Here is a 57,671-nt window from a genome sequence, read left to right as displayed (position 1 = left end):
GATTAATAAGAAGTAAAACAAAACGATCATCAAGATAATTGGTATAAATGTTACAATGCTACCCATATTTTCCAACTCCTTTCGATACTATATATATATTTAGAAATTTTTTGCATCAGGACGATTGAATCCATATTGCTCAAAAAATTCTTCCCTAAAATCAGCAAGACGATCTTCCATAATAGCGCCACGGACTTGCTTCATTAAGTTTAACAGAAAATGAAGATTATGATAAGTTGTAAGTCTAATTCCAAATGTTTCCTCACAACGAATCAAGTGTCGAATGTATGCACGTGAATAGTTTTTACATGTATAACAATCACAATTTTCATCAATTGGACGGAAATCATGGGTGAACTTAGCATTTTTGATAACTAAGCGACCACTTGATGTCATACAAGTACCATTTCGTGCGATACGTGTGGGAAGAACACAGTCAAACATGTCCACTCCTCGAATTACACCATCAATTAATGAGTCAGGCGAACCTACGCCCATTAAGTAACGTGGTTTATTAGCTGGTAACAGCGGTGTTGTATGTTCCAACACTCTGTTCATCACGTCTTTTGGTTCCCCTACAGATAGTCCACCAATGGAATAACCTGGGAAATCTAGTGAAACGAGATCTTTGGCACTTTGAGCGCGCAAATCTTCGTAAGCTCCACCTTGGACGATACCGAACAAGCCTTGGTCTTCTGGTCTTTCGTGTGCTTTTAAGCCACGTTCAGCCCAGCGTGATGTTCTTTCCACTGATTTTTTCATATATTCATGCGATGCTGGGTATGGAGGACATTCGTCAAAACTCATCATAATATCCGAACCAAGCGCATTTTGAATCTGAATCGCTTTTTCTGGTGATAAGAAAAGTTTGTCCCCGTTTAAATGGTTACGGAAATGAACGCCTTCTTCTTTGATATCACGCATTTTACTCAAACTAAACACCTGAAAACCACCTGAATCCGTTAAGATTGGTTGATCCCAGTTCATAAATTTATGTAGTCCGCCCGCTTCTCGGATAAGTTCTTCTCCGGGACGTAACCATAAATGATACGTATTACTTAAAATAATACCTGCACCCATCGCTTTTAATTCTTCGGGTGACATTGTTTTTACCGTTGCAAGTGTACCAACTGGCATAAACATTGGTGTATCAAATGTGCCGTGTGGTGTATGAATTTTACCAAGACGAGCACCAGTTTGTTTATCTGTTTTTATTAGTTCATAACGAATGGCAGACATGTCTTACCTCTTTCTAATTTACTCTATTCACTAGCATAACGAAAATTACCAATGAAAACAAGCTTTTCTGTTAATTTTTTCGCAATTTAATGAATAAACATTGCATCGCCAAAACTAAAGAAGCGATATTGTTCTTCCACAGCATGATTATAAGCTGCTAAAATCTTCGTACGATCCGATAAAGCAGATACAAGCATAATCAAGGTCGATTTAGGTAAATGGAAATTAGTGATTAAGGCATCTACTGCTTGGAAAGTATACCCGGGAGAAATAAAAATCTCCGTCCAACCAGATTCAGCAACTAATTTGCCATCGTGGCGGCTCGCAATCGTTTCTAATGTACGAATGGAGGTCGTTCCAACTGCAACTACTTTTCCGCCTTGTGCTTTGATTTGGTTAATTCGTGCAGCAGATTCCTCTGTTAAACGATAAAATTCCGAATGCATCTTGTGGTTTGTAGTATCTTCCACATCTACTGGGCGGAACGTTCCAAGTCCAACATGAAGGGTTACGAAAATAATTTCTACACCTTTAGCGCTAATTTTAGCCAGTAAATCTTCCGTAAAGTGCAGACCCGCAGTCGGTGCCGCAGCTGAACCATTTTCTTTCGCATAAACAGTTTGGTAGCGATCTTGGTCAGCAAGTTGTTCTTTAATGTATGGAGGTAGCGGCATTTCACCAAGTTGCTCCAAGACTTCATAAAAAATGCCTTCATAAGTAAATTCGAGAATTCGGCCACCGTGCTCTAATTCTTCCAAGCAAGTCGCTTTTAAAGCTCCATCGCCAAATGTAATTGTCGCGCCTTTGCGGATTCTTTTGGCAGGTTTCACTAAAGTTTCCCAAGCGTTACCTTCTTTTTGTTTTAAAAGCAATACTTCAATGTGTGCGCCTGTTTCATCTTTAATGCCATGAAGTCTAGCTGGGAGAACGCGCGTATCGTTTAAAACTAGAGCGTCTCCTTCATTTAAGTAGCTAATAATATCAGTGAAATGTTGATCTTTTATTTCGCCTGACTCTTTATCAAGCACCATTAGTCGGCTTGAAGTCCGGTCTAGTAATGGTGTTTGCGCAATTAATTCTTCTGGTAAATCAAAATCGAAATCTTCTACTTTCATGCTTTATACCTCTTTTTCATAACTTATTCCTAAATGGTTATACGCCGTTTCTGTTGCGATTCTTCCGCGTGGCGTTCTTTGTAGAAAACCGATTTGTAGTAAATATGGCTCTTGCATGTCTTCAATGGTTTCTCTTTCTTCACCGATACTGGCAGCAATCGTATCTAGCCCGACTGGCCCACCTCTAAATGATTGGATAATTGTGTGCAGTAACTTTTGGTCAATGGTGTCTAAGCCTCTTGGATCTACTTGTAATAAGGTCAATGCTTCTTTAGCAAGCTTCTCCGTTACAGTTCCATTTCCACGTACTTGCGCAAAATCACGTACTCGTTTTAACAAACGATTGGCGATCCGCGGGGTTCCTCTTGAACGTCTAGCAATTTCACGTGCACCAAGCTCATCAATTTTTGTGTCTAATATACTCGAAGTTCGCAGTACAATTTCCGTCAACTGCTCTTCCGTATAAAATTCCAGGTGATCAATTACCCCAAAACGATCTCTAAGCGGCGCCGATAAAAGCCCCGCACGCGTTGTTGCTCCAATTAGTGTAAATGGTGGCAAATCTAGACGAACCGAGCGCGCAGTCGGACCTGTACCAATCACAATATCCAAACAATAATCTTCCATTGCAGGATATAAAATTTCTTCAATTGCTCTAGATAATCGATGAATTTCATCAATAAATAAAACGTCCCCTGGCTCAAGACTTGTCAAAATGGTCGCTAAATCACCTGGTCGTTCAATAGCCGGTCCACTCGTCGTTTTAATTTGGCTCCCCATCTCAGCAGCAATAACCATCGCAAGTGTTGTTTTACCAAGTCCTGGTGGTCCGTATAAAAGCACATGATCCAGCGCTTCATTTCGGAGTGTGGCAGCTTCAATAAAGACGGTTAAATTATTCTTTACTTTGTCCTGCCCAATATATTGTGAAAGGTTCTGTGGCCGCAAACTAGTTTCAAAAGATACTTCTTCTGCGTCTACCGTTTCACTTGAAATAATTCGTTCATCCATGCCACAAGCTCCTCTCTATTTTGTCATTAATTGTAGTGCTAGCTTGATATATGCATCGCTCGTTAAGTCAGTTTCTTTAGCCAATTTTGGTATTACTTTTTTCAATTCGCGTGTGCTATAGCCAAGAGCTTCCAGTGCTAAAACAGCTTCTTCTAATTGCGGTGAAAGTCCAGCAACAATGTCGTTTCCTGGCGCTGTAAAAACAATTTCACTCGCGACAACATCCGCAAGTTTCCCTTTTAAGTCGAGAATGATTTGACGAGCAGTCTTTTTACCGACACTCGGGAATTTTGTTAAATAAACATCATCTTCTGATTCAATAGCTGTAATAAGCGGAACGACATCGCCTGAAGCAATAATAGCTAAAGCGCTTTTTGGACCAATGCCTGAAACACTTAATAATTTTTTGAATAAATAACGTTCTTCTGTTGTTTGAAAACCGAACAAAGAAATATTATCTTCCCGCACATGCTGATACAAAAAGACTTGCGCATCTGTACCTTCTAGTCGTTGAAAGGAAAACGGGTTTCCTGTAATTATTTGATAGCCGATTTGGCCTGCTTCTACAACAATATATTCTGGTGTAATAGTCGTTACGGTTCCTTTTATGTAATCGTACAATTTATTCGTCCTCTCTTCATTTCACGTCATACATTATATGATAGCATAAAATGGAACGTCTGTACTAGTTTTTGTTCATAAAAGGAATCCTTATTTAGTTTACATAATAATATTATTGACGTCTTAAATCGATTGGATACTTTCTTTGATTACGGAAACTGAATTAGCAAATGCTCGTTGCTCTTGTTCATCTAATTTTAAAGAGATAATTTCCTTCACACCATTTTGACTTAACACTGCTGGTACACCGATTGCTAAGCCAGTTTCGCCGTATTCCCCGTCTAGCACGCAAGACACGGTTAAAGCACGTTGGCTACCGCTGAAAATATGACGACAAATTTCAACAATTGTACCGCCGATTCCGTACTCGGTGCAGCCTTTTTGGTGGTAGATTTCAAAACCAGTATCACGAGCCGTTTCGCCAATTTGTTTTAAATCAAGCTCTTCGCCTAGTTTTTCCATGCTATATTCATTCACAGGTTTACCATAAATGGACGAATGCGACCATACAGGGAACTGGGAATCACCGTGCTCACCAAGAATAAAGGCATCGATACTTTGTGCAGCAATATCTAGTTTTTCAGCAAGTAAACGACGTAATCTTGTAGTATCTAACCAAACACCCGTTCCAAGCACGCGCTCTCTAGGCAGTCCAGACAGCTTCCACACTTGGTACGTAATGATATCACATGGATTGGTTGCGATAAGGAAAATACCATTGAATCCACCTTTCATCATTTCTGGAACAATGCTCGCAACGATTCTTGAAGTACTTCTTAATTCATCCAAGCGTGTTTGTCCTTCTTTTAAAGGGCCTGCAGTTACAGTAATTACGGCAATGTCTACATCCGCACAGTCACTTGCATCACGCACCGTAATATCCATTTTTCCGGGCATAAATGCTGCTGCGTCAGCCAAGTCTTTCCGATTTCCTTCTACACGTTCTTTATTTAAGTCTACAAGAATTAACTCTTCGACAAATTTTTGATTAACAAATGCATGTGCGGCTGCTGTCCCTACATTCCCAGCTCCAATTATCATTACTTTACGTGGTTTCATTTTTTCTTCCTCCTAGTGATTCATATAAAACACCCCCATTCAAATTGTTCGAAAAAGGGGTGTGTTGACTTAATTTATCTCTGCGTTCGTATAAACTTCTTGCACGTCATCATCGTCTTCTAGCGCTTCTAACATTTTATCAAATTGTGTTTGGTTGTTTTCGGCAATTTCATTATAAACCGTTGGAAACATTGATAATTCAGCTGTGGCAAAAGTGTAACCAGCTTGTTGCAAAGCTTCTTTCACTTCTGGAAAAGCAGCTGGATCAGTGAAAATTTCAAATACATCTTCACTTACCTCTACATCGTCCGCGCCTGCTTCAATTGCCTCAAGCATAAATTCCTCTTCATCCACATCTAAACCTTCGCGTAAAATAACCAGATAACCTTTACGATCGAACATATAACTCACACTTCCGGTTTCACCAAGGCTTCCACCGTTTTTGTTAAAAGCTACACGCACATTGGTACTCGTACGATTTTTATTATCTGTAAGCGCATGGACAAGAACAGCAATTCCACCCGGTGCGTATCCTTCATAAGTTACCTCATCATAATTTTCCGCGCTCGTATTACCAGAAGCTTTATCAATAGCGCGCTTAATGTTGTCATTTGGCATATTGACTGCCTTTGCTTTATCCATAACTAATCGGAGCGATGGGTTTAAACTCGGATCAGGACCTTTTTTTGCTGCAACAAAAATTTCTCTCGCTAACTTTTGAAATACTTTTGAGCGCTTGGAATCTTGTGCATTTTTACGTCCTTGAATATTATTCCATTTTGAATGTCCTGCCATTTGGTTCACTCCTTTTAATTTTAGTAAAGCTTTTCTCCTACAAATTTTAACGTAAAAAAGTAGGATTCGCAATAAAAAAGTTACCGCAAAAAATTGCGATAACTCTTTATTTAGGTCGTTTGTAAGCGGTGAACGTGATAAGTTCCAAGTTTATTTGCCGTCCCACCTAAGAGGGTAATTTCGTCGAGTGCATTGGTCACAAGGAGCTCTTTCCCTTCTGAAAGTACATCAATCAAGAAAAAGTACTCACCTAACGAGGTTTTCAGCGGTCTCGATTCGATTTTACTTAAATCAATATCACGCCAAGCAAATGTGGACAATACTTTATGTAACGCTCCTGGCATATTGTTTGGCAAAATGACAGAAATAGACGTTTTTTCTTCTTCTTTTGGCAATAAAATCGAAACTGGCTTTCGACTTAACACAAAAAACCTTGTTTGGTTTAGTTCCAAATCTTGCGCATTTTCTTTCACGATTTCAAGTCCATATTCGCTCGCTGCCATGCGCGGCGCAATAGCTGCCACAAGTTCAGTTGGATTGTTACTCACCCATTTTGCTGCGTAGGCCGTAGAAGGCGTGACTTCCCGCTCTACACCGTACAGTTCTGCTTGAAGAAATGTATGGCACTGGGCGAGCGCCTGCGGATGAGACATTACTTTTTGGACCGATTTCCACGTCGAAACGTGTGCCGGATGAACCATTAAATGTTGCGCAATTGGTAGAACTATCTCTGCCACTACAGGAACACTTGAAAAATGAAATAAGTAGTCCAGCGTGATATTAACGCTTCCTTCGATCGTATTTTCGATGGGAACAACAGCCACATCTACGTCTTCCTTTTCAATTGCCATAATACAATCTGGAATCGTGCTTTTAGCAACCATCTCTTCATTTGGAAAAGCCTTCGCTGCTGCTGCATGTGTAAAAGATGCTGCTGGGCCTAAATAAGCAATTTTCATTTTCAACTCTCCTTTTTATGGTAGCTAGGAAAAAAGCGTGCGCCAAATGATTGGCGCAGCACTTTATTTAATCCATAAATTCAAATTCATAATCAAGCAAACGAACGATATCGCCATCTGTGGCACCACGTTTTCTAAGCGCCTCATCGACACCCATTGCACGAAGTTGACGCGCAAAACGGCTAATAGAAGCATCACGTTCGAAGTTAGTCATTGTGAATAAGCGTTCGATTTTCGCACCGCTTAATACAAATGTACCATCTGGTTCTCTAGAGATTTCGAAGTCAGGTTCTTCAGCAACATATTTGTAAAGAACTGTATCTTCGTCTTCTTGTTCCAAAATTTCATTAAGTGGAAATTCTGGTGTTGTTTCTAATTTATCTGCAATAGCAAGAAGTAATTCGCGAAGTCCTGTTTTCGTTACAGCTGAAATTGGGAACACCGGAATATCTTCTGCAATTTTCGTTTTAAATTCTTTTAAATTTTCTTCCGCATCTGGCATGTCCATTTTGTTCGCTACAATGATTTGTGGACGTTCCATTAAGCGCAAGTTGTATTGCTCTAGTTCATTATTAATAGCCACGTAATCATCAAAAGGTACGCGTCCTTCTGAACCAGACATATCAATCACATGCACGATTACACGCGTTCTTTCGATATGGCGTAAGAATTGATGTCCTAAACCAACACCTTGGCTCGCACCTTCAATCAGACCTGGCAAATCCGCCATAACAAAACTACGGCCATCACCTGCATCAACCATCCCTAAATTAGGAACAATCGTTGTAAAGTGATAAGCTGCGATTTTTGGTCTCGCTGCAGATACAACAGATAGTAGCGTCGATTTACCAACACTTGGGAAACCAACTAAACCAACATCTGCTAACACTTTAAGTTCTAATTGCACATTACGCTCTTGTCCTGGTTCTCCGTTTTCAGAAAGTTCCGGAGCCGGATTTGCTGGTGTCGCAAAACGTTTATTCCCACGTCCGCCACGTCCAGCTTTTGCAATAACTGCGCGTTGACCATGTGCCACTAAGTCAGCAATAATCTCGCCAGTATCAATATCTTTTACAATTGTTCCTTGTGGTACTTTGACTACTAAATCACTTGCACCGCGTCCATGCATACTTTTACTCATGCCGTGTTCACCGTGTTCTGCTTTAAAGATTCGTTTAAAGCGGAAATCTACTAGTGTACGCAGACCTTCATCTACTACAAATACAACGTCTGCTCCTTTACCGCCGTCACCGCCAGCAGGACCACCGTTTGGTACAAATTTTTCGCGACGGAATGCTACCATACCGTCCCCACCATTACCAGCTTTTACATATATCTTAACCTGATCTACAAACATAATTTTTATATTCTCCCGTTCCTTAAAAGTCTTATCTTTCATTATAACGAACAAACTATACATCTGTCACTATATTTATTTTTATTTCCAGATATTTATTTCTTTTACATAGCAAAAATGCGCCAAATGCTTTTACACATTTGACGCATCTTTTAGAATTTATTTAAAAGCTTGTGCCGCTTTAACAGCTTTATGCCAGCCTTCATATAAGTCTTCTCTTTGCTCTTCTTTCATTTCTACTTCAAAACGTTTGTCCAGTTTCCAATGTTTTTTAATTTCATTTTTATCTTTCCAAACGCCTACTGCAAGACCTGCTAAGAACGCTGCTCCAAGAACAGTTGTTTCTTTGTTTTCCGGACGTTCTACTGGAACACCTAGAATATCGGATTGGAATTGCATTAAGAAGTTATTGGCAGAAGCTCCACCATCTACTCGTAACGTTTTTAAGCTAATTCCGGAATCTTGTTCCATTGCATACAGCACGTCTCTTGTTTGATATGCAAGAGATTCCAACGTTGCACGGATAAATTGTTCTTTTTCCGTACCACGAGTTAAGCCAAACACAGCACCGCGAACATCTGAATCCCAGTAAGGTGCGCCTAAACCAACGAATGCTGGGACAACATACACGCCATCACTTGACTCAATACGACTCGCATAGTTTTCAGAATCACTTGATTGGCGAACCATACGTAAGCCATCACGTAACCACTGAATAGCAGAACCAGCAACGAAAATACTACCTTCAAGTGCGTATTCCACTTTGCCATCAATTCCCCAAGCAAGAGTTGTCAATAGGCCATTTTCAGAACGTACTGCTTTTTCTCCAGTATTCATTAGCAAGAAACAACCAGTTCCGTACGTATTTTTCGCCATCCCTTTTTCAAAACAACCTTGACCGAATAATGCTGCTTGTTGGTCACCAGCAATACCTGCAACAGGAACTTCTTCACCAAAGAAGTGATAAGGAACTGTGTCCGCATATACTTCAGAGGATGGACGAACTTCCGGTAACATCGCTCTCGGGATATTAAGCATTTTCAGAAGCTCGTCATCCCATTCTAAATCATAAATATTGTAAAGAAGCGTACGAGAAGCATTGGAATAATCCGTAATGTGCGCACGACCTCCAGTTAATTTCCAAACTAACCAAGTATCAATTGTCCCAAAAAGAAGTTCTCCTTTTTCCGCGCGTTCTTGCGCACCATCTACATGATCCAGAATCCAGCGAGCTTTTGTTCCCGCAAAATATGGATCAATCAAAAGTCCAGTTTTCGAACGAATTGTGTCTTCATAACCATCTTTACGCAGTTGTTTACAAATATCTTCCGTTTGACGGGATTGCCAAACAATCGCATTATAAATCGGATTGCCGCTTTCTTTGTCCCAAACAACAGTTGTTTCACGTTGGTTAGTAATACCGATACCAGCAATTTCTTTAGAAGAAATATTTGTTTTAAGTAACACACCCGCAATTACAGCTAAAATGGACGCCCAGATTTCATTGGCATTATGCTCAACCCAGCCTGGCTTAGGAAAAATTTGGTCAAATTCTTCTTGTGCAACGCCAATTACTTCGCCTTCTTCATCAATAATCATCGCTCTTGAACTTGTTGTGCCTTGATCCAGTGCTAAAATATATTTCTTTTCCATGTAAAATTCCTCCTCAAGTTTTAAGTACTACGAAAGCCCGAAGACTCTCGTTTGGAGCTAGTTTACGTCCTAGCCTATGCTAAATCTTTTTTCTTGTCGAGTTGCATGGTTAAAATAAGAATTAAAACAAATAATACCGCGAACACCCAGAACCACATTCCTAGTTCGCCTTTAATAATGGCATTATACCCTAAAGCACCTAATGCACCGCCCATGATTGGTCCGATAACAGGAACCCATGAGTAACCCCAATCAGATCCACCTTTACCAGAAATCGGCCAAACAAAATGCGCAATTCTTGGGCCAAGGTCACGAGCTGGGTTGATTGCATAACCAGTAGTTCCACCAAGAGACATCCCGATAGCTACGATTAACGCACCAACAACAAGTGGATTTAATCCGTCTGAAAAGGAATTAGCACCTAATGATAGTAATCCAAACACTAACATAAATGTACCTAATGCTTCACCAAAAAAGTTCGATGTAAAATGGCGAATAGCTGGCGCCGTTGCAAAAACACCTAGTTTTGTTGGTTTGTCTTCTGTTTTCTTCCAATGTGGGTAGTAATGTAACCAAATCAGTGTTGCCCCAATAAATGCTCCGATAAACTGAGCAATAATATAAGGCAATACGTAATCCCAAGGGAAAGCACCTGCAAGCGCCATAGCGATTGTTACAGCTGGGTTAAGATGGGCCATACTCATATAACCTGAAACATATACACCCATTGTAACGCCTAGCCCCCAAGCTAAAGTAATAACGACCCAGCCGCCATTCTCCGCTTTTGATTTCTTCAGCGAAACACCTGCTACGACACCAGCACCTAAAATAATCAGGATTGCAGTACCAACAACTTCACCTAGAAACTGTGTTGCTAAACTTGTGTCAATCATCTTTTCCAACTCCTTCTTTTTGCTTATTTGTAGCACCGGAATTTTTCACCTTACTAGTCCCCTTGCATTCCGATTATCAATTAACTTCAAAAAAAGAATGACAATCAAAACGTAGGCATACTAGTACCCTGGCATCGTTTCGATTGTCATCTCTTCTCCTGACATGTTAATTAACTTGAGTCTATTTAATCACATCAAGAAAACGCTGTCAATCAAACGACTTGTCCTATTTTTCACAAAGTCTTTTCATCTGCCTCTTTACTTTTACCCCAATCCCAGGGAGTTATAACCCAATTTACAAGAAATTAATTCACAAAGGTAAAAATAGAAAAAAACCGCCACAAGTGACGGTTTTTAAATTTGCATTTAAGCTTCTTGTACTTCAGGATAAACGCTAACTTTTTTCTTGTCGCGTCCCATACGTTCGAAACGTACAACGCCGTCAGTTTTAGCGAATAAAGTATCATCGCCTCCACGTCCTACGTTAGTTCCTGGATAGATTTTAGTACCACGTTGACGGTAAAGGATAGATCCACCAGTAACAAATTGTCCGTCCGCACGTTTTGCACCTAAACGTTTTGATTCAGAGTCACGTCCGTTAGAAGTCGAACCGCCACCCTTTTTGTGCGCAAAATGTTGAATATCAAATTTTAACATGAAATTCCACCTCCTATTTGGAGTTAATTTTTATATGATCAGGATAGCTGTACGCTAATGACCTTAGTTGATTTTCCATCCCTGTGAGCAAGATTTGTACCACGTCATCCTTGACATAATCAGCAGGCACAGAATAGTAAAGGTAACCCTCCGACTCTTCTATTACAGGCGCAAAATCACGAACTTCCGAAATAGCATTCACCATTCCAAAAGCAATTGACGAAGCTCCTGCACATACCAAATCACTGCCATGTTCGGCAAAATCGGCGTGTCCACTCATCGTAAAAGAAATTATTTGGTTGTTTTCTCGCTTAACATCGACTTGAATCATTTTTTTCGTCCTTTCAAATTAAGCATTGATTGCATCAATAGTTAATTTTGTGTAAGGTTGACGATGACCTTGTTTTTTGTGGTAGTTCTTTTTCGGTTTATATTTATAAACTGTCAATTTCTTCGCACGGCCTTGTTTTTCAACTTTAGCTGTTACAGTTGCACCTTCCACGAATGGAACGCCAACTTTAGCGGAATCTCCACCTACGAATAGAACTTTGTCAAAAGTAACAACATCACCAACTTCACCTGCTAATTTCTCAACATAGATCTCTTGGCCTGCTTCTACTTTGATTTGTTTCCCACCTGTTTCAATAATTGCGTACATACTTGCACCTCCTCATATACTAAGACTCGCCATCACAGGGGATTTACACGAGGTAAACACTTGACCCAGCTCTGTGCGGTTGTAGCTTGGTGCGCTACAAACATAACAGTAAAATGATAGCATAAGCAAGCCGCCTATGTCAACCAATTGTTAATTTTAGTTTTCTACTCGTGCAATTTGATAAAACGGAACTCTTTCATCCGCCACTTCCCAATCAATTGGCGCATTATTAAATATATTCAAATCTAAAAACGTATCTAAAACATCTTCTGTTGTAATAATTTGAATGCTATTCGGCTCATTCTGCATAATCCCTGCAAGTTCCCGTTCTAACTCAAAAGCAAGTGTTTCTTTGGAAGCCACATGCCCTGTCGCGTAACAAACTGGGCAAGGCGCCGTCGTCACTTCTAAAAATGATTGCTGCTTCTTGCGTCTCGTCAACTGTAATAGCCCTGACTGCGAAAGTGCTGCAACTTGGGTCGTAATGTATTCTTCACGCGTTTGACTCTCTATGGCTTCATATAGCTCTGTGTATCCCGCTTCTGACATTCCCCCGATAAAGTCTACCAATATCATCCCACTCATATTGCGTAACCTAATTTGTCGGAGAATTTCAGGAACAGCTTTCAGATTCACCGATTCCACGGTTTTCTCTTTTGCCGTAGTGCCTTTAAATCGACCCGAGTTCACATCAACGACCCACATTGCCTCTGTCTTCTCAATAAACAACGAAGAACCATTTGTTAAATGAACAACCGGGCGTGCAAGTCGATCCATTTGCGCCTTGATTCCCAAATCTGCAAACAAATCCGCACTTTTCTTTAAAGTGATTAGCTGATCTGGCCATGCACCTTCTAGCGTTTTGGCAAACTCAAAATCATCAGTAATAATTTCTGTTGGTTTGTGTCGTTGGATGAATTGTTTTGCACTCGTAAAAATGCCTGAAGCAGCGGATAATAATAATCCTGGTTTCTTCCGTTTAGCTGCTTCTTTTAATAATGCTTGATGTTTTTCGCGAGCTTGAGTTAGGGCTTGCTGTAATTGTTCTTCTGTTGCATTTTCTGCATTGGAGCGAATAATTAGTGCTTCATTTTCTGTTATTAACGCAGTCATTGTCTTTTTCAACGTATCCTTGTCTGCTATTCGTTTCGAAACAGAAATATATTCTTTGCCGTACAAATAAATGAGTAGATCCCCCGGAAACTCAAGTACGCCAGATAGTAACGGCAGTTTTGTCGCGCTACCTTCTCGAACAATTTGAACTGGGATTTTGGCGCCTTGCGTCTTGTCATAACTGTCGGGAATGTCTTTCAAATGGATAAATCCTTTGTTATTATTACCTAAGTCAACGAAAGCAGCTTCCATTTTACGGTCAATTTTTTGAATAAAACCATAAAAAACATCGCCAACTTGCACTTTTTCAGAAGGTCGCACAATTTCGATATCTATTAATAAATCGTTTTCAACTACTGCGGCTCGCTTTTCTATAGGAGCGGCACTTATTGCTAACTTTTTCATCCAATCACCTTTTATAAAGGCCCTTCATCTAAAAGATAAAGGGCCTAATTTTTTATTTTCCACTAAAAAGTACTTTTAAGCGAGAAAGAAATCCTGCTTTTTTGGACTCGATCGACATTAATGGAATAGACTCCCCAAGAATGCGTCGAGCGATATTACGATAACCTTGTGAAGCGCGGTTATTCGGCAACATTGCAACTGGATCCCCACTGTTAGACGAACGAATAACTTCATCATCGTCAATGATAATACCCAGTAATTCAATTGATAAATGCGTTGTAATCTCATCGATATCCATTACATCACCATTCACCATCATTTGCGTACGAATACGATTAATAATTAATTTTGGTGGCTCAATATCTTCTTTTTCAAGCAAACCAATAATTCTATCTGCATCACGCACCGCGGAAATTTCCGGAGTAGTAACCACAATAGCTTTATCCGCTCCAGCAACAGCATTTTTATATCCTGTTTCAATTCCTGCAGGACAATCAATTAAAATAAAATCATAATCCGGACGTAGTTGATTAATCAACTCTACCATTTGTTCGCCTGAAACAGCATTTTTATCTGTTGTTTGCGCCGCTGGAAGTAAGAAAAGTAAATCATCAAAGCGTTTATCTTTAATCATCGCTTGATGAATTTTACAGCGACCTTCCACTACATCTACCAAATCATAAATAATTCGATTTTCCAGACCTAAAACAACATCTAAATTGCGAAGGCCGATATCCATATCAATCAAGCACACTTTTTTACCCTGAAGAGCAAGTGCTGTCCCTAAGTTAGCAGTTGAAGTAGTTTTTCCTACTCCACCTTTCCCAGAAGTAATGACTATAGCTTCTCCCATGTTTAACGCCCTCCTTGAAAATTAGAAATTTCAGGTCTAATTTTTCTTATCTTATGTATTCCATCTATTACTATCTCGCCTGCATCATCTACAAACGCAGAAAATAAATCTGTTTCAGTAACTTCTTTATAATCCTCACTATCAAAGCCGTATACTTTCCCAGCTATCCTAACTTGTGAAGGATAAAGAAACTTCCCAGCAACAACTGCATTTTCGTCCCCTTCAAAACCAGCATGAATAATTCCTTTAATATTACCAAGAACAAACACATTGCCATTTGAACGGATTTGTCCACCAGGATTCACATCGCCAATTAGCAAGAAATCTCCCGGAACTTGAACAACTTGTCCTGAACGAATAATTGTTGCCATCGAAAAAATTTGATCATTTTCTTTCCATTTTTTGGCTTCATCTTTAGACATAACATTACTATAAAACGCGCCAATTTTCATTTGACTATTTTTATGAATAATAGTTGATATTTCACGCTCTTCTTCCTCTGAAAACAGACGGTTACCGATTTGAACTTGCACCTCTAATTTTTCACCAGAGTATGGGTTTTGTTTCTGATCTGCTAGCAATTGAGTTAATTCTTGTTGCAACTCAGATATACTCGCTTTATCACTAAGAAAAATACTAATGCCGTCTTTTGTGCCTTTAATTTGAACATTCTTCTTCATATACCATTTCACCCCGCAACATTTATACTCTAGTCCTTAGTATACACTAACTCAAATTAAATGATAATAAAAAAATACTTTTTTTGAAAAAAACAGCTTGAAATCGCAAACTGTGGATGTTCTCCACAGTCATACTTTTTCAAGTAATAGCGAATTCAAACTGATAAAATTTACGATAGTTATTCTGATTTAACCAAGCGATCAAGAAATAATCGGAATGGGAAAAAAACAACTAAAAAGAACGCCAAATTAAACAAGATGGTTGTCCATAAACGTTGATCAATAAAAACCGGAATGGTCATCGTTGTCGAACCGATCAAATAGTAAAATGCATATACTAAACTTTCTGTAAGAATAATATTAAATACGGCGATTAAACCAACAAGAAGAACATTATTTTGCAACACTTTCATAAATTTATCTGTGATATACACCGTAAATGGAAAGATTGCAAAATAGATTCCCATAATGCCCGTATAATAAATATCAAACACCAAACCTAGGATAAACGCATATACTAATGTCGTGTTTCGTTTATAAAAACAAGTCATAATCGTCAACATGATAAGTAAAAAATGCGGAATAAAAAGATGTTTATCATTGAAAAGACCATTCGCAAACTGAAGACTAAAAACCCCTTCTAAAATAAAGGTTCCAACCATGATTGCAGGAAGCGCAATGTTTTTCTTTACATTCATGATTATTGGCCTCCAGTCGCGTCTGAACTAGATGTATCATCCGCCGTTGTTCCTGCTTCAGCTGAACGCTTCAAAACAGTTACATGGTTTAAATCATACATATCAGCACCTGGCTTAATAAACGCGGTTTGAGATAATCCCATTTTATCAGTTTCTACTTTTTCGATTGTACCGATAAAGATACCTGCTGGGAATTTCCCACCGAGTCCAGAAGTAACAACTTTCTGTCCTTTTTTAAATTTCATGTCATACGGTAATTGTTTTAATTCAAGCAACTTAGTATCACTGTCATATCCATTGATAATCCCAAATGCATTTTCCTCGCCCTGCACTTTAGCAGAAACACGATTTTTAACATCTGATGAAGTAAGCAATTCAACCGTAGCTGATTTCGCACCTGTTGTTGTTACTTTACCAATAAGACCACTTGGTGTAGTAACCGCCATATCCGGCTTCACTCCATCGCTAGAACCTTTGTCAATTTCTATTTGATCATTCCAATTAGTAGGATTTCTAGAAATAACAGAGGCGTTCAGCGGATCATAGTCACGAATACTGTCAGTAATATCCAGGCTTTCTTTTAAATCTTTATTTTCTTTTTTTAAGTCTGCAACTTCACTTTCAAGTTGTGCCAATTCTTCTAAACGTTCTTTCAGATGTTGGTTTTCAGTGTAGGTGTTTTTTAAATCAACTACTCCACCAACTACGCCTGAAACAAATGAAGTAGGCTTGGCTACAATATTTTCGCCAAATCCAACAACATCTTTCACAAATTGCTCTGGCCACGAAGCATTCTCACGATCACGTAAAGAAAAACCAACCAACGCGACAAGAACAATAATAGATATTAACAAGATAATCAAACGTTTATTGAGAAAAAATTGTGGCATAACGACACCTCATCTCGTTAGTACTCTTTTTCCATTTTTTGAAGCTAATTCATCTTGTTATAGAACATTAATGAGTGTGCCCATTTAGTTCATTTTTCCACGTTTATACATATCGATATTGTCTAAAGCTTTTCCTGTTCCAATTGCAACACAATCAAGTGGTTCATCTGCAATAATGACAGGCATTTTTGTTTCTTCAGAAATAACAGTATCTAAATTACGTAAAAGAGCTCCCCCACCTGTAAGTACAATGCCTTTATCCATAATATCTGCTGATAGTTCTGGTGGTGTATTTTCAAGTGTTCCTTTTACAGCATCAATAATTGCAGCAACTGTGTCTGCAAGTGCTTCGCTGATTTCTTCAGGAGTAATTTCAATTGTTTTTGGAAGTCCAGTTACTAAATCACGTCCACGAATGCTGAATGGAGATAAATCCAAACCTTTAGGACTAGCAGACCCAATTTCAATTTTAATTTCTTCTGCTGTACGGTCACCAATTAATAGATTATATTTTTTACGGATATAATTAATGATTACTTCATCAAAATCATCACCAGCAGTTCTTACGGAGCGGCTAGTTACGATACCTCCAAGTGAAATTACAGCAACTTCTGTAGTTCCCCCACCAATATCTACAACCATGCTACCTGTTGGTTCTCCAACTGGAAGTCCAGCGCCAATAGCTGCAGCATACGGTTCTTCAATTGTGAAAGCATCTTTAGCTCCTGCTTGACGAGTTGCATCAATTACAGCACGTTTTTCTACGCCAGTAATGCCTGATGGTACACATATCATTACAAATGGTTTGCTCGCATTAACGCTTTTGCCAGCCTTTTGTATGTAATACTTCATCATTGCCGCTGTTGTATCATAGTCAGCAATAACGCCATCTTTCATTGGACGAATAGCAACAATACTACCAGGTGTTCTACCGATCATATTTTTCGCATCGCTACCAACTGCAACGATTTCTTGTGTGTCTTTTTTCATTGCAACAACAGAAGGTTCACGAAGGACAATACCTTTTCCCTTCACATAGACAAGCGTATTCGCAGTCCCTAAATCAATTCCAATATCTTTATTACCAAATCCAAACATCTGTATTCTCCTTTTCCTTCGTAATATTCTACAGGATACATTAAGTTTCCTTATTCGTCCATTAAATTAATGTTACCTTATCCCTTTGTGTCAATGTTTCTATTTAGACACATAAACAACCATCTTATTATAACATAAGTAAGTCTATCAGACATTAATTTTTCATGAGAAGGAAAAAATTTTAACTTTTCTTTAAAAACTATATTTGTGCGTCGTTAAAATTATTAAAAATATACTTTTGAAAGGATAAATTCTCACTTTAAAAATTCTATTAGGCAAAGAAAAACCGGAATTATAAACATGCCAATCACTATTGAAAAGACCATAATATTATCTTTATATACTCTCCATCTATTTAGCATTACGAGCCACCTTTTGCATTTTATTGATACTCACTTTAGCATAAGGCAACAAATGATGTCTGTAGATATTTTGTGAACAGTATTTTAATTTTAAAAATAACCTTTTTCTTTTAGACTAATGTACTTATTCTTACCGATGATAATGTGATCTAGCAAAGTGATTCCAACAATATTTCCTGCTTCAGCCAATCTTTTGGTTACTAGTAGGTCTTCGCTTGAAGGAGCTGGGTCCCCAGATGGATGGTTGTGAAAACACATAATAGATGCAGCTGATTTTCTTAGCGCTAATCTAAACACTTCTCTTGGATGAACGATTGACGCATTCAGTCCACCAACAAAGATTGTTTGTCGATAAATCACTTGATTCTTTGTGTTTAAAAAGAGGCAGTGGAAATGTTCTTGAAAAAGAAACGCTAACTCAGGCATTACCAATTTAACCGCATCTTCAGGGCACCTAACAACAACCTCCTCTTGTTCTGTTACTAAACTTATACGCCTACCAAGTTCAACTGCAGCCATAATTTTAGATGCTTTAGCTATTCCGATACCATTAACTAATTGAAATTCTTCAATAGAAGCATACTGCATTTCTGCCACATTTTTGAATTTCATAATAATTCGATTTGCTATTGTTAAAACAGACTCATTTTTCGTTCCAGTTTCAATAATTAAAGCAACTAACTCCGAAGAAGAAAGAGCCTCTATCCCATAATTCTGTAACTTTTCACGCGGTTTTTCATTTTCCAGAACTTCATTAATTAACATAAGAACAGCTCCTATTTCATCAAAATACTAACTATCAAGAAGGAAGCATAAATATATGGCACAAATGGAACTTGCTTATTTTTCTTCACTTTTTTTAACAGTAAGGCAGTAAATAATATAATCGTTCCTAGAATAATCGCTAGAAAAAAGATATAGTAACCCACTTTAAAACCTAAGAAGGTACTTAAAATAATCAGTATTTTAATGTCTCCTAACCCAATTCCTTTTCGAAATATACTAAAGAAAAGCAAGTAAAATAGGCTACTCATAACACCTGAATAAATTAAATCCATCCAAGGTTGATTAAAAAGAATGAAGAGAAGAAACAATATACATACAAATAACAGGAGAATAGAATTAGGAACGTACAGATAAAAAATATCTGTAACAAAGAAAAAAGCTAAAAAATAATAGATAATGCAGTATATAAAAAAGAGATACGAAAAAGAAAATTGAATGTATATAAGGAGCGTATACATTGGTGTGATTAATTCCATCAAGAAATAAATTACAGGAATAGATCTACCACAACATTTAGACTTTCCTTTTAAAAATAAGAATGAACAAATTGGAATAATATGATAGAAAGCTAGTGGCTTTTGGCAATAATTGCACTCCGAAAAGCGAAATAAAAAAGACTTTTTTATTGGAAAGCATTCCCCTGCAACTTGAACAAAAGACATAAAGATTGCACTATAAATTGCTAATAAAAAATAAAGCATCTGCCACCTCCTAGTTGTTACAAACAGAATAGCAAAGATAATTTATTTTTGCACATAGGTAAAATTGCATTTTAACGCCCCATATATAGCAAAAAACACCTATTTTCCACTAAGGAAAAAAGGCGTTTTTGTAAAGTTCAACCCTATGAAAATGCTTTTTTAGCTATTTGTCATTTTTTATTTTACGCAGTATACTCGCTTTATTCCAAAAGTTTAGTGGAAAGTCGTTAGCAAATATTTCCGGACTTCTGAAATAAAATAAAGTGATCCAGTTATAAAGTATTTAGTATCATTTTTGGTTTTCTCAATGTCATTTAGCGCTTGTTGCCAATCTGGGTTGCTTGGAACGCCCTCGCTTCTTCCAATTTGGATTACTTCTTCCACCGTCATGGCTCTAGGATAATCGAAGGTGGTTAATAGTATTTCCGAATTTGGAATTGCTTTTAATGTTGTTAGCATTTCGGGATAATTTTTATCTGCTAATATGCTAACTATTATTTTCTTAGGTCCCGGATACATGTCGATAGATTGCGCGAACGTTTGAATACCTTCTGGATTATGTGCCCCATCCAGCATGACAAATGGCTTTGAAATGATTTTTTCCATTCTTCCTGGCCAAAATGCTTTTTCCAATCCTTTTTTTATTGCTGACTCATCAATTTCAAATGCAGAAAAAGTATTTAAGTACTGCAATACTTTTATTGCCACCGCAGCATTATTTAATTGATGAAGCCCCTGTAAGCCAAGAGAAAGGTTATTTATTTCTTCACCATAGGTTGTTTTATATGTAATAATCCCGTTTTCATCATTTATGGAAAAAGATTTATTCAATTGAGCAACACTGGATTTGTTATTGGTGGCGATAGTTTCTATTACTTCTTGAACTTCTTTTTGAATAGTTCCAGAAACTACTGGTATTCCCGGTTTTATTATCCCTGCTTTTTCACTAGCAATTTGCTCGATTGTATCTCCAAGGAATTCCATATGATCCATTCCGATTGTTGTAATTACAGAAACTAACGGAACGAGAATATTGGTTGAATCAAGTCTTCCTCCAAGTCCAACTTCAATAATACCAATATCGATGGATTCATATTCTGCAAAACATAAAAACATCATAGCTGTGATAATCTCAAATTCCGATGGTGGCCCGTAAATCGTTTCTTCCAGTTCTTCCGCAATTGGTTTTATTCGGTTAGCTAAAGAAACAATCATTTCATTGCTAATCGGCTCGCCATTGACGCTAATTCGCTCATTAAAAATCTCAATATAAGGAGAAGTAAAGGTCCCTGTTCTGTATCCCGCTTCTTCTAAAACATTTCGAATAAAAGTAAGCGTTGACCCTTTGCCATTTGTTCCAGCGATATGTACCCACTTATTCGCTTTTTCTGGATGATTTAATTTCTCCATCATATATTCCATTCGAGCTAATCCAGGTTTTATTCCTAGACGAAGTGTTCCGTGAATCCAATCTAACGCTTCTTCATATGATTTCAATGTCATTATTTAAACCACCTTAAAACTGACCCTACCACTTGGTTCTATGATAAGGTCAGCTCATTTATTATACTTCTTTTAATGTTTCAATTCTTTCTAGAACAGAGGCTTTTTTCTCTAGATAATCTTTTTCTTTTAAGCGCTCTTCGGCTACTACATTCTCAGGAGCTTTGCTAATGAAACGCTCGTTATTTAATTTCCCTTGTACTCTAGCTACCTCTTTATTCCATTTTTCTAGCTCTTTTTCCAGACGAGCAATCTCTACTTCTAAATCTATCAATGCTTCTAATGGGATGAAAATCTCTGCCCCAGAAACAACCGCAGTCATAGCAGTTTTAGATGGCTCTATATCAAATGAAATGGTAACTTGTTCAGGATTACAAAAACGTTCAATGTAAGAGATATTTTGTTCTAAAATTTCTTTGTACGTATCATCTTTTGGTTTAATTTCAAGAACAATTTGCTTGCTAAGTGGTGTGTTTACTTCTGCTCGAATATTTCGAACCGCGCGAATCACCTCAACTAGCGTAGCCATAGCCACAGAAGATTTCGCATCCATTTGTTGCTCATTAACAGTTGGCCATTCAGCAATCGTGATAGATTCCCCTTCATGAGGTAAGTTTTGCCAAATTTCTTCTGTTACAAAAGGCATGAATGGGTGCAGTAAACGCATAGTCGCATTCAAAGTATAGGCCAGAACGGATCTTGTTGTTTGTTTAGCAACTTCATCTTCACCGTACAGCGGGATTTTAGCAATTTCAATATACCAATCACAAAAATCATCCCAAATAAAGTTGTATAATGTTCTTCCGATTTCACCAAATTCATATTTTTCACCTAAGGAGGTAACAGCTTGAATAGTTTCGTTTAGTCTAGTTAGTATCCACTTGTCACTAACTTCAGTTACGTTAGTTAGATCAATTTCACTATATTTCATTCCGTCCAAGTTCATTAATACAAAACGAGATGCATTCCAAATTTTGTTAATGAAATTCCATGTGGACTCTACTTTTTCATAGCTGAATTTCAAATCTTGACCTGGTGATGAACCTGTTGCAAGTGTATAGCGCAGAGAATCCGCACCATATTTGTCGATAACTTCAATAGGGTCTACACCATTACCAAGAGATTTAGACATTTTACGCCCTTCAGAATCACGTACTAAACCATGTATCAATGTATCTTTAAATGGTCTTTCACCAGTAAATTCTACAGATTGGAAAATCATTCTGGACACCCAGAAAAAGATAATGTCATAACCAGTTACTAAAGTATTTGTTGGGAAGAAATGCTTGAAGTCTGGACTTTCAGTATCCGGCCAACCCATTGTTGAAAATGGCCATAAAGCTGAACTAAACCATGTATCAAGTACATCTTCGTCTTGCTCCCATTCAGCAAGGTTTTCTGGTTCTTTTTCACCGACATAAATTTCACCAGTTTCTTTATGATACCAAGCTGGAATTCTGTGACCCCACCATAGTTGACGAGAAATACACCAATCATGAATGTTATCCATCCAAGTTTCATATGTTTTTTCAAATCTAGCTGGTACGAAATTAACTTTGTCTTCCGTTTTTTGAAGTGCTAAAGCTTCTGCTGCAAGAGGCTCCATTTTTACAAACCATTGTAGAGAAAGGTATGGTTCTACTACAGCACCAGTTCTCTCAGAATGCCCTACTGAATGCATATGGGGTTCTTGTTTGATAAATAAATCTAACTCTTTAAAGTCTTGAATAATCGCTTTCCTAGCTTCAAAACGATCTAATCCATCATATTTTCCAGCATTTTCATTCATTGTTCCATCTTCATGCATAACAATAATTCTTGGTAAGTCGTGGCGATTACCTACTTCAAAGTCATTCGGATCGTGCGCAGGTGTTATTTTAACTGCACCTGAACCAAACTCTCTTTCAACATATTCATCCGCAACGATTGGAATTTCTCTGTTTAAAATCGGCAGCATAATGGTTTTACCAATTAAGTGCTGGTATCTTTCGTCTTTAGGGTGAACTGCAACTGCTGTATCACCAGGAATAGTTTCTGGGCGCGTTGTTGCTACTTCTAAATAACCAGAGCCATCAGTAAGAGGATATTTCAAATGATAGAAACTTCCCTCAATATCTTTATGAATAACTTCAATATCAGATAAAGCCGTTTTTGCTTCTGGATCCCAGTTGATTATATATTGGCCGCGGTAAATAAGTCCTTTATTGTAAAGTGTAACAAAGACTTTTTTAACAGCATCAGACAATCCATCGTCTAGCGTAAAGCGTTCTCTAGAATAGTCTAAACCAAGGCCAAGTTTTTCCCATTGTTCGCGAATAAACTCAGCGTATTCTTCTTTCCATTCCCAAGTTTTATCCACAAAATTTTCACGACCCAGGTCATAACGAGAAATATTAGCTTCTTTTAGTTTTGCTTCTACTTTAGCTTGGGTAGCAATACCAGCATGATCCATACCTGGCAAGTATAGCGTATCAAATCCTTGCATTCTCTTCATTCGAGTAATAATATCTTGTAAAGTTGTATCCCATGCATGGCCTAAATGTAACTTTCCTGTTACGTTCGGCGGTGGAATAACAACGCTATATGGTTCTTTGTCCGTATTTCCTTCCGCTTTGAAGAATTCTTTTTCTAGCCACCATTTATATTTACCAGCTTCTACGTTACTTGGCTCATATTTTGTGGGCATGTTTACTTCGTTTTGTTCTATCGTCATAACGCTTCCTCCTTTTTTAAGCAAAATAAAAAACTCTTCTCATCCTAATAAAAGGACGAAAAGAGCATTATTCGCGGTACCACCTTTTTACCTACAGAAAAAAGTGTAGGCACTTCATTGGGTTAACGATAGAGAAAATCTACCGGTTATTCCCTACTATGAGTTCAGGAATACTGCTCCAAGGCTACCTTCAGACATTATTTTTGAAAGCTTGCACCAACCGCTTTCTCTCTTTTGAAAAATAAGTGTCTTACTCTTCCTCTTCATCGCATTTGCTTCTATATACTAGAAATAATTTTAACAAAAGTTTCTAGATTCGTCAATTAGCCACGGAGTATTTTGCAAGTAGTATCAAATGCTTCTAAAGTTTTATCAATTTCATTCTCCGTATGCATTGTAGAAATGAATACACCTTCAAACTGGGATGGTGGTAAGAAGATTCCTTGTGCCAGCATTTCCCGGTAATAGTTGCGGAAGAATTCTAGATTACTCGTTTTAGCTGTATCAAAATTAGTGACTTTTTGATCGGTGAAAAAGAATCCGAACATGGAGCCAGCTTTATTAATGGAAAGTGGTACTTCTCGTCTAGCAGAAATTTCTGTTAACCCTTCTTCCATTCGTTTAATTAGGGTACGGAAAATATCATAGTGCTGTGGAGTTAATTGACGAACTGTTTCAAAACCTGCATTCATCGCTAACGGATTGCCAGATAAAGTTCCCGCTTGATAAATAGAACCTGCAGGAGCAATTTGTTCCATAATTTCTTTTTTACCACCGTAAGCACCAACTGGTAGCCCTCCACCAATTACTTTTCCAAGACACGTAATATCTGGAGTAACTACGTAATAACCTTGCGCCGAATAATAATCTACACGGAAGCCAGTCATTACTTCATCAAAAATAAGTAATGAGCCATATTTGGTTGTTAGTTCTCTAAGTCCTTCTAAAAAGCCTTCGATTGGCGGAACTACACCCATATTACCTGCAACCGGCTCAACGATAACTGCGGCTATTTCTTCGCCGTATTTTTCGAAAGCGAGTTTTGCGCCTTCAATATCGTTGTACGGAACTGTGATTGTATCAGCAGCAAGTCCTTTTGTAACTCCTGGAGAATCAGGTAAACCTAGTGTCGCTACGCCAGAACCAGCTTTAATTAATAAGGAATCACCATGACCATGATAGCTTCCTTCGAATTTTAAGATTTTTTCTCGTTTGGTGTAACCACGTGCCAAACGAATAGCGCTCATTGTTGCTTCTGTTCCGGAAGAAACCATCCGAACGATTTCAATAGATGGAACTCGCTCGATGACTAATTTGGCTAATTCAGTTTCGATTTCTGTTGGTGTTCCAAAGCTTGTTCCTTTCATCGCAGCATTTGTGATTGCATTAACTACAGATGGATTAGCATGACCTAGGATTAGTGGGCCCCAAGATAACACATAATCAATATATTCATTACCATCAACATCAGTAATGTAAGCTCCTTTACCATGGTCCATAAAAACTGGCGAAGCATCTACAGAATTGAATGCACGAACTGGGCTATTTACACCACCAGGTAAGACTTTCTTTGCTTCCTTAAAAGCTTTTTCAGAGTTTGAATAGTTTCGCAAATTTCCTACCTCCTATTTATTTAAGTATTTAGATACATCTTTTGCAAAATATGTGATGATAAGCGTTGCGCCTGCACGTTTCATACTAGTTAGCATTTCTAAAACAATTTTTTCTTCGTCAATCCAACCATTTTGTGCGGCTGCTTTAACCATGGCATATTCACCACTGACATTGTATGCAACTACTGGTAAATTCGTATTATTTTTCACGTCACGCATGATATCTAAATAAGATAAAGATGGTTTTACAATAAGGAAGTCTGCGCCCTCTTGTTCATCAGATTTCGCTTCTCGAAGTGCTTCTTCACGGTTAGCTGGATCCATTTGATAAGATTTTCTATCACCGAATTGTGGCGCACTCCCAGCAGCATCGCGGAAAGGTCCATAAAAAGCAGATGCGTATTTAACAGCGTATGACATAATCGGAATATCGTAAAACCCTGCTTCATCCAGTCCTTCGCGTATTACTTGAACAAAGCCATCCATCATATTAGAAGGAGCAATAATATCTGCCCCAGCAGCTGCTTGGCTGACAGCAGTTCGTTTCAGCAATTCAAGGGATTCATCATTTAGAATTTCGCCGTTTTCAATCACGCCACAATGACCATGATCTGTAAACTCGCATAGGCAAGTATCTGCCACAACAATTATTTCAGGAAAACTATTTTTAATAAGTTTAGTTGCTTCTTGGATAATGCCGTGATCGTGATAGGCTTGTGTACCAACTGCATCTTTTTCAGCAGGTATTCCAAATAAAATAACTGCTTTAATACCAAGGCTTTGCACAATACGCATTTCTTCTTCTAATTCATGCAACGGATATTGGAAAACTCCTGGCATGGAGATTACTTCGGTTTTTGCTTCTTTACCATCTTTGACAAAAATCGGATAGATTAAATCATCTGTATGTAAAACTGTTTCTCTCACTAAATCACGCATTGTTTTGGTTTTTCTTAGACGACGATGTCTATCAAATTGATTTTTCATTTAAATTCCTCCTGTATTATCAAATCAGCTAAGTGCTTCATGGTGAAGGTTTTTGGTTGATATGTGACTGACCATCCATCTGCTAAAATGGCTTCGGTTGTTACATTTCCAATCGATGCAATGCGCCAATTTTCCTTTTGATTCGGAAAAGTTTTTGCAATCGAATAAAAGTTTTTCCAAGCAGATGGGCTGGCAAAAATAATTATTTGCTTTTCATTTAGTTTTAATTGGTTGGCTAACATTGTTTTAGAATGCTCCGGGAAGCTTGTTTCATAAAGTTCAATTGAAAAAACTAGATGCCCTTTTTCTATCAATGTATCTTTTATTATTGATCTACTTAAATTACTTTGTGGGAGTAAGATACTTGTTTGGTTCGGATATTCATTTAACCACTCAGATAAAAAAACTTCTGACTGATAAACAGACGGAACAAAACTTGGCGTATAACCAAATTCGGCTAATTTTTCTTGCGTTTTCTCACCAATAACAGCAAATTTATAGTTCGTTTCAACACATTGGTTTGCGAAGAAATATTCCACTGCGTTGACGCTTGTTAAAAAAAGCCAGTCCGCTGCTTGTTGTTCTTGATTCAAGTTGAATTTTTTTGGATGTGTTTCAATTAGTGGAATCGATTCAACATTAAAGCCATTTTGCGAAAAATAGGTTTGCCAAGGCTTATTTTTACTCGCTTCTCTTGTTAAAACCACTTTTTTAATCATGCGTTTCTCAGTTCTTTGATAATCGTATCGGCACCTTCGCTTAGTAAATCTTCTGCTACTTGATTACCTATGTCACTTGGATTAGTGCCCGTTTGTTCAGATTCAAGAATAACTGAACCATCGGCGTTACCGACTAAACCTTTAAAATGAATAGCATCAACCGTTTTTGCCGCGAACCCAGCAATGGGGATTTCACAGCCACCATTTAGTTTTTTCAAGAAAACACGTTCGGCTTCTACACACACGCCTGTTTCTTCATGATGAATAGATGCTAGCATATCGCGAATTTGTTGATCACTTTCGCGGCATTCGATAGCAAGAGCACCTTGACCAACTGCTGGTAAGCATAGTTCAGCCGGGATGTCTTCTAGTTTTAAAGTCGTATTTTCCAACCAACCCATTCGAGAAAGTCCCGCTTTTGCTAAAATTATTGCATCAAAGTTTTCGGCATGTAGTTTTTGAAGACGAGTATCAATGTTACCACGTATCGGCTTAATGATAAAATCAGGACGATGTTTGAGAAGTTGTGCCGCACGACGAAGGCTACTTGTACCAATAACAGCGCCTTTTGGCAACTCATCTAAGCTGCTCACTTGGTTAAAAACAATGCAATCTAGCGGAGATTCCCGTTTTGGAATCGCGCCAATAACGAGCCCTTCTTTCAAACTCGAAGGAACATCTTTCATACTATGTACCGCAAAATCAATCGCTGTATCGCTCAAAGCTTGCTCTACTTCGGAAACAAATAGGCCTTTACCGCCGACTTTGCTCAGAGTGACATCTAAAATACGGTCTCCTTTTGTGACAATTTCTTTTATTTCAAAATCGAATTCAGGATAATTTTCTTTGAGTTTGTTAATTACCCAATTAGACTGGGTTAAAGCTAATTTGCTACGTCTAGAACCAACAATTATTTTTCGTTTCATCCGTTAACTCCTCGTTTCAGCTTGTTCTTTTTCTGTTACAGTTAGATCCGTTTCTGTTAAACCAAAGATACGTTTAAAATGTTCAATGCTTGTATCTGCTTCTTCTTCCACTGACATTTCTTTTAATTCTGAGATAGGTTGTTTTAGCATTTGATTAATGATGCTTTTCATATGTTTTCCGATTTGGATGTATTCGCGTTCTGTTAGGCCGGGAAGTTTATTTTCTAGGCTAGTCATAGTGACTTCTTGCATATCTAGCGCTTTCTCACGCAAGGCACGAATCACAGGAACGACACCAAGTTGTTTTTCCCACTCAAAAAAGCTTCGAACTTCTATTTCAATCGTATTTTCAAGCTCCTGAACAATTCTTTGGCGTTCTAGTGAGTTCGCATTTACAACTCCAGCTAGATCATCAATATCATATAAATGGAAATTGGGAATATATGAACAATCATGTTCAACATTTCTTGGTAAACCGATGTCAATCACAAGCATAGAACTCGCTTTTTGTTCCATCAATTCTTGCATTGCTACTTGTTTGATGATTGGTTCTGAAGCACTTGTGGATACGAGAACAATATCAGCTAACAATAGATGGTCATTCATATTTTCATATGCGCCCACTTTTGCTTGAAATTGATTGGCTAAGATTTCAGCGTTTGCTTTGGTGCGATTAATTATTGTTATATCTGCAATGCCACTTCCAGCGAGGTTTTGAAGAGCTAGTTCGCTCATTTCCCCTGCACCAACAAGGACGATTTTTTTGTTGTCTAAGGAACCATATAATTTTTTAGCAACTTCCACAGCTGCATAACTGACAGAAACGGCATTTTCGTTGATTTTTGTATGGTGATGTACTTTTTTGGCGAAAGTAACGACTTCTCGAAAAAGTTTATTTAAAAGTGTACCTGTTGTACCAGTTTGTTTGGCGATTTCGAATGCATGTTTTACTTGTCCGAGAATTTGTGTTTCTCCAAGTACAAGTGAATCGAGTCCCGCGGTTACTTTATATAAATGATTGACGGCTTCTGTTTCCTCATGGAAAAACAAATAAGGCTCAATTTTTTCCATATCCATTTGAAACCAATTAGCCATAAAACGTTTTAGATAATATCTGCCTGTATGTAGTTGATCTACAACCGCAACAATTTCTGTTCGATTGCACGTTGAAATAATAACATTTTCGAGGATACTTTTTTCCTGCAGTAATGTTACTAAGGCCATTTCTTCTTCGGTTTCTTTAAAAACTAATTTTTCGCGGATGTCGATTGGTGCTGTGTGATGATTCAGCCCCATGGTGAGAATAAACATTCGATAATCCTCCTAAAATTAAATTGAACTCTAATACATTCTACCACTTTTCGATGTGTACACCAAATAGTCCGTTTTTGTATTTAGACGGAAAAAAGAGCTGGACTTTTCATTCCAACTCTTTCTATTATTCCATTCCTTCTTTGATAAACTGCCATGCTTCGTCTTTTCCCATTTTTGTTTCAGAGGAGAATAAGACAAATTTGTCATCTGGATCAAAATCCAAAGTTTCACGCACAATTTTAGCATTTTTTTGCCATTTACTGCGCGGGATTTTGTCTGCTTTTGTTGCTACGACGATGACAGGAATATCGTAATACTTTAGAAATTCATACATCATTCGGTCATCTTCTGTTGGCTTATGACGTAAATCAACAATTTGGATGACACCGCGAAGTTGCTCGCGAGAAGTAATATACGTTTCAATCATGACCCCCCATTTTTCTCGTTCGGTTTTCGACACTTTTGCGAAACCGTAGCCGGGTACATCGACGAAGAAAAGTGCTTCTTCAATTTTATAAAAATTTAGCGTTTGTGTTTTTCCGGGTTTTTGCGAAATTCTTGCCATACTTTTGCGGCGAATCATCGTATTAATAAAAGATGATTTTCCTACGTTTGATCGACCTGCAAGTGCATATTCTGGAAGGTCTGTTTCGGGATATTGCTCTGGTCGAACAGCGCTTATTATTAGTTCTACATTATTTACATCCATAATTTTCCATCCTGTTCTATTCATTATCTTTTACTAGTATAACGGAAAAAGAGGAAAAAAGCACCATGAAAAAATACTGCCCCCTTATGAGACAGTATTTTTCGGATTAATATTTGCTTACTTCTGCTACTACTTGTGCAATAAAGGCATCTAAATCCATTGTTTCAGAATCCTTAGAACCGTAACGGCGAACATTGACAGAACCTGCTTCTACTTCTTGATCTCCAAGTACTAGCGCATAAGGAATTTTCTTAGTTTGTGCTTCACGGATTTTATAACCTAATTTTTCATTGCGGTCATCTACTTCCGAGCGAAGTCCAGCGCGTTGCAATTTATCTTGTACACCTTTTGCATAATCTAAATGGGCATCTGCATTAACTGGGATAAGTTCCATTTGTACTGGAGCTAACCAAGTTGGGAAAGCGCCTTTGTATTCTTCAATTAGATATGCGACAAAGCGTTCCATTGTCGATACAACACCACGGTGAATAACGACTGGACGATGTTTTTCGCCATCTTCGCCGATATAAGTTAAGTCAAAGCGTTCAGGAAGTAAGAAGTCCAGTTGTACAGTAGAAAGTGTTTCTTCTTTTCCGATAGCAGTTTTTACTTGAACGTCTAGTTTAGGACCGTAAAACGCTGCTTCACCTTCCGCTTCAAAGTAATCCATTTCCATTTCGTCCATTGCGGATTTAAGCATCGATTGCGCTTTTTCCCACATTGCATCATCGTCAAAATATTTTTCTGTATTTTTCGGATCACGATAGCTTAGACGGAAAGAATAATCTTTAATATCAAAGTCTTTATATACTTCTAAAATTAGCTCGACAACGCGTTTGAACTCATCTTTAATTTGGTCTGGACGAACAAATACGTGCGCGTCATTTAAAGTCATTCCACGAACACGTTGTAATCCAGAAAGTGCGCCACTCATTTCGTAGCGGTGCATCATGCCAAGTTCAGCAATACGGATTGGTAATTCACGGTAGCTATGGATGTCGTTTTTATAAATCATCATGTGATGCGGACAGTTCATTGGGCGTAAAACAAGCTCTTCGTTGTCCATTTTCATTGTTGGGAACATATCTTCATGGTAGTGATCCCAGTGACCGCTTGTTTTGTATAGTTCCACGTTCGCCATAATTGGAGTGTAAACGTGATTATAACCAAGACGTTCTTCTTTATCCACAATGTAACGTTCGATAACGCGGCGGATAGTCGCACCTTTTGGCAACCAAAGTGGTAAACCTTGACCAACTTCAATGCTGTTTGTAAATAAATCTAATTCTTTACCTAATTTACGATGGTCACGTTCTTTCGCTTCTTTTTGCATTTGGATAAATTCTTTTAAGCCATTTTTATCGAAGAAAGCAGTACCGTAAATACGTTGGAGCATTTTGTTATTGCTATCTCCGCGCCAGTATGCACCCGCAACGCTTAATAGTTTGAAGACTTGAATCTTACCAGTAGAAGGAACATGGACACCACGGCAAAGGTCGAAAAACTCACCTTGAGTGTAAATTGTCACTGTTTCATCTTCTGGTATTGCTTCGATAAGTTCTAATTTATAGTGGTCTCCAATTGCTTTGAAACGTTTAATCGCTTCTTCGCGAGAAACAACTTCGCGCTCGATTGGCATATTTTCACGAACAATTTTTTGCATTTCTTTTTCAATTTCAACAAGCGACTCATCACTAATAACTGCTTCTGTATCTATATCATAATAGAAACCAGATTCGATCGCTGGACCAACGCCAAATTTCACATCTGGATAAAGTCTTTTTAATGCTTGTGCCATTAAATGAGCTGTACTGTGACGCAAAATACCAAGCGCATCTTCATGATCTGGAGTAACAATTTCAATTGCCCCGTCTTCGTGGATTGGAGTTACTAAATCAAGTAATTCTCCGTTAAATTTACCTGCTAGTGCTTTCTTTTTTAGCCCTGGGCTGATAGATGCAGCGATATCTGCTGTTGAAACGCCTGGCTCGAATTCTTTTACTGCACCGTCTGGAAATGTGATTTTCATACTAATCTCTCCTTTTCTTTTTTAAAATGTGGTTAGGAGGGCAAAATAAAAAACCCATCCCTCCTGTTGTCAAGGGACGAGTTTATGCTCGTGGTTCCACCCAAGATTCAGAAATAGCTAAACTTGACTACTTCACTCTTGTCGCCTGTAACGGAGCGATCCGTCTATTATTACTAGTTAAAAACGTTCCTAATAGAAGTTCCAAGGTGGTCCAAATTTAAGTTCCAATAGAAGGTTCCCAGCTAGCCCTTCCTCTCTAAAATTTTCCGTTAAATTGGTTGTCCTTTTCATCACTTTGTTTTATATTACTTCAAATTATAAGCCCGATTAAACATATTTGCAAGCACTTTTTAGAAACGGCGATTTTTACCTTCTAAGTTGACCTCTTTTGATAAATAGCGCACGCGTTCCATGATTCGGCGAGCTTTTAGTTTTTCTTCCATGCCATTTTGAGCAAACATTAAATGATTTTCAAGTTGGTCCATGTTGTAATTAGACGAGAAGAATGTTGGTAATTCCTCTTGCATCCGGAATTGTAAAATCGCACCAAGCACTTCGTCACGTGTCCAAGCAGTCATCGATTCCGCCCCGATATCATCTAGCATCAGCACTTCTGTTTCTTTCGCAAATTGGATTTTTTCACCAACAGTATTATCAGAAATAGATTGCTTCACTTCGCGCATGAACTCAGGTAAATAAACCAGTGTCGTTGAAACACCTTTTAAAGCAAGTTCTTTCGCAAGCGCGCCTAATAAGTATGATTTCCCGGTTCCAAAGCTACCATGGATAAACAAGCCTTTCGCGCGTTCCCCGTTTTTAGCAGGATATTTATCTAAAAATTGATAAGCTTCCACCAGTGCCAACTGACGCGATTCCTCATCGGTATAAAAGTCAGCTAAAGTCGCATCAACTACTTGTTTCGGCATATATAGCGAACGGATTCTCCGCTCCACAGCACGACGCTTCTCTTCTTCCATTTTCTCTTTCGTCGGATAATAGGTGACGGTGATAAATTCTCCGTTAAGAACAAGTTTCGGAGCATAGCCAGGCATTAATGTATCTTCCTGCTCACTAAACTTTTTATGCTGTGTCATAAATTCATATAAATTAGATAGGTTTTGATTCACTAATTGCTCGGTTATCTCTTCTTTGTGCTCCTTGAAAAAGTCTTGGATTGGTTGATAATGGAGAACTTGTTGTTTTAACCCTTGATATTCTTTTTCAAAGTCGCGTCCTTCAAAAAGCTGTCCTAATGTTCTTTCGATGTTATCCATTTTCTTCACCTACCTTTTATTTAGTCGTTCTTTAATTTCACGAACTTGATCTTCGAGTGTTTGTTTTTCTTTGTCGGTCATTTTATTTTCTGCTGGAGCAACTTGTTCTTTATCAAACCAATCCGGTAAAATTTCTTTTCGAGTCGATTTTTGATAATTTCGGTTGTAATTATTCGTTTTAGGTGTAGCTGGTTCTTCTTGGAGACGTTTGTATTTTTCGTGCTCTTGCCAGGCGAGATCCATTGCTTCCTTGGCAGTTTTCACATTTTTTCGTTTCCAGTGAGCTGCGATGGTCATCATATAATTCTTGGAAAGTTTGCGGTCAAGGCGAAGTAAGACATACTCGATTAGTACATTCATCACGGGAACCGGCAAATTTTGTTGATTCATCACTTCTTCTACGACACGCAAATCAGTTTCAGCAGGCACTGCACCATCTGAAATATCGACCAACAATTGAAATGGCGTGATGCTCTCTAAGTAAACTTGGAGCGCTTCCTCGTCATTCAATGCTTCCTCTGGTTCTCGGCTAACCGGCGTTTCCTGTTTCATTTGCAATTTTGGCGGTGCTCCGTTTTCAATCGTATAACCTTCACGGACAATTTTCCGCAAATAAACAATATCAATCTCGCCATTCGCATCAAGCGCGCGATACAAATAACTCGGCATGTCTTTTTCGGAAACTTGGTAAATTCCGTGCAATTTTAAAATCGTTTGGCGCACTTCTTTTGTTATTTTTTCGCGGGCAATCATACCCGGTGAAAGCAAACTTAAAAATAAATTAAAGTCAAAACTAGCGTCATCAAATTCGATTTCTTTTGCCTCAACTTTATCTACTAAAACTTGATTGGATTCAGATGGAACAGCGCTACTACCACCTTTAAATGGTTCAAAAACGTCTTGGAATGAACGAGTAATTTCGCTATATGTAGTGGTTTCAAACGTCTCATCTGCAAAAAAGCGACGCAAACGTTGAAACTGCGCATTACCGATTTTGCTATATAAATAAATATTCAATAGACCATCTGAAAAAAACTTTTCTGGTGATAACGGTGGCAAGATTTCGTAAATATAAAAGCGTTGGTCGTTTTCGGTTTTTACATAACTTTTTAGAAGGCCTAAACCTTCCAATTTTAGCCGTGCTTCGAATAACGCTTTTAAACTAATATCAAGCATATTTAAAAGTTGGACGTGCGAATGCGCTTCTGACCAAAGTCTGTTTTCTTCGACTTCTGTGAACAGTGTTTGGTATAAAGCAAGACATTCCGCCCCCATTAACGGTTGATATAACATTGTAATTATTTTTCTGTCGGCGCCCGTCAAGATTCCACTTGCCTTCACTTGATAGCTGTCTACCGCTTGAAGCTCCATCCAAAATTCCGTCAATTTACTCACCTATCTTTATTTTTTTCCATCAAATCTTTTAGTTCTTCTACAAACACACTGATATCTTTAAACTGGCGATAAACCGAAGCAAAGCGCACGTAGGCAACTTCATCCAGACTCGCTAATTTATTCATTACTTTTTCACCGATTAAGTCAGAGGCAATCTCACTGTCGCCGATATTTCTTAATTCGCGCTCCACTTCATTGACAATTTCTTCGATTTGTTCTGCGCTAACTGGCCGTTTTTCACAAGCTCTAATTAAACCACGTCTCACTTTTTCACGAGCAAATTCTTCTCTTGCTCCGTCTTTTTTCACAACTATTAAAGGACTCTCTTCTACCTTTTCAAAAGTGGTAAAACGAAATCCGCATTTTTCACATTCACGTCGTCTTCTGATGGAATTACCATCGTCGGCCGGTCTTGAGTCTACAACACGCGTGCCATTATATTTACAAGTAGGACATCTCACAAAAAATCACTCCTATCCCTAGCATTTCTCTATCTGTTTATTTGTATGCCTCATTATACCATGTGAAACTAAGGGTGGCTATTTGTTCTTTACAAAACGTTCGATAAAAGTAAGAACTTGCTTTTGTGTATTTTCTAGTGACGTATTATTATCAATCACAAAATCAGCTTTTCGAGCCTTTTCATCAATTCCCATTTGGCTATTAATCCTTGCTAAAGCATCTTCTTTTGTTAAATCATTTCGCTCCATTAAGCGGTTTAACTCTGTTTCTGGAGTCGTCCAAACAACGACAATTTGATCAACTAACGATTCTAAATGGCTTTCAAACAACAGAGGAATATCAAAAAACACCATTTCCTCTCCCGCTTCAAAATAACGTTCTCGCTCCGATAACATATAATCTTTCACACGAGGATGCGTAATTTCATTTAATTTTTCGCGTTTTGCTTTATCTTTAAAAATAATTCCCGCTAATTTCGGACGATTTAGCGTACCATCCGCTAGTAAAATCTCTTCGCCAAAGTAAGCAACAATTTCCGCCAGTCCATCAGTACCTGGCTCCACGACTTTTCGAGCCGCCACATCTGCATCAACTAGCGGAATACCAGCTTGCTGAATCAGGTTACTCACAGTTGACTTCCCTGTTGCCACGCTTCCTGTTAATCCAATTGTTTTACCCATGATTCCAGCTCACTTTCTACTTTTGACAATTCGGGCAAAAATGCGTCCCGCGTCCATTTAATTTAATTTTTTCAATTGGCGTGCCGCAAATAACGCACAATTCGCCCGCTTTTCCGTACACTTTTAATTTATCTTGGTACTGGCCTAGTTTCCCTTGGGAGTTCACATACGTTCTAACCGTTGAACCACCAAGTGCGACAGCTTCAGTCATAATGCTTTTTGTCGCTTCAAAAATCCGTTTAATTTCTTTGTCCGAAAGCGAATTCGCCGCTCTTTCCGGCCGCACTTTTGCTGCAAAACAAATTTCATCCGCATAAATATTCCCTACTCCAGCGACTAATTTCTGGTCAAGTAACGCCGTTTTGATGGCACGGCTTGTTTTTTTCACACCTGTTGCAAAATCAGCTAAGGTGAATGCTTCCGTTAACGGCTCTGGGCCCAATTTTTTTATTGACCGTGTTTCCGCCTCGCCGTATTTACTAGTCACTTCCATCGTTCCGAACTTCCGCACATCTAAAAAGCGTAATTCAGTATGGTCTTCAAAATGAAAAATAATATGCGTATGCTTGCTAACTTCTTCGTTCTCATCCATTAAACGGAATTTACCTTCCATTCGCAAATGAGATAAAATCGTGCAGTTAGTCAAATCAAATAGCAAAAATTTACCACGACGGCGCACACCTTCTATTTCTTGCCCGACAAGCATATGAACAAATTCATCGGGCGGTGTTGCTACAATCATTTTTGGAACACGGACAATTACTTGATCTATTTTTTTGCCTGGGACTAGTTCTTGTAATGTTGCGCGGACATTTTCTACTTCCGGCATTTCTGGCATATATAAACTCCCCGTTTCTTTATTTATTTCGCGTCATACCATGTGTCGCCAAATGCGCTATCTACTTTAAGGGGTACAGAAAGTTCTACGGCATTTTCCATAACATCTGGGACAATCTCTTCTAATTTAGCGATTTCGGCTTCAGGTGCTTCGAAAATCAATTCATCGTGCACTTGAAGCAATAATTTTGCTTCTAATTTTTCAGATTTTAAGCGTTCGCTCATCAGAATCATCGCTTTTTTGATAATATCCGCGGCACTTCCTTGGATTGGCGTGTTCATCGCTGTTCTTTCTGCAAATCCTCGAACATTAAAATTACGACTAACAATCTCTGGAATATAACGACGACGATGTAAAATAGTCTCTACATAGCCTTTTTCTTTCGCAAAACGAACGATATCTTGCATATATTCTTTCACGGCAGGATAACTTACAAAATAGCGATCAATAAAGTCTTTTGCTTCTTTTCGAGTAATACCTAAATTTTGAGAAAGACCGTAATCACTAATGCCGTAAACAATACCAAAGTTTACTGCTTTTGCTTGACGACGCATTAGTGAATCTACCTCATCTTGCTCAACATGAAAAACGTCCATTGCTGTTTTCGTATGAATATCATAATCGTGTTTAAAGGCGTAAATCAAGTTCTCATCTTCCGAAATATGCGCTAAGACACGTAACTCTACTTGCGAATAATCGGCAGAAAACATTTTCCAGCCCGGTTTACTTGGTACAAACACTTGTCTGATTTTACGCCCTTCTTCTAAGCGAATTGGAATGTTTTGCAAGTTTGGATCGACCGAACTTAAACGTCCTGTTTGGGTTAGCGTTTGATTAAAACGTGTATGGACTTTATGCGTTTCTTTGTCTGTAACTTTAAGCAGCCCTTCGATATAGGTGGACTGAATTTTACCAAGTTGGCGATATAGCAAAATTTCATCAATAATATCATGCTGTCCTGATAGGCTTTCTAGCACGTCGGCGGCTGTTGAATAACCTGTTTTTGTTTTCTTGACTGGTGGCAGTTCCAGTTTTTCAAATAAAATTACACCTAGTTGCTTCGGTGAATTGATGTTGAATTCTTCGCCAGCTAGCGAATGAATCGACTCTTCTAACGTTTTCAATCTACCTGCTAGTTCTACTTTCATATTTTCAAGGCGTTCTGTGTCGACACTAACCCCCTGCATTTCCATTTGCGCTAAAACAAATGTTAAAGGTAGCTCTAAATCTTCCATCAAAGCTAATTGTTCATTTTTCTCCAAATCATCAACAAGCCTTTTCTCTAAGTCCGCAATTGCTACTGCTTTTCTGGAAAGGTGTGCCGCGACAATACTTTCTTCTGGCGTGCTTCGTTTTGCTCCTTTTCCGTACACTGCTTCGTCGGTTTCTACTTCTGTGTAGTCATGACGGACCGCTACACTTGTGAAATCATCAATCGAATCGGACGGGTTTAGTAAATAGGACGCTAACATGATATCAAATGTGATGCCTGAAATAGCAAGACCAATACGATTCATTGCTACCATTGTTTTCTTCGCATCGTACACTACTTTTGTTTGGTCGCTTTCCACCCATTCTCGGAAAACTGCACTATTTTCAGCTGTTTCTTTCGTAAAGAAATAAGTTCCTTGGCTAGAATGAATCGTTAATCCAATAAAATTCGCTGTATGGTAGTTATCATTTTCTAATTCGACATAAAGTGCCGTTTTTCCACCAAAATGTTTCTCTTTTAATTCGGTTACTATTTCAAAAGATAATTCTTTTAATTCTTTCACTTCTTCTGGCGTGTCGCCTTCGATGTTTTTCAATAATGTCGTAAAGTTCATTTCTTTTAAAAGCGGAATTACTTTTTCTGTTTGGTAGCCGTCGTATTTTGTGCTTTCAACAGTACATTCAATTGGTGAATCCACATTAATAGTTGCTAGTTCTTTACTTAAAATAGCTAATTCTTTATTTTCCAACACTTTTTCTTTTAGTTTTTTACCGGAAATTTCCTCGGCATGTTCCAGTACGCTCTCTACGGTTCCACCAAATTCATGCAACAGTTTTAAGGCTGTTTTTTCACCAACGCCTGGGATACCTGGGATATTATCTGATGAATCACCCATTAACCCTTTCATATCAATGATTTGCGTAGGAGTTAGATTGTATTTTTCTTTTAACGTTTCTGGCGTGTTTGTTTCCATATCGGCTATACCTTTTTTCGTGATATAGACAGTTGTTTTTTCTGAAGCTAGTTGCGTTAAATCTCGGTCTCCGGTAATGATGGCTACTTCCATCCCGTCCGCTTCTGCTTTTTTCGTTAATGTTCCGATAATATCATCCGCCTCGTAGTTGGCAAGTTCATATTGCGGGATATCGTAAGCAGTTAAAAGCTCTCGGATGAATGGAAATTGCTCGGATAATTCACTTGGTGTTTTTTGACGTCCGCCTTTATAGCCTTTAAAGGTCGTATGGCGAAAAGTCGTTTTCCCCGCATCAAAAGCAACAAGCACGTGGCTAGGCTTCTCTTTTTCCAGCACATTCATCAGCATCATGGCGAATCCGTACACTGCATTTGTATAAACACCTTTGTCGTTATTTAAAAGCGGTAACGCATAAAACGCGCGATTCGCAATACTATTTCCATCAATTAATACTAATTTATTCACAGGGATATCCTCCTCGATATTATCATTCACTTGTGTCTATTTTACCATAGGAACATAAAAACAAACCACTTATCCGAATGGGATTAAATGGTTTGTTTTAAATACGTACATTTATTCTACAAAATAAAATTACGAACTAGTTTTACAATGTTAAACCGAATATAATTAGAAGTTTTTAATTAATTCATCCGCAAATCCCGAACATTTAACTTCTGTCGCGCCATCCATTAATCGAGCGAAATCATATGTTACTGTTTTTGCAGCGATTGTTTTTTCCATTGAGCTATTAATTAATGCAGCTGCTTCACCCCAACCAATGTGTTCAAGTAGAAGCGTTCCGGATAAAATAACAGATGATGGGTTTACTTTATCAAGGCCTGCGTATTTTGGTGCAGTACCGTGCGTTGCTTCGAAAATTGCGTGACCAGTTAAGTAGTTAATGTTCGCTCCTGGAGCAATACCGATTCCACCTACTTGAGCAGCAAGGGCATCAGAAATGTAATCTCCATTTAAGTTCATTGTAGCAACGACATCAAATTCGGCCGGACGAGTTAAGATTTGTTGCAAGAAAATATCTGCAATCGAATCTTTTACTAAAATTTTTCCAGCAGCAAGTGCTTCGTTTTGTTTTGCGTCAGCAGCTTCTGTCCCTTCTGCTTCTTTAATGCGATCGTACTCGTTCCAAGTGAAGACTTTATCGCCATATTCGCGTTCACATAAGTCATAGCCCCAGCTTTTGAAAGCTCCTTCTGTGAACTTCATGATGTTCCCTTTGTGTACAAGTGTTAATGACTTACGACCTTCTTTGATCGCATATTCAATCGCAGAACGCACTAAACGCTCTGTTCCTTCTTTGGAAATCGGCTTGATACCAATACCAGAAGTTTCCGGGAAACGGATTTTATCAACACCAAACTCAGATTTTAAGAACGCGATTAATTTTTTCGATTCTTCGCTACCTTCTTTAAATTCGATTCCTGCGTAAATATCTTCTGTATTTTCACGGAAAATAACCATATCTGTGTCTTCAGGACGTTTTACTGGCGACGGAACACCTTTAAAGTAGCGAACTGGACGCAAACATACATATAAATCTAATTCTTGGCGCAGGGCAACGTTTAATGAACGAATACCGCCGCCAATTGGCGTTGTAAGCGGGCCTTTGATGGCAATTAAATACTCATCAATAGTATCTAAAGTCGCTTGTGGAAGCCATTCGCCGGTTTGTTTAAATGCTTTTTCACCAGCTAATACTTCTTTCCAAGCAATTTCTTTTTCGCCATTGTAAGCTTTTTTTACTGCTGCATCTAAAACACGTTTTGCAGCCGCCCAGATGTCTGGACCAGTTCCGTCTCCTTCAATAAAAGGAATGACTGGGTTGTTTGGTGTTTTTAGCACACCATTTTCTACTTGAATTTTTTGACTCATAAAACTTGTTCCTCCTCCATTAAATTCGTTCTTCTACAGGTAAATAACTTCTATTTTCAGGTCCAACGTAAATCGCACGCGGACGGATAAGACGATTATCACGATACTGCTCGAAAATGTGCGCTAACCAACCAGATACCCGACTCACGGAAAATACTAATGTAAATAAGTCCCGGTCAATACCAAGCGCATGGTAAACGGAGGCAGAATAGAAATCGACATTCGGTTTTAAATGTTTTAATTCCCAAACCGCTTCTTCTACTTGCATCGAAATATCAAACCATTTTTCTTCGCCCTTTTCGGCCGTTAATTTTCTGGACATTTCGCGTAAATGTTGCGCACGCGGATCCCCGCCACGATAAACACGGTGACCGAAGCCCATAATTTTTTGTTTTGTATCGATTTTTTCTTGGATGTAATTGCGCACATCACCTGCTTGATCGATTTCTTCTAACATATCAAACACACGTTCATTGGCACCACCATGAAGCGGTCCTTTTAGCGCACCAATTGCAGATGTGACGCCTGAATAAACATCCGAAAGCGTCGCCACACAAACTCGTGCCGTAAAAGTAGAAGCATTAAACTCATGGTCAGCATGCAGCACAAGCGCTTTATTCATCGCTTCTACAGATAACGCATCCGCTTCTTCTCCTGTAATCATATAAAGGAAATTGGCCGCCATACTCAAATCATCTCTCGGCGGAATCGGATCCAAACCACGTCGAATTCGAGAAAAAGCTGCAACAATCGTTGGCATTTTTGCTTGAAGACGTAGCCCTTTACGATAAACTGCTTCCCCGTCGTCTAATTCTGCTTCTGTGTCAAATACACCGAGCATCGAAACCGTTGTTCTTAAAACGCTCATAGGGTGTAATTTTTGATGATTTTGCATTCTTAAACTTGTAATAATTGTTTCAGATACTGCCATATTTTCTTGTATTTCTAATTTAAACTTTTTAAATTCATCTTTATTCGGCAAACGCAAATGCCATAATAAGTAAATCACTTCTTCAAAAGAAGCGTTGTTTTCCATTAAGTCATCAATGCCATAGCCAACATATGTTAACATATCATCAATGATAGAGCTAATGGAAGTTTCAGCAACATATACATTTTCTAACCCTTTAGATAACGTCATTTCATTTCCTCCTTTTATCCTTTTTTACGTATGTACTTATTTTATGAATGCAACTAACTGCATTGCCATATACGCAATACCCGCTGCAATTACTGGTCCAGCAGCTATCCCTCTAAAAAGCACCACCGCTAAAATGGTCCCAAATACAAGCGAGACGGTTACTTGTGGATCAACAGCCATATAGCCTACACCTTTTTTCGCTAAAATAGAAACGGCGATTCCAGCACCAAGACCAATCCAACCAGCTGCCGATTTAAAAGAGTCAATTAAATCTTTAAAACCGATTTGACCAGTGGCGATTGGAATTAAGATGGCAACAGTTATAATCGTTACACCCCAATTAATCCCCTTTGCTTGAATCATCTCCATTACTTTACCGTCCACATGAAATAGCTTCAATAGAATAACGGCGGCTACGGCAATGATGAGCGAATTATTTTTTGCTATAAGTCCGAGAAGTAAAAAAAGAAGTAAAAACAACATACTTTCCGTAAACATATTAAGTCACCTTTCAATATCACGCATCTAGGAAGCGAGATAACAATTATTATATCATAAACTTACCTTATAGTAATACTAAAATGCCATAAGGAAAATGAATTACCCTTTTTTCAACTAAACCTCTATAGAAAGTTTTTCCCATAGAGGTTTTAATTACATATCAAAATAATAATATTGCGTGTGTTTCTTTTGATTTCCAAGCCATTTGGTTAATTTTGGTTTTAGTAGCTTGCGTGAAAATGGGATGAAAATAAGCAATCCCAGTGCCGTTGTGATAATTCCCGGAATAATTAATAAAAAGCCAGCGATAAAAAAGCACAGGCTATCTAATAAATACGGTGCTACCGTGCGTCCATCGCGTAAGTTTCGGAACAGATTGCCGCCAAGTCGTTTGAAAATAAAAATACCAAAGGCGCTTGATGCAATTTGAATAAAAAGAAGTGGCCAAAAGCCGATTACTTGGAATAGCCAAACATACATAATTAATTCGATTAAGCCGTATAAAGCCCAATAAAGAATAAACTTTCTCATAAAATCAACTCCAATACTTACTGACTATTATAACCTATTTTGACGCAATCGAAAAACAATACAGCGTGCATATAAAAAAAGGCGTCCCGCATGCGGGACGCCTTTTGGAAAGTTAAATCTTAGTGAGTTGCTGTTTTACCGTTATAAACAACACCTTGACGAGAATCAACAGTGATGATTTCACCGTCTTTTACAAGGGATGTTGCATCTTTAGCGCCAACAATGACAGGAATGCCAAGGTTGATTCCAACAACTGCTGCGTGGCTAGTTAAGCCGCCTTCTTCCACAACAACTGCAGCACTTTTCTCGAATGCAGGAAGGATTTCTTTATCTGTTGTTTTAACGATTAAGATTCCGCCTTCTTCTGCTTTTTGAAGTGCTTCTGCATTGGATTTAGCAACGATTGCTTTACCAATTACAGATTTGCTGCCAATTCCTTGGCCTTTAGCAACTTTTTCACCAATTAATTGGATTTTCATTACGTTAGTTGTTCCACTTTCTGTAACTGGAACACCAGCAGTGATGATAATTAGGTCGCCTTGTTTTGCAACGCCAGAAGCAAGAGATTCTTTTACTGCAAGATCGAACATTTCGTCTGTATTGCTAACTGGAGTAGCTAGACGAGGATAAACGCCCCATGAAAGAGCTAAGCCGCGATATACATGTTCGTTGAATGTTACAGCAACGATATGAGATTTCGGACGGTATTTAGAGATCATGCGCGCTGTGTGACCACTTTGAGTCGCAGCAACGATAGTTTGTACGTTTAGGTTTTTCGCAGTATGGCCAACAGCTTGACCAATAGCTTCTGTCATATCCGTATTTTCATGAAGTTTAAGCGCAAATTTGTCTTGAGCTACTAATACTTCTTCTGTACGAACAGCGATTTTCGCCATCATTTTAACTGCTTCAACTGGATAGTCCCCAGCAGCTGTTTCACCAGATAACATAATTGCATCAGTTCCATCAAAAATCGCATTCGCTACGTCACTTGCTTCAGCGCGAGTTGGACGTGGGTTACGTTGCATGGAATCAAGCATTTGTGTTGCAGTAATAACTGGTTTACCAAGTTTATTACATTTTCTGATAAGTTCTTTTTGTACAATCGGAACTTCTTCAGCAGGAATTTCAACACCTAGGTCACCACGAGCAACCATTAGGCCTTGAGAAACTTGTAAGATTTCGTCGATATTGTCAACGCCCTCTTGGTTTTCGATTTTAGGAATGATTTGGACGTGAGTCGCATTGTGCTCTTCTAAAATCTTAGTGATTTCAAGAACATCTGTAGCGCGACGTACGAAAGATGCAGCGATAAAATCGATACCTTGTTCTAAACCAAAGCGGATATCAGCAGCATCTTTTTCTGTGATTCCTGGTAGGTTGATAGAAACGTTTGGCACGTTAACACCTTTTTTATTTTTAAGTACGCCTGAGTTAAGTACTTTAGTTACTAACTCGCGATTAGCTTCGTCTTTTTCGATTACTTCAAGACCGATTAAACCGTCATCAAGTAAAATGGAAGAACCGATTTCTACATCATTGTAAAGTTCGCCGTAAGTTACGGAGAATTTTTCTTTTGTTCCTTCAACAGGAGTCATGGAAACACGTACAACATCACCTGTTTGGAATTCTAATTTCCCACCAACCATGTCGTTTGTACGGATTTCTGGACCTTTTGTATCAAGTAAGATAGCAACTTGTTTGCCAGTTTTTTTCGATGCTTCACGGATATTTACAATACGCGCACCGTGCTCTTCAAAATCTCCGTGAGAGAAATTAAGACGTGCTACGTTCATTCCTGCTTCGATCAACTGAACTAATGTGTCAACTGACTCACTTGCAGGACCAATTGTACAAACAATTTTCGTTTTTTTCATGTTATTACTCCTCCTAGAACTTAGCTATTCATTCGTATTTATTATAAACATATCTTGCGCATTTTACCAGTCACAACTGTGTAAAATAAGTAAGTTTGTGAATAAGAGTGCAATCAGGCAGCATGGTAACGATAATAAGAAAACGTTTTCCGGATTGTTACAGCATGCTTAATTACCGATTTACTTCTCTTTACCCTCAAAGTTTATTTTTAATACGTTACTAAAAATTTTCACAAAGAAAGGCTACCATGCTTTGTCATGGCAGCCAGCTCTTCAGCCGTTTTAAATCGACAAAATAGATGCTAAATCAAATAATTTTTGATCTAGAGTGTGTTTTTCTTTCAAAATTTCACTAATGTCATTTTCGACAATTCTATTTTCACGGATTCCAACAGCTAATCCTCCGCGGTTTTCTAACAATAATTCTACTGAGCGCGCACCAAGACGACTTGCAAGTACACGGTCAAATGCAGTTGGGCTACCACCACGTTGAACATGTCCAAGAACAGTTACACGTGCATGATAATCGCCATATTCAGCTAATTGTTTGGCAAAATCATTACCAGACATTACGCCTTCAGCAACCACGATAATACTATGTTTTTTACCACGTTCGCGACCTTTGTTCAAACGATCCACGACATCATCCATGTTAAAGCTTTCTTCTGGAACGATGATAGCTTCAGCGCCACCAGCAAGACCAGACCAAAGAGCGATATCACCAGCGTCACGACCCATAACTTCAATAATGAAAGTACGTTCATGACTTGTAGCTGTATCGCGGATTTTATCAAGTGCATCAAGAACAGTGTTCAGTGCAGTATCGAAACCAATAGTAAAATCAGTTCCAGAAATATCATTATCAATAGTTCCTGGGATACCAATAGTTGGGAAGCCGCGTTTTGTAAGTGCTTCCGCTCCGTGATAAGAACCATCTCCACCGATAACAACTAAGCCATCGATTTGATGTTTTTTCAGTTGTTCGATTCCTTTAAGTTGTCCTTCTTCTGTAGCGAATTCAGGATATCTTGCGGAATAAAGGAATGTACCTCCGCGGTGAAGTAAATCACCAACAGAACCTAATTCTAATTTACGAATATCGCCATTGACTAGCCCTAAAAAGCCATAGTTAATACCGTAAACTTCGAGTCCTTCATAGATTGCTTTCCGTACAACAGCACGAGTGGCTGCGTTCATTCCTGGAGCGTCTCCTCCACTTGTTAAAATTGCAATTCGTTTCATTTTACTTACCACCTCAGACAATGATATTGTTTTTCATCACATGTGTTTATTCTACATGAAAAAAGGTCAAATGAAAAGCTCCAACAGAACACTTTTTTTAAGTATAAGCTTGCTAAAAAGCCATTTTGAACATCGGTCTATTCCGATTATCCCGAAAAACGGCTTCATAGCTTAAATAAACATAATTGGTCTATACTTGTGAAGAAGCAAACTTTCTTTTCCCTTTGGCATATACCAAAGAAGCGGATTTCCTAATAATGAGGAAATCCGCTTCTTAAATAAGTTATATAGTCTCGTATACACCGATTTTCTTGAATTTCTCATAACGTTGCTCCATTAATTGATTCTCAGAAAATGCCATTAGTGCATGTAAAGACTTCGTGATAGTTTTGTTAATTTCTTCGGCTTGCGCTGTTAAATCGCGATGCGCACCGCCTTTTACTTCTGGAATAATTCCATCTGTAATGCCAAGATCAAACAAATCACCAGCTGTAATCCGCATAGATTCTGCTGCTTTTTTCGCTTGACTAGCATCTTTCCATAAAATTGCCGCTGCGCCTTCTGGTGAAATAACCGAGAAAACTGCATTTTCAAGCATGAAAATCTGATTCCCAACACCAAGAGCAAGTGCACCGCCGCTTCCACCTTCACCGATAACGATAGAAATAATTGGTACTTTCATATCGCTCATTTCATAAAGGTTTCTCGCAATCGCTTCACTTTGTCCGCGTTCTTCCGCAGCACGGCCCGGGTAAGCGCCTTTTGTATCGATGAAGCAAATAATTGGTCGACCAAATTTATCTGCTTGTTTCATCAAACGTAGTGCCTTACGAAAGCCTTCCGGATGTGGCATACCAAAATTACGGTGCAAATTATCTTTCGTATCTTTGCCACGTTGGTGCCCGATAACAGTTACCGGGATACCGTTAAAAGTAGCAATACCACCAACAATCGCAGCGTCATCGCCAAATGCACGATCACCGTGAAGTTCCATAAAGTCTTCAAACAATAGCGGAATATAATCAAGTGTCGTCGGTCTCTCCGGATGGCGAGCTACTTGAAATTTATCCCAAGCAGTCATATTACTATAAATGCTTGATTCCAACTTAGCTAAACGTTTTTCCAGCTTTTCGATTTCATTTGTTAAGTCCACATCAGAAGTTTCATTGTATTCTTTTAAGTCAGCGATTTTACTTTTTAATTCTAAAATCGGTTTCTCAAATTCCATCTCATTCGCCATCAACGTCACCTCCTGCTTCAGGTGTCTTCACGTGAATGCGTAAAATAAAACTTAATTTATTTTGCAAATCAAGACGTGAAATACAGTCATCTAGTTGTCCGTGCTTTAATAAGAACTCAGACGTTTGGAAGTCTTCTGGTAATTCTTCCCGAACAGTTTGTTCAATTACCCGGCGACCAGCAAAGCCGATGAGTGCGCCTGGTTCTGCAAAATTATAGTCTCCAAGTGATGCAAAACTAGCAGAAACGCCACCAGTAGTTGGGTGCGTCATTACCGTAATAACAAGTCCACCGTGGTTGCTAAATCGTTTAAATGCAGCAGAGGTTTTCGCCATTTGCATAAGCGAAAGCATCCCTTCTTGCATACGCGCACCACCGGAAGCAGTGAAAATAACAAATGGTTTGTTTGTTTTATCAGCATCTTCCACAGCACGAAGGATTTTTTCACCGACAACAGAGCCCATACTCGCCATTCTAAAACGAGAATCCATCACTGCAATAACAAGCGGATTACCGCCAATAGTAGCATGACCAGTAACAATCGCCTCATTTAAACCAGACTTTTGCTTATCTTTCTCAATTCGATCCATATAATCTTCAAAACCAAGTGGATTTGCTGTTGTTAAACTAGCATCAATTTCTTCAAAAGATCCTTCATCAACAAGCATATCGATTCGTGCATTTGCCCCAATTGGATGGTGAAAACCACAATAATTACATACCATAAGATTTTTTTGCAATTCTTTGGTATACATTATTTTTTTACATTCCGGACATTTTGTCATAATACCTTCTGGAACATCTGCTTTCGTTCCGTCAGAAGGAATTGTGGCATATTTTCTCTTTTTTGGTTTTGTAAACAAGTCTCCTAACAAGGATAACCCTCCCCATTTACGCTTTCTATTGTGGTTATTAGCGATTTTTAATGTTGTATAAATAAAAAATGAATAATGACATGAAACATAAATCAACCGCATTTTCCCACAAGAAGACAAAATGCCAGTCTATCCGAATCATAACTGGACAGACTGCGCAATATTGTTTTCCACGTTAAACTATAACATACTTTCTATAAATATAGAAAGTCTAAGATCACTTAATTACGACATTCTCTTTACCAAGTAATGCTACTAGCGCTTCTTGCAACTCATTTGATGGTGTTACTTGAATATTTTTCAACTCGGTGGTTTGCTTGGTTATCGCTTGGTGAACGATGACCTTACTATCGCCTTTATAGCGCGCTAAAACTGGCTTAACTTGCTCCATTTGCTGTGGTTCTGTTAATTTTAAAAACAGTCTCACAGGTGCTTTAATTTCTTTTAAATCTTCGGCTTTATTCACAATTAATTGGAGTTCGCCATTTCTCGTATCTGCTTTGACTTGTAAAAAAAGAATTTCCCCTTTTTGGGCAAAGTTCGCATATTTACGGTAGCTTTCCGGGAACATCACTGCGCTAAGTTCTTTAGACTCATCGCTAATCGTTAAAAAGCACATCGTTTCGCCTTTTTTCGTTCTGATTGATTTTACTTCGTGAACATAGGCCGCTACTTGATGGTTTTTGCCAGAAGTAACATTCGCGAGTTTTGTGATAGCAAGGTTTTGCAATTTATTTTGATAATATGATACGGGATGTGCCGAAACATATTGACCTGTATATAATTTTTCTTTTTCAAGCTTTTCATCAATCGAAATTGGCGCGGTTTTCCGGTAGCGTGGTTTCATCTTCTTCAAGAATTCGTCATCTTCCGCGAAAAGATTCATGCCCTTGGAGTCTTCCCCGAGCAACGAAATGTATTGTAATACCGCATCAATTGTCGCTTGAATCGTTGCCCGATCTTCGCCAAATTCATCAAAACAACCGGAAAATACAAGCGCTTCTAACACTGTTTCTGTGAGCATTTTATGTGGCATTCGTTCGCAAAAATCAAAGAAATCTCGGAATGGTGCTTTTTTTCGTTCGTTGATGATTTCTAAAATAAATTTTGTTGGGACTTTGCGAATAACGCGGAAACTATAACGAATGGATGTTTCATTTTCCATTTGGAAATAGTAATTGCTATGATTGATGCTTGGCGCTAACATGTTGATACCGTAGTTTTTAGCTTCTGTAATGTACTGAGAAATTTTATCGTCATTACCAAAAACAGAACTAAGGAGCGATGACATAAATGCTGCTGGATAATGCGCTTTTAGATAAGCCAATTGGAAGGCAATTTTTGAATAAGCAGCTGCGTGACTTCGGTTGAAACCGTAGTTCGCGAATTGGACAATCATATCATACACTTGATTGGCGCTGCTTTCTGGATAACCTTTACTTTTAGCTCCCTCCACAAAGTGAATCCGTTCCTCGTTAAGGACATCCGCTTTTTTCTTGCTGACAGCTCGTCTTAATAAATCGGCTTCCCCAAGCGAAAATCCGGCCATTTGGTTCGCGACTTGAATAATTTGTTCTTGGTAGACGATAACACCGTAAGTCACTTCTAAAATTGGCGCCAAATCCGGATGCGGATACTGAATTTTTTCTTTTCCGTGCTTTCTAGCGATGAACGTATCGATTTGTTCCATTGGACCGGGACGATAAAGTGCATCTACCGCCACCACATCTTCAAAAGAAGTTGGCTTTAATTTACGGAGCACGCGGCGAATTCCATCTGATTCAAACTGGAAAACTCCGGTCGTATCGCCTGTTTGGAATAGTTTTAATGTTTTTTTATCTTCTAAGGAAATATCCGCTAATGTTAACGGAGTTTCTCTGGAGTAATTAACTGATTTTAAAACGCGATCTAATAAACTAAGATTTCTAAGACCAAGAAAATCCATTTTAAGTAAGCCGATTTTTTCTAATTCTCCCATGGCAAACTGGGTTAAGCGCGCGTCCCCACTACCTAATTGCAGCGCGACTTGTTCAACTAGCGGCTTGTCACTAATAACAATCCCGGCGGCGTGCGTCGAAATATGGCGTGGTAAGCCTTCGAGTTGGCAGGCAACGTCCCAAATCATTTCATTTTCTTTGGAACTTCTAATATGATTTTCTAAACGTGGACTTTCTTGCAATGCTTTTTGTAAAGTGATACCTAATTGGCTCGGAATCAGCTTAGACCATTCCGATAAAAGGACGGAATTCAGGCCAAAACTCCTCGCTGTATCACGAATAGCCGCTTTGGCAGCTAATGTTCCAAATGTGCCGATTTGCGCCACATGCGCCTCGCCGTATTTAGATACAACATACGAAATCACTTCATCCCGGCGATTATCAGGAAAATCCAAGTCAATATCGGGCATCGTTATCCGTTCAGGGTTTAAAAATCGTTCGAAAAGCAAATTGTAACGAATTGGATCCACATCGGTAATTCTAAGCGCATAGGAAACAAGTGACCCTGCCGCAGAACCCCGGCCTGGCCCCGTTAAAATCCCCGCTTCACGAGAATAACGAATCACATCCCAGACAATCAAGAAATAATCCGCAAATCCCATTTCTGTAATAACTTTTAACTCATAATCTAAACGAGCTTGATATTCTTCGGCTAATAAATCTCGTTCTTTTAAGCCGGCGTAAGCAGTTTGGCGCAACACTTCAGATGCATTCTGTGCTTCTTCTAAAGGAAAACGTGGTAGCAAATGTTGGTCCAAAGCAATTTCCACATGACAACGTTCTGCTAATTTTTCCGTTTCAAGGCATGCTCGTTTTTCAAAGTCCGTTTGCCAGTCCCGCTCCATCTCATCTTGTGAGGTAAAATAGTTCGGCCCAGCAAGTGGTAAAGTCGTCCAGTCCACCGTGCGGTTATCACGAATTGCTGTCAAAACTTCTTTCGCTTGCGCATCTTTTGGTTCCATATATTGCACGTTTTTAGTCGCAACAACTGCTACATTTTCTTCCGCAGAAAAGGCTTCTATTTTTGCAAATAGGCGCGGATTTTCTTTTTGCGCCGACAAATAAACGGACTCTTTGCCGAATATCTCGACTAAGTTTCCGTAAGCTTCTAACGCCCCGTCGCGGTTTTCTTCCATGAGAAGACGTTCCACTTCTCCCTTAGCGCCAGGTGAAATAGCAATTAAATCACTACTATACGCCCGTAGCCAACTTTGTGGTAATTCCGGTCCTTCTTCGCGCGTTTGAATAGCACTCGCGATTTTTAGTAATTGGTGATATCCAGCGGTTGATTCCGCAATTAATATCAACTCATATGAATTAATTGGATTTAAGTAACCTTGTATTGTCACCGTCATCCCGATAATTGGTTTTATATCCGCCGCTAAACACTTTTGATAAAACTCGACTACTCCGTAAAGTACATTTTTATCCGTAATTGCTAAGGCTGGATAATGGTATTCTTTTGCTTTAGCGATTAGCTTATCGATAGACGCTGTACTAGATAGCAAATCATAAGCGCTCGCAACTTGTAAATGAACAAACCCCACTATCCTCTCTCCTTTCAAAACTCTCTTTTTCCATTATATCGGTTAAGCTTAAAAAAAGAAAGTGTGTTCGTGTTTTTATATAAAAATAAAGCCAGATAGTTAATCTGACTTTATTTTCCATTTATTTAGCGGCACAAATGAGTTGCAATTTCGCCGTCATTTCTTTGATTTCTTCTTCGTTATGAAGTGTCGCACCAGAAGCAAGCGGATGTCCACCGCCACCATACTCTTTGGCCAGCTCATTAATAACCGGACCTTTCGAACGTAAGCGCGCTCTGAAAACCGGACCTTCTTGGATGAACATAATCCACGCTTTAATTCCTTCTACATTTTCAATACAAGAAACAAGTGCGGAAGCGTCACGCGGATTGACTTCAAATTCATTTAAAAGCGTATCACTCAAATAAACTGTTGCCGCGCCATTTTCGTCCATGACAAAGTTTTGTAAAATGTAGCCGGAGAGCTTCACTGTATTTTTAGGCAGCTCATATAATTCGCGGTATAGCGCCGGGCGGTCAAACGGAAACGTCACTAAATGCGCAGATAAGCGAAGCGTCTCTTCCGTTGTGCTCGGATACAAGAAACGTCCAGTATCGCCAACAATTCCTGCATAAAGAAGTCGTGCCGCCGTTTCATTCAAAACTAGTTCTTCGGAAAATGCTTCCCAAAAAGCGACAATCATCTCGCTACAAGAAGAAGCTGTCGTATCGACCCAAAGCAAATCGCCGTAAGCATCATCATTAGGATGGTGATCAATTTTAATTAGCGCCTTGCCTTGGTTGAAACGGCCGTCCGAAACTCGCTCTTGATTCGCGGTATCACACACAATTACAAGCGCGTCTTTATACGTTTCATCCGCAACTTCATCCACCACACCGAGAAATTGGAGCGATACTTCATCATTTCCAACCGAATACACCTTTTTCTCAGGAAAACTAGCTCGAATAATTTCCGCAAGTCCCATCTGTGAACCGTACGCATCCGGATCAGGCCTTACATGTCGATGCAAAATAATCGTTTCATATTGTTTTATTTGTTGTAAAATCTCACTTTTCATTGTTTCGCCTCTGTTTCTTTTTAACGTTCCATCATTTGACAAGCAACAATTGCTTTTCCGGTCAAAATTCCTTCTAAGTAAAGCTCGACATCTAACTTACCAGCTTTACGCCCCATTTCCAAAATCCGCGGTTTAATAACGATTGTCGCGTCCATTTGAACAGGTTTTAGAAAATACATCGTCACGTTTTCAATCGCCACATTCCGTTTTTTCATGGAAAATAGTTTTTGTTGTACGACTTCACAAACCACTTGCGTAAATACACCGTATGATAAAGTCCCAAGCGAATTGGTCATTTGCGGACTTACTTTAAATTCATAATCCGCCTCTTCACCAGTATCTGCTTTTTCCGAAAGTTGGTTCGCAATCGTATCATCAATCGTTTCACCGACTTGTGGTTGTTTTTGAATCATTTGCATGGATTTCAAAATATCCTGTCTGCTGACAATTCCGATTAAAGTTAAATCATCTTTGACAACCGGGATTACTTCGATGCTTTCCCAGATCATCATATGCGCCACCGAAGCCACGCTCATTTTCGGACCAACAGTTAGCGGATTTTTTGTCATCACTCGTTCAATCGAAATGCTTGGATTCTTTTCTAAAATATCTTTACTCGTAACCATCCCGGTCAGTCGCATCGCCCGGTTAACAACAGGAAAACGGCTGTGGCCGGTCGCTTCTTCCATTTTATGCCAATCTTCCACTTTATCAGACGTAGATAAAAAAGCAGTCGTTTCTAATGGTGTTAAAATATCCTCAACAAACACCACTTCTTTTTTAATCAATTGGTCATAAATCGCACGGTTAATCATCGTCGCAACCGTAAACGTATCATACGAAGTCGATAAAATCGGCAATTCTTTCTTATCAGCCAATTGTTTCACTTCATCGTCCGTATCAAAACCACCAGTAATCAATACCGCAGCACCACGTTTTAAAGCAAGCTCATGCGCACTCACCCGGTTTCCGACAATTAATAAGTTACCAGCATCCGTATAACGTTCCATCGCTTCCACAGTCATCGCACCAATCACGAATTTATTCAGCGATTTATATAACCCAGCACGACCGCCGAGCACTTGCCCATCAATCATATTAACAATTTCAGCAAAAGTTAATTTTTCAATGCTATCTTTTTGTTTCCGTTCAATTCGAAGTGTTCCAACCCGTTTAATAGTAGAAACAAAACCAATGATTTCCGCGTCTTTAATTGCCCGATAAGCAGTACCCTCACTTACAGACAAGTTTTTCGCGATTTTCCGCACAGATATTTTTTCTCCGACTGCAAGATTTTCAATGTATTTTAAAATCTGTTCATGTTTTGTGGCCACGACTCGTTCACCCATTCCTATTTTGTTAGATTTCGATACCTTCTCCAATTTCAAGTACTTTTCCAGCAATCCCTCCATCAAGTGACGCAACAAATTGGTGTGCATCTTGCTCAATTAGCGGAAATGTATTGTAGTGCATTGGAATAACTAATTTCGCTTGTAAAAAACGCGCTGCAATCGCCGCATCTTCTGGCCCCATGGTAAAATTATCTCCAATCGGCAAGAAGGCAACATCTAACGGATTTAATTCTCCAATTAATTTCATATCAGAAAATAAACCAGTATCCCCTGCAAAATAAATATTTTTACCTTCTATCGTAAATACAATCCCTGTTGGAAAACCAAGATTGATAATACGTCCATCACGAACTGTTTGCGAACCATGAAAAGCTTGCGTTAACTTCACTTGTCCAAAATCAAACTGTCTTTTCCCACCAATATGCATTGGCGCAATGTTCTCCAGCCCATCCTCTACAGCTAAAAACGAAGCCAAGTCCGCATTACAAATAACGGTTGCTCCTGAATTTTTAGCAATTTCAACTGTATCACCGACATGATCATCATGCCCATGCGACAGAACGATATAATCTGGCATCTGCTCTTCTGCTTTTAAATCACATTTCTTATTACCAGAAATAAATGGATCTACTAAAATAGTTGTATTCCCAGTGATAATTTTAATACAAGACTGACCATGAAATGAAATCTTCATGTTAAAAAACTTCCTTCCCGATTAATTATTCTATGTGTATTATTGTACCACTATTATTATAAACTAATATATAACACCTCGTAAACTAGGAGGTGTTTATTAGCAAAATATTTCCTTCGCATGTTATCATAATAGAGAAATCAATTGGAAAGAAGGTACAATAATGGAAAAAAATATCGATGTCTTACAAAAATGGCTAAAAGATCAAGGTGCCGAAGTAGCATTTTTGACAGACCCAGAGAACATCGCTTACTTCTCAGGTTATCATAGCGAGCCACATGAACGTGTACTCGGCTTAGCAATCTTCCCTGATAGCGAACCATTTCTATTTACGCCAGCACTTGAAGTAGAAGATGTGCGCGGCGGTGACTGGACGCATCCCGCTTACGGATACAACGATACAGAAAACCCATTTACAATTATTGCGGATGAAATCAAAAAACGCGTTGCAAACCCAAGCAAATTTGCGATTGAGAAAAAACATATGAGCGTGGATCGCTACGAACAATTAGGCGGACTATTCTCCGACAGCTCTTTCATTCCGATTGAACATAAAATCGAACAAATTCGTCTAATTAAAACGGAAGCAGAACTAACCATTTTAAAAGAAGCTGCTTTACTGGCTGATTACGCGGTTCAAGTTGGCGTAAACGAAATCGCAGAAGGCAAAACCGAAGCAGAAATCGTAGCCAAAATCGAATACGAAATGAAGAAAAAAGGCGTCACAGCAATGTCGTTCGATACCATGGTGCTTACTGGTAAAAACGGCGCCCTTCCTCATGGTACACCTGGCGAAACAAAAATTAAAAAAGGCGATTTAGTCTTATTTGATTTAGGTGTTGTCCATAAAGGTTATTGCTCTGATATCACACGGACTGTTGCTTTCGGCGACATTTCCGCTGAGCAGAAAAAGATTTACGACACTGTCTTAGAAGCACAAACTGCTGCAGTTGAAAAAGTAAAAGCAGGTGTAAAAGCGAGTGAAATCGATTTAACTGCAAGAAATATTATTCGTGAGGCTGGCTATGGTGATTATTTCCCACATCGTCTTGGTCATGGCCTCGGCGCTAGCGTTCACGAATTTCCTTCTATTACAGAAACGAACAATATGGAATTACAAGAAAAAATGGTATTTACAATTGAACCAGGTATTTATGTTCCAGGTGTTGCTGGCGTCCGGATTGAAGATGATCTTGTTGTCACCAAAGACGGCGTACAAGTACTAACAGAATTCCCGAAAACTTTACAAGTAATCAATTAATAAAAAAGCGAACTCTCCCTGAGGAAAGTTCGCTTTTTATTTAAATTAATTCTTTACTATCTGTATAAGCTAAACCAAGCGAATCAGCCACGGCTTTATACGTAATATGACCTTGGTACGTATTTAAACCACGAAGTAAGAAAGGGTCTTTTTTCACGGCTGCTTCCAAGCCTTCGTTTGCTAATTTTAGCCCAAATGGTAATGTGGCATTGGTAAGCGCCAAAGTAGACGTCCGCGGCACTGCTCCCGGCATATTTGCAACGGCATAATGAAGTACGCCATATTTTTCATACGTTGGATTATCGTGGGTGGAAACATGGTCAGTCGTTTCGAAAATTCCACCTTGGTCAATCGCAATGTCCACAAGAACAGAGCCCGGAATCATTTGTTTTATCACATGCTCTTTAACTAATTTCGGCGCTTTTGCTCCCGGAATTAAAACCGCTCCAATCACTAAATCAGCTTTTTTCACAGCTGTTTCAATATTAAAATCATTCGACATTAATGTTTGTACTTGGTTGCCGAAAATATCATCTAATTCGCGTAACCGTTTTAAATTCATATCAAGAATCGTCACGTTCGCTCCTAGCCCTGTCGCAATTTTGGCTGCATTTGTCCCAGCAATTCCGCCGCCAATAATAACGACTTCACTCTTCTCTACACCGGGCACACCTCCAAGTAGCACACCCATTCCACCATTTGTTTTTTGTAAAAATTGAGCACCAATCTGAGCAGCCATGCGCCCAGCAACCTCACTCATCGGTGAAAGTAACGGTAAGGTGTGGTCTGCAAGTTCTACCGTTTCATATGCGATACTATTCACTTTACTTTGAAGCAAGGCCTTTGCAAGCGTTGGTTCATTCGCTAAATGCAAATAGGTGAAAAGTAATAAGCCTTCTTTAAAATAGTCATACTCTGATGCAATCGGTTCTTTTACTTTTACGACCATATCTACATCCCAAGCTTCTTTAGCTGTTTCCACAATAGTTGCCCCTGCTTCTACAAAATCAGCGTCTTGATAATTAGAGCCAATACCCGCGCCTTTTTCCACGTATACAGTATGACCTGCATTTACATAAGAAAAAACACTTGCCGGGGTCATTGCCACCCTATTCTCGTTATTTTTTATTTCTTTTGGTACGCCGACTAACATCTAAATCACTCTCCTTGACATAGGTATAATAGACTATAAAAGATTTTCTACACCCCCATGCTAACACAATATACCTAAGTTGTAAAAAATTAACTAACTGAAATTCCAACAAAAGATTTAGTAAAATTAGACGAAATTTTCGCGAGCTATTAATTTATTTTTCATTTTATGGTTCTTTTAGGAAAAAGAGGGTAAAATATAAGTATAGAAAATACATATATTTTGATTGGAGGAATTATTATGTTACAGCAATACGAAAGAGTTTTAGTAGCAGTTGATGGATCCAAAGAGGCAGAAAGAGCTTTCCAAAAAGCAATTCAAGTGGCTAACCGTAATGACGCGGCGCTTGGTCTTGTTCAC

52 protein-coding genes and 3 other annotated features (2 of these 55 running past the window's edge) are annotated in these 57,671 nt (G+C 38.7%); of the genes, 2 read left to right on the top strand and 50 right to left on the bottom strand.

The window, feature by feature from the left end; all coding sequences use genetic code 11:
* From yajC to HCJ55_RS05990, 49 genes are all read right to left on the bottom strand, one after another.
* Positions 1-66 carry the start of a preprotein translocase subunit YajC gene (gene yajC / locus HCJ55_RS06230; RefSeq protein ID WP_008947900.1) on the bottom strand. The gene continues 255 nt to the left of window position 1, outside the view, so only the first 66 of its 321 coding nucleotides appear in the window; its start codon is at positions 64-66; its stop codon lies beyond the left edge, outside the window.
* Positions 67-99: 33 nt separating this feature from the next.
* Complete coding sequence (tgt, locus tag HCJ55_RS06225) at positions 100-1,239, bottom strand: tRNA guanosine(34) transglycosylase Tgt (protein ID WP_003762399.1); 1,140 nt, start codon at positions 1,237-1,239, stop codon at positions 100-102.
* 86 nt (positions 1,240-1,325) lie between these two features.
* The gene (gene queA / locus HCJ55_RS06220; protein ID WP_008947901.1) at positions 1,326-2,354 is read right to left on the bottom strand and encodes a tRNA preQ1(34) S-adenosylmethionine ribosyltransferase-isomerase QueA; all 1,029 of its coding nucleotides are present in this window, start codon (positions 2,352-2,354) and stop codon (positions 1,326-1,328) included.
* A gap of 3 nt (positions 2,355-2,357) precedes the next feature.
* Complete coding sequence (ruvB, locus tag HCJ55_RS06215) at positions 2,358-3,365, bottom strand: Holliday junction branch migration DNA helicase RuvB (RefSeq protein ID WP_185391443.1); 1,008 nt, start codon at positions 3,363-3,365, stop codon at positions 2,358-2,360.
* A 15-nt stretch (positions 3,366-3,380) separates the two neighbouring features.
* On the bottom strand, positions 3,381-3,986 hold the full coding sequence (gene ruvA / locus HCJ55_RS06210) for a Holliday junction branch migration protein RuvA (RefSeq protein ID WP_008947903.1): 606 nt from the start codon (positions 3,984-3,986) through the stop codon (positions 3,381-3,383).
* Positions 3,987-4,109: 123 nt separating this feature from the next.
* Positions 4,110-5,045, bottom strand: coding sequence for an L-lactate dehydrogenase (locus HCJ55_RS06205; protein ID WP_008947904.1), 936 nt, complete (start codon positions 5,043-5,045; stop codon positions 4,110-4,112).
* Positions 5,046-5,114: 69 nt separating this feature from the next.
* On the bottom strand, positions 5,115-5,840 hold the full coding sequence (locus HCJ55_RS06200) for a YebC/PmpR family DNA-binding transcriptional regulator (protein ID WP_185503525.1): 726 nt from the start codon (positions 5,838-5,840) through the stop codon (positions 5,115-5,117).
* A 110-nt stretch (positions 5,841-5,950) separates the two neighbouring features.
* A complete protein-coding gene (pheA, locus tag HCJ55_RS06195) occupies positions 5,951-6,799 on the bottom strand; it encodes a prephenate dehydratase (RefSeq protein WP_185503524.1) in 849 nt (282 codons plus the stop codon).
* Positions 6,800-6,866: 67 nt separating this feature from the next.
* Positions 6,867-8,156 (bottom strand): GTPase ObgE, encoded by a 1,290-nt coding sequence (obgE, locus tag HCJ55_RS06190; protein ID WP_185391448.1) that lies wholly within the window; start codon positions 8,154-8,156, stop codon positions 6,867-6,869.
* Positions 8,157-8,315: 159 nt separating this feature from the next.
* Positions 8,316-9,809 (bottom strand): glycerol kinase GlpK, encoded by a 1,494-nt coding sequence (gene glpK, locus HCJ55_RS06185; protein ID WP_008947908.1) that lies wholly within the window; start codon positions 9,807-9,809, stop codon positions 8,316-8,318.
* 74 nt (positions 9,810-9,883) lie between these two features.
* Entirely contained in the window at positions 9,884-10,702 is an 819-nt protein-coding gene (locus HCJ55_RS06180; protein WP_008947909.1) for an MIP/aquaporin family protein, read from the bottom strand.
* A 366-nt stretch (positions 10,703-11,068) separates the two neighbouring features.
* On the bottom strand, positions 11,069-11,359 hold the full coding sequence (gene rpmA / locus HCJ55_RS06175; RefSeq protein WP_003726866.1) for a 50S ribosomal protein L27: 291 nt from the start codon (positions 11,357-11,359) through the stop codon (positions 11,069-11,071).
* Positions 11,360-11,372: 13 nt separating this feature from the next.
* A complete protein-coding gene (locus HCJ55_RS06170; protein WP_185517490.1) occupies positions 11,373-11,690 on the bottom strand; it encodes a ribosomal-processing cysteine protease Prp in 318 nt (105 codons plus the stop codon).
* An 18-nt stretch (positions 11,691-11,708) separates the two neighbouring features.
* Positions 11,709-12,017 (bottom strand): 50S ribosomal protein L21, encoded by a 309-nt coding sequence (gene rplU, locus HCJ55_RS06165; RefSeq protein WP_003726868.1) that lies wholly within the window; start codon positions 12,015-12,017, stop codon positions 11,709-11,711.
* 12 nt (positions 12,018-12,029) lie between these two features.
* Positions 12,030-12,108 (bottom strand) — a sequence feature (ribosomal protein L21 leader region).
* 65 nt (positions 12,109-12,173) lie between these two features.
* On the bottom strand, positions 12,174-13,535 hold the full coding sequence (locus tag HCJ55_RS06160) for a ribonuclease E/G (protein ID WP_185517488.1): 1,362 nt from the start codon (positions 13,533-13,535) through the stop codon (positions 12,174-12,176).
* 52 nt (positions 13,536-13,587) lie between these two features.
* Complete coding sequence (gene minD, locus HCJ55_RS06155; protein ID WP_185391451.1) at positions 13,588-14,388, bottom strand: septum site-determining protein MinD; 801 nt, start codon at positions 14,386-14,388, stop codon at positions 13,588-13,590.
* A gap of 2 nt (positions 14,389-14,390) precedes the next feature.
* Positions 14,391-15,068, bottom strand: a complete 678-nt coding sequence (gene minC, locus HCJ55_RS06150; RefSeq protein ID WP_185391452.1) for a septum site-determining protein MinC — start codon at positions 15,066-15,068, stop codon at positions 14,391-14,393.
* Positions 15,069-15,247: 179 nt separating this feature from the next.
* A complete protein-coding gene (mreD, locus tag HCJ55_RS06145) occupies positions 15,248-15,766 on the bottom strand; it encodes a rod shape-determining protein MreD (RefSeq protein ID WP_008947913.1) in 519 nt (172 codons plus the stop codon).
* 2 nt (positions 15,767-15,768) lie between these two features.
* Positions 15,769-16,656, bottom strand: coding sequence for a rod shape-determining protein MreC (mreC, locus tag HCJ55_RS06140; protein ID WP_008947914.1), 888 nt, complete (start codon positions 16,654-16,656; stop codon positions 15,769-15,771).
* A gap of 84 nt (positions 16,657-16,740) precedes the next feature.
* Positions 16,741-17,754, bottom strand: a complete 1,014-nt coding sequence (locus tag HCJ55_RS06135; protein WP_185391455.1) for a rod shape-determining protein — start codon at positions 17,752-17,754, stop codon at positions 16,741-16,743.
* A gap of 452 nt (positions 17,755-18,206) precedes the next feature.
* On the bottom strand, positions 18,207-18,881 hold the full coding sequence (gene radC / locus HCJ55_RS06130; protein ID WP_008947916.1) for a RadC family protein: 675 nt from the start codon (positions 18,879-18,881) through the stop codon (positions 18,207-18,209).
* An 11-nt stretch (positions 18,882-18,892) separates the two neighbouring features.
* Positions 18,893-19,603: a prepilin peptidase gene (locus HCJ55_RS06125; protein WP_185502285.1), complete on the bottom strand. Its 711-nt coding sequence runs from the start codon at positions 19,601-19,603 to the stop codon at positions 18,893-18,895.
* A 213-nt stretch (positions 19,604-19,816) separates the two neighbouring features.
* Positions 19,817-21,106, bottom strand: a complete 1,290-nt coding sequence (locus HCJ55_RS06120) for a bifunctional folylpolyglutamate synthase/dihydrofolate synthase (RefSeq protein ID WP_185517487.1) — start codon at positions 21,104-21,106, stop codon at positions 19,817-19,819.
* Positions 21,107-21,167: 61 nt separating this feature from the next.
* Entirely contained in the window at positions 21,168-23,819 is a 2,652-nt protein-coding gene (locus tag HCJ55_RS06115) for a valine--tRNA ligase (RefSeq protein ID WP_185517484.1), read from the bottom strand.
* A 48-nt stretch (positions 23,820-23,867) separates the two neighbouring features.
* Positions 23,868-24,095, bottom strand: a binding site (T-box leader).
* Positions 24,096-24,142: 47 nt separating this feature from the next.
* Complete coding sequence (gene hemL, locus HCJ55_RS06110; protein WP_185502288.1) at positions 24,143-25,432, bottom strand: glutamate-1-semialdehyde 2,1-aminomutase; 1,290 nt, start codon at positions 25,430-25,432, stop codon at positions 24,143-24,145.
* Between the two features lie 12 nt (positions 25,433-25,444).
* Entirely contained in the window at positions 25,445-26,419 is a 975-nt protein-coding gene (hemB, locus tag HCJ55_RS06105) for a porphobilinogen synthase (protein WP_008947921.1), read from the bottom strand.
* Entirely contained in the window at positions 26,416-27,138 is a 723-nt protein-coding gene (locus HCJ55_RS06100) for a uroporphyrinogen-III synthase (protein ID WP_185502290.1), read from the bottom strand. The genes hemB and HCJ55_RS06100 overlap by 4 nt, the downstream gene beginning before the upstream one ends.
* Positions 27,135-28,064: a hydroxymethylbilane synthase gene (hemC, locus tag HCJ55_RS06095; RefSeq protein ID WP_185517482.1), complete on the bottom strand. Its 930-nt coding sequence runs from the start codon at positions 28,062-28,064 to the stop codon at positions 27,135-27,137. The genes HCJ55_RS06100 and hemC overlap by 4 nt, the downstream gene beginning before the upstream one ends.
* A 3-nt stretch (positions 28,065-28,067) precedes the next feature.
* Complete coding sequence (gene hemA, locus HCJ55_RS06090; RefSeq protein WP_185502292.1) at positions 28,068-29,375, bottom strand: glutamyl-tRNA reductase; 1,308 nt, start codon at positions 29,373-29,375, stop codon at positions 28,068-28,070.
* A 127-nt stretch (positions 29,376-29,502) separates the two neighbouring features.
* Positions 29,503-30,087 (bottom strand): ribosome biogenesis GTP-binding protein YihA/YsxC, encoded by a 585-nt coding sequence (yihA, locus tag HCJ55_RS06085; protein ID WP_003723242.1) that lies wholly within the window; start codon positions 30,085-30,087, stop codon positions 29,503-29,505.
* A gap of 106 nt (positions 30,088-30,193) precedes the next feature.
* The gene (gene thrS / locus HCJ55_RS06080) at positions 30,194-32,116 is read right to left on the bottom strand and encodes a threonine--tRNA ligase (protein ID WP_185517480.1); all 1,923 of its coding nucleotides are present in this window, start codon (positions 32,114-32,116) and stop codon (positions 30,194-30,196) included.
* Between the two features lie 69 nt (positions 32,117-32,185).
* Positions 32,186-32,416: a binding site (T-box leader), on the bottom strand.
* 50 nt (positions 32,417-32,466) lie between these two features.
* Positions 32,467-33,390, bottom strand: a complete 924-nt coding sequence (dnaI, locus tag HCJ55_RS06075) for a primosomal protein DnaI (RefSeq protein ID WP_185517478.1) — start codon at positions 33,388-33,390, stop codon at positions 32,467-32,469.
* Positions 33,391-33,399: 9 nt separating this feature from the next.
* Complete coding sequence (locus HCJ55_RS06070) at positions 33,400-34,776, bottom strand: replication initiation and membrane attachment family protein (protein ID WP_008947928.1); 1,377 nt, start codon at positions 34,774-34,776, stop codon at positions 33,400-33,402.
* Positions 34,777-34,781: 5 nt separating this feature from the next.
* Positions 34,782-35,246, bottom strand: coding sequence for a transcriptional regulator NrdR (nrdR, locus tag HCJ55_RS06065; protein ID WP_003762439.1), 465 nt, complete (start codon positions 35,244-35,246; stop codon positions 34,782-34,784).
* Positions 35,247-35,324: 78 nt separating this feature from the next.
* Positions 35,325-35,927 (bottom strand): dephospho-CoA kinase, encoded by a 603-nt coding sequence (coaE, locus tag HCJ55_RS06060; protein ID WP_185517476.1) that lies wholly within the window; start codon positions 35,925-35,927, stop codon positions 35,325-35,327.
* 16 nt (positions 35,928-35,943) lie between these two features.
* Positions 35,944-36,765, bottom strand: coding sequence for a DNA-formamidopyrimidine glycosylase (gene mutM / locus HCJ55_RS06055; RefSeq protein WP_185517474.1), 822 nt, complete (start codon positions 36,763-36,765; stop codon positions 35,944-35,946).
* A gap of 23 nt (positions 36,766-36,788) precedes the next feature.
* Positions 36,789-39,416 (bottom strand): DNA polymerase I, encoded by a 2,628-nt coding sequence (gene polA / locus HCJ55_RS06050; protein ID WP_185517472.1) that lies wholly within the window; start codon positions 39,414-39,416, stop codon positions 36,789-36,791.
* Positions 39,417-39,581: 165 nt separating this feature from the next.
* Positions 39,582-40,844: an NADP-dependent isocitrate dehydrogenase gene (gene icd, locus HCJ55_RS06045; protein ID WP_185517470.1), complete on the bottom strand. Its 1,263-nt coding sequence runs from the start codon at positions 40,842-40,844 to the stop codon at positions 39,582-39,584.
* A 19-nt stretch (positions 40,845-40,863) separates the two neighbouring features.
* Positions 40,864-41,985 carry a citrate synthase gene (citZ, locus tag HCJ55_RS06040; protein ID WP_185502298.1) on the bottom strand — a complete coding sequence of 374 codons (1,122 nt, stop codon included), beginning with the start codon at positions 41,983-41,985 and terminating at the stop codon, positions 40,864-40,866.
* A 36-nt stretch (positions 41,986-42,021) separates the two neighbouring features.
* A complete protein-coding gene (locus tag HCJ55_RS06035; RefSeq protein ID WP_008947934.1) occupies positions 42,022-42,483 on the bottom strand; it encodes a DUF441 domain-containing protein in 462 nt (153 codons plus the stop codon).
* Positions 42,484-42,639: 156 nt separating this feature from the next.
* Positions 42,640-43,017, bottom strand: a complete 378-nt coding sequence (locus HCJ55_RS06030) for an FxsA family protein (RefSeq protein WP_008947935.1) — start codon at positions 43,015-43,017, stop codon at positions 42,640-42,642.
* A 119-nt stretch (positions 43,018-43,136) separates the two neighbouring features.
* Entirely contained in the window at positions 43,137-44,894 is a 1,758-nt protein-coding gene (gene pyk, locus HCJ55_RS06025) for a pyruvate kinase (protein ID WP_185502299.1), read from the bottom strand.
* A gap of 282 nt (positions 44,895-45,176) precedes the next feature.
* Positions 45,177-46,136, bottom strand: a complete 960-nt coding sequence (gene pfkA, locus HCJ55_RS06020; protein WP_008947937.1) for a 6-phosphofructokinase — start codon at positions 46,134-46,136, stop codon at positions 45,177-45,179.
* A gap of 283 nt (positions 46,137-46,419) precedes the next feature.
* Positions 46,420-47,376 carry an acetyl-CoA carboxylase carboxyltransferase subunit alpha gene (locus HCJ55_RS06015; protein ID WP_185517468.1) on the bottom strand — a complete coding sequence of 319 codons (957 nt, stop codon included), beginning with the start codon at positions 47,374-47,376 and terminating at the stop codon, positions 46,420-46,422.
* Positions 47,366-48,250, bottom strand: coding sequence for an acetyl-CoA carboxylase, carboxyltransferase subunit beta (gene accD, locus HCJ55_RS06010; protein ID WP_185502301.1), 885 nt, complete (start codon positions 48,248-48,250; stop codon positions 47,366-47,368). The genes HCJ55_RS06015 and accD overlap by 11 nt, the downstream gene beginning before the upstream one ends.
* A gap of 217 nt (positions 48,251-48,467) precedes the next feature.
* Entirely contained in the window at positions 48,468-51,794 is a 3,327-nt protein-coding gene (gene dnaE, locus HCJ55_RS06005) for a DNA polymerase III subunit alpha (RefSeq protein WP_185517466.1), read from the bottom strand.
* Positions 51,795-51,915: 121 nt separating this feature from the next.
* Positions 51,916-52,851, bottom strand: a complete 936-nt coding sequence (locus HCJ55_RS06000) for a DHH family phosphoesterase (protein WP_185503511.1) — start codon at positions 52,849-52,851, stop codon at positions 51,916-51,918.
* 20 nt (positions 52,852-52,871) lie between these two features.
* Positions 52,872-54,185, bottom strand: a complete 1,314-nt coding sequence (ytoI, locus tag HCJ55_RS05995) for a CBS-HotDog domain-containing transcription factor YtoI (protein ID WP_185517464.1) — start codon at positions 54,183-54,185, stop codon at positions 52,872-52,874.
* 25 nt (positions 54,186-54,210) lie between these two features.
* Entirely contained in the window at positions 54,211-54,897 is a 687-nt protein-coding gene (locus tag HCJ55_RS05990) for a metal-dependent hydrolase (RefSeq protein ID WP_185517462.1), read from the bottom strand.
* Positions 54,898-55,060: 163 nt separating this feature from the next.
* On the opposite strand from HCJ55_RS05990, the gene HCJ55_RS05985 reads away from it, so the two are divergent.
* The gene (locus HCJ55_RS05985) at positions 55,061-56,158 is read left to right on the top strand and encodes a M24 family metallopeptidase (RefSeq protein ID WP_185517460.1); all 1,098 of its coding nucleotides are present in this window, start codon (positions 55,061-55,063) and stop codon (positions 56,156-56,158) included.
* Positions 56,159-56,198: 40 nt separating this feature from the next.
* Here the strand turns inward: HCJ55_RS05985 and ald are convergent, their stop codons facing one another.
* Positions 56,199-57,311 carry an alanine dehydrogenase gene (ald, locus tag HCJ55_RS05980; RefSeq protein WP_185503508.1) on the bottom strand — a complete coding sequence of 371 codons (1,113 nt, stop codon included), beginning with the start codon at positions 57,309-57,311 and terminating at the stop codon, positions 56,199-56,201.
* 240 nt (positions 57,312-57,551) lie between these two features.
* On the opposite strand from ald, the gene HCJ55_RS05975 reads away from it, so the two are divergent.
* On the top strand, positions 57,552-57,671 hold the 5' portion of the coding sequence (locus HCJ55_RS05975; RefSeq protein ID WP_003725993.1) for a universal stress protein. The gene runs 345 nt beyond the window's last position; 120 of the gene's 465 nt are visible here — the first part of the coding sequence; it begins with the start codon at positions 57,552-57,554; the stop codon falls past the right edge of the window.

The sequence above is a fragment of the Listeria marthii genome (assembly GCF_014227425.1).
Lineage (GTDB): Bacteria > Bacillota > Bacilli > Lactobacillales > Listeriaceae > Listeria > Listeria marthii.
The sequence above is the reverse complement of the archived record's forward strand: the minus strand, read 5'-3'. Positions and strand labels throughout refer to the sequence as shown.

Excerpts from the sequence above, each read along its gene's own strand:
- HCJ55_RS06035 (WP_008947934.1), bottom strand. The coding sequence starts at position 42,483 with ATGTTTACGGAAAGTATGTTGTTTTTACTTCTTTTTTTACTTCTCGGA.
- HCJ55_RS06030 (WP_008947935.1), bottom strand. The coding sequence starts at position 43,017 with ATGAGAAAGTTTATTCTTTATTGGGCTTTATACGGCTTAATCGAATTA.
- ruvB (WP_185391443.1), bottom strand. The coding sequence starts at position 3,365 with ATGGATGAACGAATTATTTCAAGTGAAACGGTAGACGCAGAAGAAGTA.
- HCJ55_RS06205 (WP_008947904.1), bottom strand. The coding sequence starts at position 5,045 with ATGAAACCACGTAAAGTAATGATAATTGGAGCTGGGAATGTAGGGACA.
- pfkA (WP_008947937.1), bottom strand. The coding sequence starts at position 46,136 with ATGAAACGAATTGCAATTTTAACAAGTGGAGGAGACGCTCCAGGAATG.
- minC (WP_185391452.1), bottom strand. The coding sequence starts at position 15,068 with ATGAAGAAGAATGTTCAAATTAAAGGCACAAAAGACGGCATTAGTATT.
- mreD (WP_008947913.1), bottom strand. The coding sequence starts at position 15,766 with ATGAATGTAAAGAAAAACATTGCGCTTCCTGCAATCATGGTTGGAACC.
- hemA (WP_185502292.1), bottom strand. The coding sequence starts at position 29,375 with ATGTTTATTCTCACCATGGGGCTGAATCATCACACAGCACCAATCGAC.
- yihA (WP_003723242.1), bottom strand. The coding sequence starts at position 30,087 with ATGGATGTAAATAATGTAGAACTAATAATAAGCGCTGTTCGACCAGAG.
- HCJ55_RS06000 (WP_185503511.1), bottom strand. The coding sequence starts at position 52,851 with ATGAAAAGTGAGATTTTACAACAAATAAAACAATATGAAACGATTATT.
- HCJ55_RS06100 (WP_185502290.1), bottom strand. The coding sequence starts at position 27,138 with ATGATTAAAAAAGTGGTTTTAACAAGAGAAGCGAGTAAAAATAAGCCT.
- rplU (WP_003726868.1), bottom strand. The coding sequence starts at position 12,017 with ATGTACGCAATTATTGAAACAGGTGGGAAACAAATCAAAGTAGAAGCA.
- dnaI (WP_185517478.1), bottom strand. The coding sequence starts at position 33,390 with ATGGATAACATCGAAAGAACATTAGGACAGCTTTTTGAAGGACGCGAC.
- HCJ55_RS06120 (WP_185517487.1), bottom strand. The coding sequence starts at position 21,106 with ATGACATTGAAATCATATGAAGAAGCGTTAGATTGGATTCACGGAACA.
- mutM (WP_185517474.1), bottom strand. The coding sequence starts at position 36,765 with ATGCCAGAAATGCCGGAAGTAGAAAATGTCCGCGCAACATTACAAGAA.
- mreC (WP_008947914.1), bottom strand. The coding sequence starts at position 16,656 with ATGCCACAATTTTTTCTCAATAAACGTTTGATTATCTTGTTAATATCT.
- HCJ55_RS06170 (WP_185517490.1), bottom strand. The coding sequence starts at position 11,690 with ATGATTCAAGTCGATGTTAAGCGAGAAAACAACCAAATAATTTCTTTT.
- HCJ55_RS06135 (WP_185391455.1), bottom strand. The coding sequence starts at position 17,754 with ATGTTTGGATTTGGTAATAAAGATATTGGAATTGATTTAGGGACTGCG.
- hemC (WP_185517482.1), bottom strand. The coding sequence starts at position 28,064 with ATGAAACGAAAAATAATTGTTGGTTCTAGACGTAGCAAATTAGCTTTA.
- glpK (WP_008947908.1), bottom strand. The coding sequence starts at position 9,809 with ATGGAAAAGAAATATATTTTAGCACTGGATCAAGGCACAACAAGTTCA.
- ald (WP_185503508.1), bottom strand. The coding sequence starts at position 57,311 with ATGTTAGTCGGCGTACCAAAAGAAATAAAAAATAACGAGAATAGGGTG.
- icd (WP_185517470.1), bottom strand. The coding sequence starts at position 40,844 with ATGAGTCAAAAAATTCAAGTAGAAAATGGTGTGCTAAAAACACCAAAC.
- HCJ55_RS06115 (WP_185517484.1), bottom strand. The coding sequence starts at position 23,819 with ATGACGATAGAACAAAACGAAGTAAACATGCCCACAAAATATGAGCCA.
- HCJ55_RS06180 (WP_008947909.1), bottom strand. The coding sequence starts at position 10,702 with ATGATTGACACAAGTTTAGCAACACAGTTTCTAGGTGAAGTTGTTGGT.
- thrS (WP_185517480.1), bottom strand. The coding sequence starts at position 32,116 with ATGAAAATCACATTTCCAGACGGTGCAGTAAAAGAATTCGAGCCAGGC.
- obgE (WP_185391448.1), bottom strand. The coding sequence starts at position 8,156 with ATGTTTGTAGATCAGGTTAAGATATATGTAAAAGCTGGTAATGGTGGG.
- radC (WP_008947916.1), bottom strand. The coding sequence starts at position 18,881 with ATGTTAATTAATGAAGTTCTGGAAAATGAAAAACCGCGTGAAAAGTTA.
- HCJ55_RS05985 (WP_185517460.1), top strand. The coding sequence starts at position 55,061 with ATGGAAAAAAATATCGATGTCTTACAAAAATGGCTAAAAGATCAAGGT.
- minD (WP_185391451.1), bottom strand. The coding sequence starts at position 14,388 with ATGGGAGAAGCTATAGTCATTACTTCTGGGAAAGGTGGAGTAGGAAAA.
- HCJ55_RS06160 (WP_185517488.1), bottom strand. The coding sequence starts at position 13,535 with ATGAAAAAGTTAGCAATAAGTGCCGCTCCTATAGAAAAGCGAGCCGCA.
- hemB (WP_008947921.1), bottom strand. The coding sequence starts at position 26,419 with ATGAAAAATCAATTTGATAGACATCGTCGTCTAAGAAAAACCAAAACA.
- pyk (WP_185502299.1), bottom strand. The coding sequence starts at position 44,894 with ATGAAAAAAACGAAAATTGTTTGTACAATTGGTCCTGCAAGTGAGTCA.
- HCJ55_RS06015 (WP_185517468.1), bottom strand. The coding sequence starts at position 47,376 with ATGGCGAATGAGATGGAATTTGAGAAACCGATTTTAGAATTAAAAAGT.
- coaE (WP_185517476.1), bottom strand. The coding sequence starts at position 35,927 with ATGGGTAAAACAATTGGATTAACAGGAAGCGTGGCAACAGGGAAGTCA.
- HCJ55_RS05990 (WP_185517462.1), bottom strand. The coding sequence starts at position 54,897 with ATGAAGATTTCATTTCATGGTCAGTCTTGTATTAAAATTATCACTGGG.
- rpmA (WP_003726866.1), bottom strand. The coding sequence starts at position 11,359 with ATGTTAAAATTTGATATTCAACATTTTGCGCACAAAAAGGGTGGCGGT.
- HCJ55_RS06125 (WP_185502285.1), bottom strand. The coding sequence starts at position 19,603 with ATGCTTTATTTTTTATTAGCAATTTATAGTGCAATCTTTATGTCTTTT.
- tgt (WP_003762399.1), bottom strand. The coding sequence starts at position 1,239 with ATGTCTGCCATTCGTTATGAACTAATAAAAACAGATAAACAAACTGGT.
- citZ (WP_185502298.1), bottom strand. The coding sequence starts at position 41,985 with ATGACGTTATCTAAAGGGTTAGAAAATGTATATGTTGCTGAAACTTCC.
- pheA (WP_185503524.1), bottom strand. The coding sequence starts at position 6,799 with ATGAAAATTGCTTATTTAGGCCCAGCAGCATCTTTTACACATGCAGCA.
- queA (WP_008947901.1), bottom strand. The coding sequence starts at position 2,354 with ATGAAAGTAGAAGATTTCGATTTTGATTTACCAGAAGAATTAATTGCG.
- HCJ55_RS06200 (WP_185503525.1), bottom strand. The coding sequence starts at position 5,840 with ATGGCAGGACATTCAAAATGGAATAATATTCAAGGACGTAAAAATGCA.